Below are 42,076 nucleotides of genomic sequence, written 5' to 3'. Positions count from 1 at the left end.
ACGGCCTCGCGGGAATCATCCAGTTAACGGGGTGGGGGTTCTGAGGTCCCGGCACGGTTTTTTATGTGCGGCGTCGCCCCCCCGGCCCTGGGAGGCGACGCCGCCGTCGTCGTACGGCTCAGCGCAGGGCCGCCGCCACCAAGCCGTGGATCTCCTGTCCGCTCACGCTCCCGCCGTTCACCAGCCGGTCGAAGACCAATCCGTCCACGCAGGTCAGCAGGGTGACCGTCCGTTCCTCGACATCCGCCACCCCCCGTGCGGCCAGGAAATCCCGCACGGCCTGCCGGGCGAGGTTCTCGCGCGGCACCAGAATCTCGCACAGCTCCGGGTGGTGCACGCTCTCGATGGCGCACGCATAACGCGCGAGGGAGCGCCTCCGCCCCTCCCCCGCGAGCCTGTGCTCCGTGAAGGCCACGAGGCCCGCCGTCAGCTCGCTCGCGTTCCGCAGAGGCGGTGTCCTGCCGCCGATCTCCTCCAGTTCCGCCTGGTCGAGTGCCACCAGACGCCGGACGAGTGCGATGAGCAGTGCCTGGCGGGTGCGGTAGTAGGCAGAGGTGGTGCCGGACGGAAGGCCGGCCGCGCGGTCCACGGCACGGTGGGTCAGTCCGCGCATTCCGGCGTCGGCGAGCACGCCGATGGCCGCGTCGGCGAGGAGAGTACGTCGATCGATCGGCACCCCTTCTTTCTGCACATCTTCTTTCTACACCCCGCTTCTACACCTGTAGAGAGCCCGGGTACCCTCCTTCTACATCTGTAGAAGGAATGTGCTTGCGGAGGGGGTCGGCATGAGTGGGGCCGCGGTGGTGGTCGGGGGCGGCATCGGGGGGCTTGCCGCGGCGATCGGCCTGCGCCGGATCGGCTGGGAGGTGACGGTCCTCGAACGCGCCGCCACCCTGGCCGACGCGGGTGCGGGCATCTCCCTGCACGCCAACGGGCTCCGCGCGCTGGACGCGCTCGGCGTCGGCGCGGCGGTGCGTGCGGCGGCCCGGCCGCAGTACACCGGGGGCACCCGCACCCCCTCGGGCGGCCTGCTGGCACGCATGGACGGAGCCGCGCTCGCGCACGAGCTGGGCACGCCCGTCGTCGGCATCCCGCGAGCCACGCTGCACGCCCTGCTGCGCGCTGCGCTGCCTCCGGAGCACCTGCTCGTGGGCGTGTCCGTACCGTCGGTCGACCGCTCGGCTCCCGACCGGGTCGCGGTCCCGGCCGCCGAGGGGATCCTGGAAGCGGATCTGGTCGTCGCGGCCGACGGCGTGGGCAGCCGGCTCCGCGGCCAGGTGTTCCCGGACCATCCCGGCCCCGTCTACAGCGGCTCGACGGTCCTGCGCGCCATCACCGAGCATCCGATGGAGCTGAGCACCGACTTCGAGCTGACCTGGGGACAGGGCGCGGAGTTCGGGCACATCGCCTTCGCCGACGGGCGCGCCGAGTGGCACGCGGTGCTCAACTCCCCGGCCGGTGTGCGCCACGCGGACCCGCTCGGCGGGCTGCGCCACCGGTTCAGCGGATGGCACGAACCCATCCCGGCACTCCTGGAGGCGACCCGCCCCGAGGCCGTACTGCACCATGACATCCACGAGTTGGTGACTCCCCTGCCCACCTTCGTCGCCGACCGGATCGCGTTCCTCGGCGACGCGGCCCATGCCATGACCCCGCATCTCGGCCAGGGCGCCTGCCAGGCCCTGGAGGATGCCGCCACGCTGGCCGCGGCGCTGTCCGGCGCGCCCACGGTCGCATCGGCGCTGGCCCGGTACGACGCCGAGCGCCGCCCGCGCGCGCAGTCGGTGGCCCGAGCGGCCCGGCAGGCCGGCCGGATGGGCCAACAGCTGTCCCATCCGGTGGCCGTCGCCCTGCGCAACACCGCGCTGCGGCTCGCCCCGTCCCGGGCGACGGTCCGGAGCATCCTGCGACACGCCGACTGGCAGCCGCCGAGGCTGGGGTGAGCCGGGTGCTGCCGACTCCGCATGCCCCGAGCCGCTGCTCTCGGGCACTACGCAGTGCGGGCACGGTCCGGGGCTCACCCACCCGGTGAGCCGGTGACCGTTCCGGCGCCGATGCCGATGCCGTCAGCCGACCGTGGCGTCGGCCACGACCGCATGGATGTCCGCCGTGACCTTCGCGTCGGCCGCGTCCGTGTTGATCCCCAGAAGGAACGCCGTGCGTTCGCCGTCGACCGTCACCAGGGTCATCTCCAGGCGGGCGGTGCCGTCGTCACCGTTCCGGATGCGCAGGACGGCCGTCTGCGCGGGCCGGCCGTCGAGTTCGGTGGCGTGCGACTTCTCCAGGGTGGCCGGCCGGTCGGGGTAGAAGAACTCGGCGTTGGAGCGGGCGGCGCTCTCGGTCGCCCGGCCCAGCTCGGCGCGCGGCACGGGCCGACCGGCCCGGCCGGCCAGTACGGTGGCGCCGCCCGACGAGGAGGCGCCCGCGGTCCTGCTCATCTGCGAGGAGAAGGCGCCGATCAGATCCTTGTCCTTGGCCGAGTCGTGCTTCCAGCCGTCCGGCACGGCGTAGGAGAGTCCGGCGCGCGTGTCGGTGACCCGGGGACGGCCGGCCAGCGGGCCGTTCTCCGCACCCTCGGGCCACCAGACGGCGACCGCGCCGCACGCGGCGACGACGATCAGGGCCGCCGCGCCCACGAGCAGCCGGCGGCGCGGCCGTGACGGTGCGGGCCGCGGTGCGTGGGTCGGGTACGGAACCGGAGCGATCGGTGAGCGCGTTGTCATGCCCTCAGCTTTCATGATCTCCGGGGCGAGCGCCTGAGTCGTCGTACTCATCTGCCGTGCGCCGTCCCGCTATGCCCGTGGAGTCTCCCGCACCCCGGGCTCGGCGGATCCCACGGTTGCGCCGTCCCGCGGCACCTGCGGTGCCTCCCGCACCCCGAACTCGGCGGGTCCCACGGTGAGGATCCCGTCGGTCAGCGGACGGCAGCGGACTCCCCCGCCGCCGCGCAACGCCCGCTGGGCTCCGGGCCCCAGCGTGGTGTCCATCCACGCGCAGGGCCTGGCCGCTCTGCGTACCTCCAGGTCCACGGGCCCGGTGCCGCAGTCGAGAAAGACCGTCGCCCCGATGTACGCGTCGACGTCCACGCCGCGGAGCAGAACGTTGCGCCGCGTGTGCAGCAGACCGGCTTCGGCCGGGCTCTGCTTCGGCAGGCGTTCGACGGCCATGAGGGTGATCGACGCATTGCGGTGGGCGGGCCGGTTGAAGTAGCGGTCACCGACGATGCCCAGTCCCGCGCGGATCTCGGCCGTCGTCACCAGGTCGGCGCACGGCAGCTCGGGCGGGCCGTCGCCCGGACGACCGACGAGCCGGTGCACCGGAGAGACCAGCAACTCGACGATTTCCACGTGCAGCACGCCTCGATCCTAAGGGCTGCCCCGTAGTCCCCGACGGGCGCAGGACGCGACAGCTACGGCACCTCGCCGCGTTGTCGGATCGCCGGAATACGCCCAGTACGAGGACGACCCTCCGCCTCGCGATGCACCGCATCCGACGCCGCGCGCTGAGCAACCGGTGACTACGGGACAGCCCTCAGCCAGTGCTCCGCATGGCCTCACCGGCGGCACCGCCCCTGAGCAGGAGACGGCCGCTCACCCCGGCGGCCAGCAGGCCGGCCACCATGCCGATCAGGCTCAGTCCGGGCCCGGAGGACCAGTCGACGTGCGGGGCGCGCGCGGCCAGGACGACCGTCATGGCGAAGGCCGTGCCGGGCAGGGACAGCAGGGCGGGGCGGGTGCGGTCGAGGTCGTCCTCGGCGAGGGAGCCCAGCACCCCCACCCCGAGGGCGAGGGCCCAGACGCCGAGGGCCTGGGCGTCTGCGCGATCGGTCTGCCAGGGCACGAAGTCGGCCCAGAAGGCGGGGCGGAGCAGCAGTCCGGTGCCGATGCCCAGCCAGGACGAGCCGAGGACGGCGAGGGGCGGCTTCGACCAGCCGGGCAGCGGTGCGGTGCGCGGGACGGCAGGTCCGGACCGGCCGAGGAGTTGCCCGGCGAGGCAGATGACCGCCGCCACGCACAGCAGCCCCAGCACGAACAGCCAGCCGAGGCTGAACAGCACGGAGACGATCGGGCCGCCGTGAGCGAGGTACAGCCGGCCGGCGTTGACCAGGCTGACCGCGAAGAGACCGGCCAGGACCACGACGAGCGGCAGGACGAGAGTGCGGGCCTGCTCCCAGGTACGGGTGCGGGAGAGGCCGAACAGCGCCGGGGCGGTGCCCAGCATGCCCGCGCCGATCAGCCCCGGGTTCAGCGGGTCCGGCGAGGGCCAGGCGCCGAGGACATGCCCGGTGAGGGCGACGGCCGTGAGAGCGCCGCCGACGAGAAGGTTGATCACTGCGACCGCGGTGGCCAGGAGGGCGACCCCGGCCGACAGCGGCCTGCCCGATTCGGGTTCCGGCGCGGCGGTGCGGGCCGGTCCGGCGGATTCTGCCATGGGAGGGTTCCGTTTCCGGGGGGACGGGGACGGGGACGCGGACGGGGACGGGGACGCGCTGAGGACGGGACTCGGGGTGCTCCTTACGACACCGGAGTCGTCGGCCGCGCGACGGGCAGCGGCGCCGGTGCGGAGCGTCGGCGGACTTCACGGGCGTACATCAGGCGCAGGCTCACCACCTGGGTGGCACCGAAGGCGGTGAGCCCGCAGCCGATGGCGACGCCCGCCGTCAGCGCGGTGAACCGGTCGAGTCCCGGCGTGTGGGAGAAGACCACGACCGCCCCGGCCGACAGCACGGGCGCCAGGCACAGCCCGGTCAGATGGATCCGCCACTCCTCGCGGGCCCAGGGCCGGTCCTGCCGGGCGGCTCGCCGGGCGCCGAGGGCCATCACCGCGTGTGCCACGGCGTACGGCACCAGGTAGGCGGCCAGCAGCCGGCGCCCGGCCGTGCCGTACCCGGAGAACGCGTGCCCGAGCCAGCCCAGGGCGGCCGCCGCGGCCAGGTGTGCGGCGGCGGTCACGGGCAGCGGCGCCCAGGAGCGGCCGAGGCCCTCGACGGTGTCCCGGCGGTCCCGGGCGCGCGAGGCGAGCAGCGCGCCGAACACGACGAGGGACCCGAGGTGCATGATGGCCACCCGGTTGATCTCCGTCATCGGCAGCCCGGGCAGCACGGCCGGCAGGGCGCCCCACTCCAGCCGCAGCAGCGGCGCGGTGAGCAGAAAGCCGTAGCACAGGAGCATCCAGCGCTGGTGCAGGTCGGGGAAGCCGGCGACGGCCGCGAAGATGCCGAAGGTGACGCTCAGGACGGTGCCGACCAGGATCGTGGCGAGGACGATCCAGAAGGCGGCGCCGCTGAAGGCGTCCCGGGGCGCGGTCCGGGCGAGATAGAGACCGGCGCCGGCCATCGAGGCGTACACGGTGACCGCGAACAGGATCCCGAGGGCGCGGTGCAGACGGCTGCGTCGGCGCGCCGCGGTCAGCAGCTGTGCGGGGCCCAGCAGCATGAGCAGTCCGCCGAGGACGGAGTGCACGATCATCGGGACCAGGCTGTGCCGGTAGGGCGCGATGCGGGTCGCGAGGGCGTCGGCGACATAGCCGGGCGAGACCGCGTGCGCAAGGAGCGACTCCCCGAACGCGGGGGCGCCGGGGCGGGCGTAGGGCCACAGCTCGGTCATCGCGATGGGCGCGTAGCCCACGCACACGGCGGTCACGGTGACGGTGGCGACACGGCGCCAGGTGGTGTTCGTCCAAGGACGCACGGCGACTCCCTGCTCTCGGGCGGCCCCGGACCAACCGCCATAGTCTCTTCTGGACTATTGAAGGGTTACCGACGGTAGAGCCGGTTGTCGCGAAGGTCAACGGTCCGTCAGCCCGATGTACGGCCGACCACGGCCCGACGCACGGTCAACGGCCCGGTGCGCGTTCGCCCCGCTGCCGGACCCAGTCCCAGAAGTCCACCATCATCCGCTCGTAGCGGATACCGAACTCCAGCGCCTCCCGCTGGCCGGCGGTCAGCAACTCGCCCACGTCTTCTGCCAGTTGCTCGTACTCGCCCAAGGTGCCTTCGTGTTCGGCGAGCTGGACGGGGGCGAGCAGTTCCGGGCGGGCCCCGAACCACAGCTTCAGGATGCCGCGCTCACGGGCCTCCACGGGGACGAACTCGGGGTCGGCGAGCCACTGTCCCAGGGCTCGCCGCCCCTGGTCGGTCAGCGTCAGCACCCGGCGGTTGCGTCCGCTCTCCCGGCGCACCTGGATCAGCAGTCCGGCCGCCAGCAGGCGGTCGCACTGCGCGTACACCTGCGCGTGCGGCACCGACCAGAAGGGGGCGACGGTGCGGCCGGCTTCCACCTTCACGTCGTAGGCGCTGGCCTCGCCCAACTTGTCGATGATGCCGAGCACGAGGAAGGAGGAGGTGGTCAGCCGCGGGTCAGCCATGGAGCCGACCGTACCGTGAGCCAGGCGCGGAAGCCGACCGCGAGGCGGGGCCCCTGCGGCGAACGGATCGAATCGGCGCGAAGTCTGCCTGGCGGCGGCCCCGGTGACCGCCGGTGGCAGAATCCGGCCCATCCGATGATCACCCGAAGGGAAGCACGTGACCGTGGACCTGGCCGAGTTCGCCGAGCCGGACGCCGAACGCCCGCCCGCGCCCGTCCCCGTCGACTGGGCGGCCGTGGAGGAGTGGCTGGGGACGCGGCTGCCCGCGGACTACAAGCTGCTGGCCGACCGGTACGGGCCGGTGGACTTCGGGGAGTTCCTCTGGATCCATGTGCCGTGCGTGCAGCCGGGGAGGTTCGACTACGGCAAGTGGCTGTGGGCCACGCACCGGGAGGCCCGGATCGAGGCGCGGGGCCTGCCGGAGGACGAGCGGCCGTCGCTGCACCCGGCGCCGGGCGGGCTGCTGGCCTGGGGCTGCGGCCGGGGCGGTGACACACTGTTCTGGGACACCTCGGTGTCCGACGACCCCGACGAGTGGACGGTGGTCGTCACCCACCAGGGGCCCGTGCCCGGCAGCGGGTTGCTCCCCTGGCACCGGTACGACCTCACGCTCACCGGCTACCTGCGCCACACCGTCCGCGACACCTGGGAACTCCCCTCCCCGCCGGGCCCGTTGATGGGCCCCTTGCCCGGCACCTTCGCACGCACCGCCTTCCTGGACACCGCCGGGCGATGGACCCCGCCCGCGCCCGCCGCACCCCGGCTGACCGAGGCCGAGCGCCGGATCGCCCTGGAGACCGGTACGGGCCTGGACGCCCTGCGCCTGCTGACTCCCCCGCCGGCCGGACCACGCCTCGGCGACGGCAGCTGGGAGGGGCTGTTCGAGCAGTTGGGCACACCACTGCCCGCGGAGTATGTGCGGCTGATGGAGACCTACGGCAGCGGTTGCTGGAGCGGCTGGCTGCGCTTCCCGGAACCGCTGCGGACCACGGCACCGCGCTTCACCGCCTTCGTCGACGAGACGCTCGAGGCCTACGAGTCGCTGCGGTCCGGCCACCCGCAGTGGTATCCCCTCGCCACGTTCCCTTCGCCCGGCGGATTCCTGCCCTTCGCCGACTCCATCGACGGCGACTACCTGGGCTGGCTCACCGAGGGCGACCGGCCCGACGAGTGGCCCCTCGTGTTCTGGCCCCGGCATGCGGACCAGGGGCCGCCGTTGGAACTGGGGTTGATCGACACGCTCCTGGCCTGGCAGCGCGGCCGGCTCAGCACGATCGGCCTGTGTGTCCTGGACGAGGACGACGACCCCGTCGAGTTCGCCGCGTTCGAGGGCATCGAGGACATCGAGAGCTTCGAGGAGGGAGACGACTGACCCCTGGCGGCCGGCGGATGCCCCTCGCCCGGCATGATGATCGACATGACTCCCATCACCGGCCTCGATCTGACCGGCTTCACCGAACGCGAGCCCGGCGTGTGGACGGACACGGCGGGTGTCGTGCTGTCGGTCCACTTCTTTCCCCTCCGCCCCGATCTGCCCGCCCCGTTGCACGAATTCGACCGCTTGCGGACCGCACTCGCGGCGGGCGTGGGCGCGGCCGGCGGCGGGCTCATCGAGGCGGTGCCGGGAACCCTGCATGACGTTCCGGCGGTCCGTCAGCTGGTGAAAGTGCCGCGGCCGGGCGGACCGCACGGTCAGGTGTTCCTCGGCTCGTGGACCGTGCCGAAGGCGGGATGCAGCACCGTTCTCAAGGTGCAGGCCGCAGAGGGCGCGTTGACCGGTATGCGCGAGGCCACGGTGATGGCCCAGGTGGGGCCGGAGGCCTACTTCCGCCCCCACCCGTACTCCGCCGGCGGGCAGTTCGGCGGATTGCCGTGCCACGTGGGCGACGACGAGCAGTGGGACGCCCAGTTCCCCGACCACCCCCTCACTCTGGTGCGGGCAGCGCTGAACCGCATCACCCCGACGGTCACCCTCCACGAGCACTTCCGGCAGCTGCCCCCGTTCGCGGGCCCGTCGTTCTAGAGCGCGCGTCCGCTCACACAGCACGGCTGCACCCGCTGCACGGCTGCACGGCTGCACCGACAGGCGGCAAGGGGGACATCGCCCGACCCGCCCGTCACCTCATGTGGCGTGCGTCACACGGTAGTTGCTCATATTCCGCAGCTCTCCCAACGGTCTCCCGGGTGCCGCACCGCCGACCGAGGAAGTGCTCCGTGAAGACCTCAGGAACGAGACCGACCGCCCGCCGACTGACCGCGCTCGCCTGCGTCGCCGCGGCCACCCTCGCGGGCTGCTCCGCCTCGGACCACGGGTCCGCGCCCGACCGTCCCGCCGGCCAGGTCCGACGGGCGCCGGGCGACGCGGAGGGCACGCTTCACCTGGCGGAGCAGCTGCTCATCAAGAGGTGCATGGAGAAGCAGGGATACAAGTACTGGATCGAGGACCGCGAGCCCGACGACTCGTCGCACCGCTTCCCCTACGTCATGGACGACGTGCGCTGGGCCACGACGCACGGCTACGGCAACGACCTGCATCGTAAGCGTGCGGCGGAGGTCGTGCGGGATCCCAACCAGCGGTACTTCCGGTCGCAGCCGGCCGACCGCAGAACCGTGCTGCTGAGCGCCATCAACGGGCCCCGGCCGAGCGGACTCACCGCCCGACTGCCGACCGGTCAGCTGGTCACGCACAGCGACCAGGGGTGTGTCGCCGACGCGGAACGGCGGCTGTACCAGGACCTGTCGTCCTGGTTCCGGGCCACCCGTGTCACCAGCAGCCTGGCCGGGCTGCGCATCGGCCTCGTGTTGCAGGACAAGCGGTACCGGGCGGCCACCGGGGCGTGGGCGCACTGCATGCGCGGCAAGGGCTACTCCTACGGCAGCCCGGCCGAGGCGCGCACCGCCGCCACCGCACCGGAACGGGAATGGCCGCACGGCAAGGAGGTCCGCCAGGCCACCGCCGAGGCGACCTGCGCCCAGTCCACGGGGCTGGCCTCCACGGCCAAGTCACTCGACGCCAAGTACCGCTCCCAGCTGGCCCGGCGCCACCCCAGGGAGACCGCCGACCGTGCGCGCCTGGCCCGCGAGGCGCTGCCCCGCGCCCGCGAGGTCATCGCGCGCGCCGGCTGAGCCCCGGCCTCTCCACACCGACCACCGCGGCCGGCGAGCCGCGGCGCACCACCCCACCCATCACAGAACGAGGGAGACCCATGTCCATCAAGCGTGCCTTCACCGTCGCCGCCGCTGCCGCGGCCCTCACCGTGCTCGTCGCCCCGCTGTCCAGCGCCAGTGCGGCGGAGTCGGGCGGGCAGCCGGCCAAGGCGCCCCGCCTCGCGGCCGCCGACGGGCGTCTGCACGTGTACACCCAGCCGAACGGCGGCGGGAACACCTGCTCCTGGCTGGGCAACGCCGACAGCTGGGGCTCGTGCCGCAACCTGGTCTCCGACATCTGGAACAACGGCTACGCGGGCGGCAACGACGCCGTCGACCTGTACTGGGGTCTCAACGCCACAGGCGCGCACGCCTGCATCAGCCAGGGTGACCGCTGGCCCGACCTCACCACCGGCCGGTACCACTTCACCTACGACTCCGGGAAGCCGGGCTTCGGCGACAGCCTCAACAACAACGTCTCCTCGCACCGCTGGGTCGACTACTGCAGCCAGGGCTGACGACCGGCACCCGCGAGCCCCGGCGCCCACCGAGCGGGCGCCGGGGCTCGCGGCCGACCCGACGACCCGCCCGTGCCGGACCGTTCGGCTGCGCATCCCGCCGGTCCGGAGACGTTCGCCGGAGCCGCCTCACCCCCGCCACCGGCCGAGGCCGCCACGGGAGTCACCGCGATACGATCACACGCGTGACGGCACCGGAACCGACCATCCTCGCCACGTCCGGAGGGCACCGGGTGGGCGGACGCACCAGATTGCTCTTCGACGCGCTGGTCCACCACGCGGTCGACCTCTCCGGCGTCCACGGCAGGCGCCCCCGGATCCTGTACGTCGGCACCGCCGTCGGGGACGCGGAACACGTCACGGCGCGAGTCTCCGAGGCGGCCCGGGTGGCGGGCTTCGACCTCACCCCGCTGCAGCTGTTCCCCATGCCGAACATCGACGACATCGAGGGCACGGTCCTCGGGCACGACGTGGTCTGGGTGATGGGCGGCTCGGTGGCCAATCTCCTCGCCGTGTGGCGGGTGCACGACCTGGACGCCGTCATGCGCCGTGCCTGGCAGGCGGGCGTGGTGCTCGCCGGAGTGAGCGCGGGCTCCATCTGCTGGTTCCGGGGCGGCACGACGGACTCCTTCGGACCCGAGCTGCGCCCGGTCACCAACGGCCTCGGCCTGCTGCCGTACGGCAACGGCGTGCACTACGACTCCGACACGGGCCGGCGCCCGCTCATCCACCGCCTGGTCGCGGACGGCACCCTCCCGACGACCCACTGCACCGACGACGGGGTCGGCCTGGTCTACCGGGGCACCCGACTGGTCGAAGCCGTGGCGGAACTGCCCGGCAAGGGTGCGTACATGGTCTCCCGGCAGGGCGAGCGCACGGTGGAGGAGCGCATCGAGCCGCGGCTGCTGCCGACTCCGGCGTTCTGAGACGGGGCTGCGGCCGCATCGGGGCATTATCATGCATGCGTTCGACTACGGCTGCTGCCCCGAACCCGGGCGCACAACGGTCAACTCTTGACTCTCGGGGGACTCATGTTCATACGCTCTGCCGTCATCGCCCTGTCGGGCGGGCTGGTCCTGTCCGCCCTCGCCGTCACGACCGCCGACGCCGACGCCGGCCAGGGCGACACCCAGATCGTCCGGGTCGTCGTCAACGGCGGCAAGCCGGTCGTGGTCGGCGCCACCGGAACGAAGAAGTTCACGCTCAGCATCACCGCGAGCGACAACTCGGGAATCAAGGACGCCTACGGGTGGGTCTATCACGGCTCGTTCGACAACCCCGACGGCCACGCGGGGCCCGGATCCGACACTCCGATGTCCTGCTCCCCCGCCCCCGGCAGCGAAACCACCTCCGTCTGCACCACCGACATCACGATCGGCCCCCGTACGCCCCACACCAACTCCACCGCCGGCACCTGGCACGTCTGGACCTCCGTGGACGCCTACGACTTCGACTTCATCCAGAAGGACAGCGCGGGCACCTTCTCGATGAAGCGTGCCGCCAAGCTGTCCGCAGACGCCTCCCCCGAGCCGGTGGCCGCGGGCAAGACCATCACTGTCAAGGGTGCGCTGACCCGCGCCAACTGGGACAACGGCACCTACGGCGGCTACGCGGGCCAGGCCGTCAAACTGCAGTTCCGCAAGGCCGGCACCACCGCGTACAGCACCATGAAGACGGTGACCAGCGGAGCCGGCGGCGCGCTGAAGACCACGGCCAAGGCCACCGTGGACGGCTACTGGCGCTGGAGCTTCGCGGGGACGGGCACGACCGGACCGGCCGACGCCACCGGTGACTACGTCGACGTCACCGGGGGCTGACCTGCCGGGCACCGGACCGCGAAGGCGGCCGACGGCTGCCGGGTGAGCAGCCGGGACGGGCGACCTGAGTACGCGCGCTCAGGCCCCGCCCGCCGGCGGCTCCTACCGTGGCGTCCTGACGGGGCGACACGGTCGAGGCGGGCATCATGAACACCGGTGTGTACGGAGCGAGCGTCACCGGACCGGGACGGTGGCCCACCGCCTACCTGGTCGTGGTCGGCCTGCCGGCCGGATGCGGAGCGCTGCTGAACGCGTTCGCCTTCTACATCTCGATCTTCGCCACGGACAACTGCTCGGCGCAGAACCCCGCGTTCCGCTGCACGGGCAACGGAATGCCGGCGATGTGGGGTCTGCCGTGGGCGGGAGTGGCCTGCGCGGTGGGGGCCACCCTCGCCGTCGCGGCCCGGTGGCGCGGGGGCCGGCTGTGGTGCGGACTGCCGGTCGGGGCTCTCCTGTACGCGGCCGGGCCGGCGGCGACATGGCGCGTGATGACGTCGTGAACGGCGCCACCGGCAACGGCTTCGGGTGAACCGGCCGATGGTCCGACAGGCTGTGGGGAGGGTGCCACGGTTCGACCCGGGCAACGGCTTCGGCGTGATCCATCACCCGCACGAGGACGCCGAGGCCGGACAGCGTGTGCTCATCACCCCCGAGGTCTTCGAGTTCTGCAGGTTACCGCCGCCCAAGGGGACGGCGACCCCGAGCCGACCGGCTTTCGAGCGCTGCGGCACGGACCGCGGTCAGCGGGATCCCGGCCGTACTCCAGGACGCGCGCGCGTCCTCTCGCCAGACATTAGTTACACGTGTAACATCCAGCCAGCACGAGACCCGAGCAGTCGCTCCGGCTGAACACGGAAGGCCCCGGACATGACCTCAACCGCGCCCGCCCCGATCGACACGGGCTGGCCACCGCCCCCGTTCCTCGCTCCCGTCCCGCCCCTCGTCGACACCGATGGCGTACGGCGCTTCCACGGCGTGACCTACGCCCGGACACCGGGCTATCGCCCGCGCCTGCTGGACGTGCACGTACCGGCCGCACAGGGAGCCGTGGCGGCGGTCGTCTGGATCCACGGAGGGGGCTGGCTGGAGGGCGACCGGCGCTATCCGCCGCCGACCGTGCCCGTGGAGCTGCTGCACGGAGCGGTCCTCGGCGCGGGCCTGGCCCTGGTGAGCGTCGACTACCGGCACAGCCTCGAAGCGCCCTTCCCCGCCCAGTTGCACGACGTCAAGGCGGCCATCCGGTACGTACGGCGGCACTCCGGTCACTTCGGCATCGCCCCGGAGCGGATCGGCGTCTGGGGCGAGTCGGCGGGCGGCCACCTGGCGGCACTCGCGGGACTGGTCCGCACGCACGCCCATGGAGCTTCCCTCGAAGGACGGGAGGGCGTGCCGGACGAGGACAGCAGTGTGCGGGCGGTGGTCGACTGGTACGGCGTCTCGGAGATCGAGTCGCTGCTCTCGCAGCCCACCCTGCCGCCCGTTCCGGGCGGGCCGCCGTACCCCGATCCACTGCCGGCCCTGCTCGGCGGAACGGAGGAGGACCGTCGGGAACGGGCCCGCGTCGCAAGTCCGGTGACGTATGCGGCAGGAGCGACCCCGCCACCGTTCCTGCTGATCCACGGCCGGGACGACCGGGTGGTCCCGTTCAGCCAGAGCGAGGTGCTGGCCCGGGCACTCACGCGTACCGGCACCGACGTGACGCTGCGCGCCGTCGAAGGAGCCGACCACATCTTCCTGGGATCCGCCGAAGTGCCCGCCGTGGTCGCGGAGAGCGTCGACTTCCTGCGGCGTCACCTGACCGCCTGACCCGTCGTCACCGTCCGGCCGGCGGTATGCCGAATGCCGCGCCGGGCGGTCAGGCGGACCGGCGGCGCACGAGGGCGGGCTCGATGCCGGGCAGGGGTTCGGCGGCGCCGTTCCCCATCAGTGCGTGCACCACCCGGGCGACCTGCGCGGCCGAGGGCGGATCCAGCCGGTTCGTCGTCAGGGCCGGCCGCTGCGGGGCAGCGGTCACCAGGTCGTCACAGCCGACGACGGAGTCGTCTGCGGGGGGCGTCGATCCCCACGTCCTGCAGGGCGCGCAGCAGCAGCGCTGCATATTCGTCGTTGTAGGCGAAGACGCCGTCCGGTTCGGGGGTTGATGCTGGTGGGCTCGCGTCTTCGACTGTCGCCGGTTCTCGGTCCGATCCAGCGCGTCGGTGACGCTGTGTGGTGGTCGGCGTCCGTTCGGGGAACGCTCTCGACGACGTGGGCGGCGCTGCTTAGGATCATGGGCACGGCATCGCGTGTCGGTCACCGGCCGGGTGAGGCATGGAGGTGCCCGTGAGATTGCCTTGCGGAGGCATTCCACACATGTCAGTCGAGTTGAATCACACCATCATCCATGCCCGGGACAACCGTAAGTCGGCCGATTTCCTGGCGCACATCCTGGGGCTTGAGGTCGGGATCGAGTGGGGCCCGTTCATTCCCGTGGCCACCGGCAACGGGGTCACCCTGGACTTCGCCGCCATCCCGGCGGAGTCGATCGTCATGCAGCACTACGCGTTCCTCATTTCTGACGAGGAGTTCGACGCGGCCTTCGCGCGTATCCGGCAGGCCGGGATCACGTACTACGCCGATCCGCATCTGAAGCAGCCTGGAGAGATCAACCACCACCACGGTGGGCGCGGCCTGTACTTCATGGATCCGGCCGGGCACGGCATGGAGATCATCACGCGGCCCTATGGCAGCCACGAGCAGACACCGACGGCTTCGTGAGGCAGTGGCAGGCCAGGGCACGGAGTGACCTGGCCTGCCACTCCGTGGCGTAGTTCAACTGCCCTGAGTTTCCTGCGGAATCCAGTCTCCGTGGTGACCGGGTGTGGTCGCCGGGGGTGTATCGGCTCCAGGTCCCACCGGTCTCTCCGAGGAGCCGGCCGGTGGTCTTGTCGTGGTAGCCGAGAGCGTCCGCGGCGACGGGGGCGGGCAGTTCAAGGAGTTGTTGCCGGATGGCGGCGCCGTGCTGCTGCGGCGCCGGGACCCGGCCTCGTAGTCCGGCCAGGTGCCGGCCTCGTGCCTGCGGTGGCGGCAGCGGCAGCACTCGGCCATGTACCAGCGTTCGTGCTGTTCGTCGGTGACGTAGGTGCGGGTCATGCGTCGGGCAGAATGCGGACGGCGCGGGGCCGCAGCTTCGCGGCGTTCGCGGCCGGGGCGGGCAGGTCGCCGGTTTCGGTCTTGCGGACTCCGGCGTTCTCGGCGGTGGTGGCCACCAGGCATGTGTGGGAGCTGCGCAAGCAGGCACAGGCAGCTCTACCAGCGCTACCAGGACGTCATGGAGGATCAGATCGGCGCCCTGGGCCTGGTCCTCGACCACGCCCCGGTGCTCTTCACCACGAGCTACATGGACGCCGCGGTGAACCAGCTGCGCGCGAACGGCTTTGATGTCCGCGGCGAGGACGTCGCCCGCCTCTCGCAGTTCGTACGGCATCACATCAACATGCACGGCCGCTACTCGTTCCAGCTCCGCGACCTGCCCGGCGGCCTGCGCCCGTTACGGGACCCGCACGCCGCCGACGAGGAGTGACAGGCCCTGGTCGGCGCGGTCGGACAGGAGGACCCGGTGCAGCCAGCCCGCTGTCCGGCTGCCCTCGGGCAGCCGGTCGGTCGCGCCGGTACTGCCGGCTGACCTGCCGCGTCTGACGATGGTGCGAAGGCGGCCGGCTCCCGCGTTCTGGCATACCGCAGCTGCTCAGCGCAGGACGGCCGCCAGCAGGTCTGTGCCCAGCGTCGTCGTCTCGGGCAGGTTGAGGGTGTAGTGGACGTAGCGCCCGTGCCGCCGGGTTGAGAGCAGGCCCGCGCGGCGCAGGACGGCGAGGTGGCGGGAGACCTCCGGGGCCGAGAGTTCCCAGGCGTGGGCCAGCTCGCCAGTGGTGTGCGGGCCGCGGGCCAGGGTACGCAGCAGCCGCAGTCGTACCGGATGTGCGAGTGCCTCCAACCGGAGGGTGACCGTTTCCAGCGACACCGACTCTGACGGACTCGGCTCGGCCACGGGGTACTGCACCACCGGCTGCCATCCAGGCGCGTGGACCACCACCAGGTGCGGGCGGCCGAAGTCACTGGGGATGAAGGTGACCCCGGTGCCGTGGGCGGCGGTCGCGTTGTCCTGCAGCTTGTCCACGACGATGCAGTCGCCGTCCGGTGCCAGGGTGACCGCGCCGGAGACCGAGGCGAGTGCCGCCCCGATGCCCTGGCGCTTCAGCAGGTCGTTCTTCAGACGCAGGTCGGTGGCCAGTTGCACGGCGACGCCTGTCCAGGCGGCGTCGAAGAACGCCTCGGCGCACTGTTCGAGGGTGTGACGCACACGCGCCCGCACCGCGGCCGGGTCCGCGAGCAGCCGCTCCGCGAATGCCTCTTGGAGTGTGCCGCGGGCCTGGGCCAGTTCCAGGGCACGCTCGCGCGCGGTCGCGTCGGCGAGCGGCGACGGCGCAGCGAAGAGGACCCGGTTGCTGCCGCACGTGGTGGTGAGCGCGGCGGTCACATAGGTCTCGTCGTCGATCCGGTCCACATCGTCCAACTCCTCGGCGAGGGTCTGCCGAGGCCGGGCGGGGACCAGGAAATCGGCTCGTGAGGAACGCCAGAGGAACTCCGCCTCCCTGAGCCGCTCGGCCAGCTCATGCGGCAGCCCGGCCCAGACGTCCCCGGCCCAGACGGCCAGCCGCGGGTGATGCCCGGGTTCGGCCAGGACGTGCAACATCGCGGTCAGCTCGGCCAGCGGGGAGGCGGCGAACCTCAGTCGCTCGGCCGGTAGCCCGGTGATGTCGATGCGCAGCGTCATCCCCCTATCATCGCTGGTCGGACGGCCGGCGACGGCGTCGGTTGACGATGTCCGTCAACCGGCGTGCCGCATCCGGCGGCCCGACACAACCGTTGGCGCCATGGCAACCACCACCAGCATCCGTCCCCGCGCCCTCCTACGTGCCTCCGGAGGCCCCCGCTACGCCGTCGCCCTGGCCGTCGACGCGCTCGGCACCGGCCTGCTACGGCCCTTTCTGCTGCTCTACGGGGTGACGGTGCTCAGGCTGTCCGCGCCGGTCACCGGCACCGCAATGACAGCCGGCGTCGTCGCGGGTCTGGTGTGCATGCCCACGGTGGGCCGATGGCTGGACCGGGGCGCACGCAGCACCGTCGTGGCTGCGTCGATGCTGGTGCGGGTGCTGGGCGTGGCGCTGCTGCTGGCCACCCCGGCAGGGAACGTCTGGCTGTTCGCGACAGCGGCGCTCTTCCTCGGCATCGGCAACCAGGCATGGCCTGCCGCCCACGCCGCCCTCGTGGCCACGGTCGCCCACGGCCGGGAACGCGACGCCGCCCTCGCGGGGAGCCGCGCGCTGCGCAACGCCGGCCTGGGCGCCGGTGCACTCCTCGCCACCGCATGCCTGGCGGGCGGCACCACCGCATTGCAGGCGCTGGCAGTCGTCACCGGGTTCGCCTACCTCGCCGCGGCGGCCTTGGCGTGGTCGGTCCACGTGCACGCTCATCCGTCCGTTGCCGCGGACAAGGACAGGGACGACGAGCCCGCACCCCGGATGCGCGCGCTGCTGGCCGCCAACGTGATCTACGTCTTCTGCCTCAACGTCCCCGAAATCGCGCTCCCTCTGGTCCTGGTGACGCAGATGCACGCCTCCCCGGTGTGGTCGGCGGCCATCTTTGTGGCCAACACGGTGCTGGTGGTCACCCTGCAGGTTCCGGTCACCGTCCTGATGTCCCGCTTCCCCCGCCGGTCCGTGCTGGCCATCGCCGGCGTGGTGCTCACCGCGTCCTACCTCGGCTTCCTCGCGGCCACCTCCCTGGGACACGGCTGGGGTGCCCCGGCCGTCGCCGCGGTGTCCGTGGTCTGCACCCTCGGCGAGATCATCTATGCAGGCAGCGCCACCGCGCTCGTCACCGCCCTCGCCCCGGCCCATGGCCTGGGACGCGCCCTCGCCCGCTTCCAGCTCTCCACGGGCTTCGGCCTCGCCGCCTCCCCAGCGGTCATCACCGCTCTCGCACCCCACGGCCCAGCTGCCCTCTGGGGCAGCCTCGCCGCCGCGACGCTCCTCTCCGCCTCCGCCGTCGCCCACCCGAGCACGGCCGTTGGCGATCACCGTGTCGGCCGGACGGGCCGGTGACGCACCGGCGTTCACCTCAAGAAGCCGCTCCGATGGCCGATCCTGCGGACCCGTGCCGGACGCGACAAAGTAAGCCCCTGCTGCTGGAACTACAACCGCACGACCGGACGACCGGACAACGGAAGTACAGGGGTGCGGGAAAGCCCCGTCTCCGAACCCGCGCACACCCCATCACCTCCTTGAGCCTGTCGTTCGACGTCCCTGCGCCGAAGGTGGCCCAACTCGGCCTTGTCAACCCTTAAGTGCCAGGTCACACACCCTCTCAGAGATTGGCGAGGGTCTGGATCCCGCGCGATGCGGCGTGATCAAATAGGGGATGGCATCGTTCTGGACCGGAAAACGGGTGCGCCTGCGCGGTATCGAGCCCGACGACTGGACCTCGGCAGAGCGAGGTGGGTGCAGCAGGTCTCCCAACCGCTCCTCGTCCTCAGCGAAGCGACTGAACGCCCGAACGAATTGCGAGACGCGACGAGAATGTTTTCGACCAGTGCAAATGCCGGGCAACAGGCGGTCGTTGTGTGCGGGACGACGTCGCCGTGTCCAGCAGGGCAATGATCGGAACCCCTATCCAGGGCGTCTTGGACCGCAGACGTCGCTGACCTACGGGAGCAGCCTCATCAGTGGAACGCACTGGCGCCAGGCTGTTCGAGGAACACCATCAGATCGTGATCGCCGTAGGCGGTGCCGAGGATCTCGTGCGGACCCTGGGAGTGCCCCGGTGACTCTCCGGTCACCCGTGCGGGAGGTCGGGTGCACGACGATCAGCGCGCCGCTCACGCTCTCCAGCGTGCCCCTGGCCCGCCCGGCGAGCCCGCAGCGGTCAGAGGCTGTCGCCGCGGTAGTAAAAGCGGCACGTCACACCGGGGTCCGGCGTGCGCAGTTCGCCCTGCTCTGCGACAGCCAGGCACCAATGCCAGCCGATGCCGAAGGTGTCTGCCTCCAGTCCTGCAACGACTGCTCACCGAGACCTCTTGCACTGACCGCCCGCAGAAGCCTGGGCGCTACCCACCAACAGCGGAAAGAGGACTCTCCTGCCGTATGTGTGGGTCAGTCTGTCGTGAGTTGGCCTCCGGGAAGGACGGGGCCCGGCGCCGCGCACTGCCGCACCGCCGTGAGGGAGCGGACGGAGTTCCGCGTCAGCCCCGGCCGAGGACGCAGAACTCGTTGCCCGCCGGGTCGGCCAGGACGACCCAGGAGACATCACCCTGACCCACGTCGGCCCGCGTCGCGCCGAGGCCTTCGAGCCGGGCGACCTCCCTCGCCTGATCCTCGACGGGGTCGGACATCAGGTCGAGATGGATGCGGTTCCCTACGACCTCGTCGTCGGGCGTGCGGCGGAACTCCAGGTACGGCCCGACGCCCTTGACGGAGCGCAGCAGGGCGCGGTCGTCGGTCAGCTCGTGGACGGTCCAGTCGATCGCCTCGCCCCAGAACCGGACCATGGCCCGCGGGTCGGCGCAGTCCACGACCACGGCGGCTATCGGCCCGGTGTCCCCGTAGAGCTCCCGGGGCTCCAGGACGCTGAACACGTTGCCTTCCGGGTCGGCCATCACCGTCGACGGCGCGTCACCCTGGCCCACATCGACGAGCGTCGCCCCGAGCTCCTTCAGACGCGCGACCAACTCCGCCTGATGGGCGTCGGAGGTGGTGGCGAGCTCGATGTGCACGCGGTACTTCACCGTCTCCGGGTCCGGGACGCGGACGAGATCGATGCAGACGGCGGACGGGTCCGGCCAGTCGAAGCCCACGGGTTCCAGGTTGGTGACGCCGGGCCCTTCGCTGGAAGACCCCCAGCCGAGCGCTTCCGCCCAGAACTGGCCGAGCGCCGAGTCGTCCCGGGCCTTGAAGTTCACCTGAACAAGGTGCAGCGTCATGCCGCATACCCTAGGTGATCCCCCATCAGGCAATCGTGCGGAATTCAGCGCGACGCCGACCCTGACAGTGACCACCTCCACCGCCTGAGCTGCCCCTCTCTCCGACGAAATGGGCACCTCCCCCGAAAGCGCAGTCGTTGAGCACCGCTCACTTCACGCTCTCATCGCCGTGACCAGTCGATCTCTGGACGACCGCCGGGCCTGCTGGCGTCAGTCCCAGGCTCCTGGCCAACGGTCCACTCGGATGAGGCGTGGCCCTTCGGCGGGGGCTGGGAACTCGGGGTCGGGCGCTGTGGCGACCGGCTCGGACTGTGTGGCCCGTGCGGTCGCCGTCGTGGCCAGGTAGGAGTGGGCGGCCTCCAAGGCATGAGTGATCTCGCGCGTTCCTGTAGACACGCACGGGGTGTAGGCGAGGTCCTGCAGGTGCGGGCTCGGCTCTGCGGCTCCGGTGAGCGTCTCCTCGACGACGAGTGTCTCGTAGCCCTTGACCCAGCTGGCGCAATGTGACTGGAAGGGACATCAACACCAGTGCACACTCCTCGGTTCGGGGGAACGGTGTCACATCGCGGCCCGGCCGCGCCGGCGCTGTCCCAGCGCCTCGTCGCGTACGCGGGCGCATCCTTGCCCGGATCAGGGCCGGGCGCTGTTGCGGGCGGCGTTGGCACAGCGGGCGGCGAGCTGGGCGAACGCGTCGTTGAGTTCGCGTGGGCCGACGACTTCGATGGTGGTGTCGAAACGGCCGAGGATGCTGGCCAGGCCGGTCCATGACCAGGAGCCGAGGGTGAGGCGGCATCGGTCGGGGCATAGTGCTTCGACAGTGCCGTCCTGGGCGAAGGGGGCGACGGCGGTGGCGGGGAGGTCGAGGATGACTTCGCCCTGGCAGGGCCAGTCGGTGCGGGTGCCGTCGTTGCCGCGGAACCGGCTGGTGATGAAGGCGGAGACGTCGCCTCCGGGGATTTCGCGCGGGGTGAAGCGAGGGCCGGTGGGGGTGCGGGGACGGATCCGGTCGACGCGGAAGGTCCGCCAGTCCTCGCGGTCCAGGTCCCAGGCCACGAGGTACCAGCGGCCGCGCCACGTGATCAGGTGGTGGGGGTGCGTCCGGCGGGGGTCTTCACCGGTGGCGGCGCGGTCGTGCCCGTAGTCGAAGCGGAGCTCGACGTGGGTGTGGATGACGTTGCTCAGCTCCACGAGGGTCTGGGAGTCGACCGGCGCGGCGCTGTCGTTCTCCGGCGGTCGCAGGGCAGTGACGCGGAGCAGGTCGATCCGGTGGCGCAGGCGCGGAGGCATGACCTGGCGGATGGTGGCCAGGGCGCGAACTGCGTCCTCGCCGATCGTGGTGCTGGTGGCGGCGCTCTGCAGAGCGAGGGCCAGGGCGACGGCCTGGTCGTCGTCGAACAGCAGCGGTGGCAGATGGGCGCCCGCATCCAGCCGGTAGCCGCCGGCTGGTCCTTTGCAGGTCAGGATCGGGTATCCGAGTTCCCGCAGCCGTTCGATGTCGCGGCGCACCGTGCGCGGGGTGATGTCGAGGCGCTCGGCAAGGTCGTCGCCGGACCAGTCACGGCGTGTCTGGAGCAGTGAGAGCAGCGCGAGCAGCCGCGTTCTATTGCGACCCCGCATATGGGTTCTGCGACGCCCCCGGAACACGTGGCCGGATCCACGACGCCCAGGTGCACCGGTTGTTGGGCCGATGGTTCCTCAGGTGGAGAACGAAGAGGATCGCCAGGGCGCACGGGTGGGCGGAGGTGCCCGCGGGCCACACTCCTTGGCTGGTGGAGCACCTGCTCGACCACCCGCTGCGGGCCCCGGCCCAGTGGGCACTGCCCGGTCCGTCACCGCTGAGCGGAGACGTGGATCCGTACCGGGGCATCCTGATCTGCGACGGTCCCATGAGCCCGCGCTGCGGCACACGGCCGGCGCAGGGGATCTCCCGGGAGCGCAGCGACCGGCCGGCGAGAGCGCTCGGCACCTGGGTGGCCGGCTGAGCGCTCCCGACGGAGCGTCAGCCGGTGGCGAGAGCCTTCACCCGGTCCACGGCACCGTTGAACCTGTCATGGTCCCCGACCGTGGGCCCGGAGGAGGTGTACTGCCACATCGTCTGCGTCGACCAGCCGGCCGGCAGTGTCCCCACCGCCGAGGCGTACCGGGCGATCCAGAGGGGGTTGGTCGTGCCGAAGCCCGCGTAGTTGCCGGTGCAGGCCGTCCACCAGCTGGTGGCGGTGTAGATGACGGCGTCGCGGCCCGTACGCTTCTTGTAGCGGTTCAGGAAATCGCGGACCCAGGTGACCATGCCGCTCTTGGACTTGCCGTAGCAGTCGTCACCGTACGGGTTCCACTCGATGTCGAGCGCGCCGGGCAGGGTCTTGCCGTCCTTGGACCAGCCGCCGCCGTGGTCGACGAAGTAGTCGGCCTGGGCGGCGCCACCCGTGCTGTCCGGCGTCGCGAAGTGGTAGGCGCCGCGGATCATGCCGGTGTCGTAGGCGCCGTTGTACTGCTGGGCGAAGGAGGGATTCTTGTAGTACGTCCCCTCCGTGGCCTTGGTGTATGCCCATCTGACGCCGCTGCTCCACAGCGTCGACCAGGCGACGTTGCCCTGGTAGCTGGCGACGTCCACGCCTTCGGTCTGGGTCACCCGAGGGACCGACACGGTGTCGTCGTCGACGGTGTCCACGCCGTCGTGGGTGAGCACACCGATGCCCATGTAGGCGCTGCCGCGCATGGGCAGGGACCGGGAATCGGCCGGCGCGGGCGCGGCCGCGGGGATCGACAGGGTCAGCAGGAGGCCGGTCAGGACGCCGGTGAAGAACCGGCGTGAGCGGCGGCGGTGCAGTGCCATTTGCCTTGTCACGGAATCCATCTGACCCTCGGTTGGGCCGCGCCGCACTCCGGGTTCCGCCCGACGAAGCCATTGCGGGCGGGTATTTAGGCCATGCGAGTGGCTCGGCGGCCGTGCCCGCATGATCGTGGGCGGCGCCCGGAGCGGCGCCGCCCACGACCCGGCCGGTCCGAGGTCAGCCGTCGATGCGGTGCTGGGTCCAGAAGGAGGTCAGGTCCGTGCTCGTGGCGGCCTGGGCGGCCGCCTTGAATTCGGTTGTGGTCGAAATGCCGTACCAGTGCGCGGACGCATAGTCCTTGAGCAGCTTGGCCATGGGGCTGTCACCGAGGACGCGCCGCAGGTCGTGCAGGGCGCACTTGCCGTAGCCGTAGACCACGGTGGAGTAGCGGGAGGAGTGCGCGTCCCAGTAGGCCATGGAGTTGGTGATCTTCTCCGCGCTGGAGGCCCAGGAGACGCTGCTCCAGCAGCTGCTGCCGGTCTTGCCGAGGGCCAGGTCGGTGGCGTAGTCGGTGAAGGCCTCGTCCAGCCACGGGCTGTTGTACTCGTCGTCGCCGACGATGCCGTACCACCACTGGTGGCCGATCTCATGGGTGAGCGCCGTGGTGCTGACCACGTCGAGCACGAAGCCGGGGTACTCCATGCCGCCGAACCAGTAGTTGTTGTCGATGACCGCGTCCAGTTCGCCGTACGGGTAGGCGCCGAAGCGTGCCGCGTGGGCGTCCACAGCGGTCTTCGCGGTGCTGAGCATCGACTGGGCGCTGGAGGAACTGATACCCGAGACGGAGTAGACGTTCACCGGGACGCCGGCGGACGAGGTGCCGGAGATCTTGCTGAAGGGCCCGGCGGCCCAGGCGAAGTCACGGACCTTGGAGGCGGTGGCGGTGGTGACGGTCCGGCCGCTGGAGCCGGGGGTGTCGGTGGAGGTGCCGGTGGCCGGGACCAGCAGGGTGCTGGGGTGGTCGAGGGTCACCTTGAAGTCGGCGGCCAGGGAGTAGAACGACTCGCCGTTGTTGGTGTAAGGGTCCAGGTGCCAGCCCGCGCTGTCGCGGACCGCGAGGACGGGCAGTGCGTTGCCGATGAAGCTGAAGGCGCCGTCGTGGCCGAACCGGTCGGCGCCGCTGGGCACGGTGATGCCCAGGTCGAAACCGACGGTGGCCGTCTGCCCCTGGTTCAGGGGTGCCGGCAGGGTGATCTTCAGGGCGGTGCAGTTCACGGAGAGGTCGCCCGCCGTGCCGCCGGTGACGTTGGTGACCGTGATGGGCATCGCCGAGCAGGTGCCGTGGTAGTTGTCCCACAGCCGCAGATACACCTCGCTGAGCGGGGTGGCGGAGGCATTGGTGAAGGACGCGCTCTCGTGCCCGTTCCAGACGGTGCCGCTCGTGTCGCTGCTGAGACTGACGGTGTAGGAGGGCGCGGCGGGGGTGCGGGTCGAGTCCGCGGGCGGCGGGGTGGTGCCGCCGGAGGTGTCGAGGGCGATGTCGTCCAGCACGAAGCTCGTCTGGAGGCTGGAGTCCTCGGTTCCGGTGAAGGCCAGGTTCACGGTCTGGCCCGCGAACGACGACACGTCGAACGACTTCTGCACGTACCCCGAGTTCTTGTCGAGGTTCGAGTAGGTCGCCAGCGTGGTGCTGCCGATCTTGGCCGTCAGCTTGTCGTAGGCGGTGGACGAGGTCCGCTCGGTGGTGTCGATGTGCAGCCAGAAGGTGAGGGTGGCGGTGCTGCAACCGCTCGGGATCGTGACGCTCTGCGCGAGCGTGTCGGTGTGCGTACTGCCGACACCGTCCAGCCAGGCGAAGGAGGAGCCGCCGTGGGCGCTCTGGCCGGTGCGGCTGGTGATCACGCTGGACGAGGACTGGGTCCAGGGCGAGGAACCGCTTTCGAAACCGCCGTTGGTGACCGCCTGCGCCGGAGTGCAGTCGGCGGCCACCGGTTGCTGGGCCGGCTGGGCGGCGGCGGGGGTGACGGGGAGGGAGAGGGCCACCAGCGCGGCGACGGTGAGCGCACCGGCGCCGAGGGTCCTGTGGGGGGTCGATCTCACACGCTACTCCTTTGCGACGGCCGGGATTCCGGCCTGCTCGATGACCGGCCGGCCGGCTGGGGTGCGCCGGGGGGCGGCCGCGGGGTTGGGGTTGCGCGATCGCTGTACGGAGAGGTGCGCCGCGCCCTCATGGGGTCAGGGCGAGGACTGCCGAAAGAGTGACAGATTTGACCAGGGCATGCCAGAAGGCTCGGGAAAGTGGGTGTCGGTGCTCCTGATGCCGCGATGGGGTGCGGTGGGGTTCAGGACCGCGAGGCCGAAAGGGCCAAGCAGCCACCGGGTCGAGGAAGCCCGCTGCGGCAGTCACGACGAGGAGCGCCTACGGAAGCGGATCGGGGCGGCCAATTCATCGGCGCATCGGCTCACCCGGCATGGGCGTTGGCGTCCAGGTCCATGAAGACCGCCCGGACACGCGTCTCACCCGGTCCCCGCCAGCCGCCCGCGACATGGCCGAGCGCTCCCTGCGGAGGCAGCGGCGGGTTCTGGGGCACGGGCTTCAGGACGCGGTGGATGTGGAGGGTCGTGCCGTGCGGTGCGGGCAGGTGGGTGCCGTGCTCGTCGTCGGTGGGCCCAGGGGTGAGGTCCTGCGGGGAGAACGGCTCGCCCGTGTAGGAGCGGGTCACCTCACGGTCGGGTGTGCCGGTGACGCTCTGGGCCATCGGCTGCGCCCTGCCCTCGATCAGGGACAGCAGTTCGGTGACCAGGACCGGGTCGTGGCAGCCGTCGTAGGCCCAGCGTTTGCCCAGCACGCCGTGCTCCATCGTGCCGATGAGCGCGTGTTCCGCCCCCTCCAGCGGAGCACCCCGATAGGTGAGCGGGATCAGGTAGGCGGTCGGCTCGGGGGTGGAGCTGTCGGTGGCCACCATGAACTCGATCCCGACCTCGCCCGCCGGGTCGTCCAGCCGGAAGCCGCCGGGCTTGGCGAGCACGGGGGCGTCCGCACCGCCGCGGTACCAGGGCCGGGTGGGCAGCCAGGTCGTGAGGAGTTCCAGCTTGGTCGGCTTGAGGGTGGTGTGGTGGATGACGGCCATGCCGGTTGTGCTCCTCCGTCGTACCGATGGGGACCCCCGAAGCCTTCCACATCGTCCGCGCCGCTCATCCCTCCGTCCCGGTCAGCGCCGGGGTCAACTCGGCCCATGGGTTGGGCGGTTCGCCGGTGACCGGCCCGCAGACCGCCGCTCCGCGTTCGTGCGCGGTGCGTACGGCGAGGGGTACGAGGGCCTCGGGTACGCCGTAGACCAGGTGGCAGAACCGGTCGGACGGGTGGCGTGCCGTCCAGGCCGGTCTGGTGAACGCCGAGACGTACGTGGACCAGTGGCCCTCGAATGTGACGGTCAGATCGGCGTGCCGGACATAGCCGGGGGCCGGGTGGACACCCGGGTTCAGGACGACGGTCCCCGCGCCGAGCCGCCGTAGGTCCCGGACCAGGCGCCGGCAGGCCGGCAGGCCCTCCGCGGTGGCGGTGACGCGGTCCAGGAAACAGCCCTCGGCCGCGTACCACTCCTGGTGCCGGCGCATGTCCTCGACGACCTCGGCAGCCCCCCGTACGCCGTAGTCGGTGTCCACGTATCCGAGCAGGCGGGCGCCTGCCGCCCGGAGGGCCCCGGCGGCCGCCGTGAAGGCCGGATCGGGGCCGGCGCCGGGGCCGTTCGCGGGATTCAGGACGACCGCGTACGTACGGGCGGCAGCGGTGATCAGCCGGTGCCAGGCTCCGGGATCCTCGGCCGGGTGGACGTACAGCGGTATCAACAGGCTCATGGCACCCGCCCGTTCCGCGCCGTGGCCGCCCACAGCGCGTCGAGCGCGTCGTCCAGGTCGTGGACGGGCCGCCAGCCGAGGGCGCGGTCGGCGGCCGTGATGTCGGAGCACTGCCACGACACCCGGGCGGAGCGGGTGGAGCCGGCCGTGTGTTCCGTGTTCTCCTCCAGCCGCCCCCGGAAGCCCGCCCGCCGGGCCAGGCCCCGGACCAGCTCCCGTACCGGTACGGCCGTTCCGCCGCCGATGTTGAGAACGGGCGGGAGCGGACCGGGGGTGGTGACCGTGAGGGCGACCGCCCGGGCGAGGTCGCGCACGTCCACGAAGTCGCGGTGGGCGGACAGGTCACCGAGTCGCAGGACCGCCTCGGGATCGCTGCCCGCGCCGCAGAGCTGCGCCGCCATGCGGCCGGGCAGGCTCGCGACGGGTGCTCCTGGGCCGACCGGGTTGCCGACCCGGAGCACCACACCGTCCAGGGCGGCGGAGGTCACCGCGACCGTGCCCGCGAGCTTGGTCACTCCGTACGGGGTGACCGGACTGGCCGGCGTCGACTCGGTCACCGGGGAGTCCGGAACGCCGGGTCCGTACTCGGCGGCCGAGCCGAGGTGTACCAGGCGGGCGACGGGTGCCGCCTCGCGGAGAGCGGCACACAGCACGGCGGGGCCGCGGGCGTTGACCTCGGCGAGGGTCACCCCGTCACCGCCGGTGGCGCCCGCGCAGTTGACCACGGCATCGGGCGCGGCCGCGGCCAGGGTCTTCGCGAGCCGCTCCGGAGGATCCGTGGCGAGGTCGACGCGGAACTCCGCGGCGGAGGTGCGGCCGCCAGCGAGGACCTGCGCGCCGTGCAGGGCGCGCAGCCGCTCGGCGACATGGCGGCCCAGGTATCCGGAGCCGCCGAGGACGAGAATGCGCATGCGGTACTCAGGCTCCCTTGAGCAGAAGCGACTTGCGGGTGGTGAACTCGGCGTTCGCCCGGTCGTAGTCGTCGGGGCGGCCGATGTCCAGCCAGTACCCGTCGAACTCGTAGGCGTGCGGCGGGTTCTCGGCGGCCAGCAGGTCCAGGACCAGTTCGTCGAAGCCCAGCGGAAGGCCCGGCGTGTAGCCGTCGAGGGTCGAGCGGCTGACGCCGTAGACGCCCATGGAGACGCGGTAGTCCATGCTGGGCTTCTCCGTGAAGGCGACGACCTTGCTCGCGTCCGTGGTCAGCACACCGAAGTCGATGTGCACCTTGCGGGCGTACGTCGCGATGGTCAGCGGTGCTCCGGCGGTCTCGTGCCGGCGCAGGACATCGGCGTAGTCGAGGTCGGTGAGCACGTCGCCGTTCATGACCAGGAACCGCTCGGGCAGCCGGTCGCGCAGGGTGAGCAACGGGCCCATGGTGCCCAGGGGGCTGTCCTCGGTGGCGTAGTCCACGGCCATGCCCCACTGGGATCCGTCGCCGACGTAAGCGCGGATGATCTCGCCGAGGTGACCTATCGCGATGGTGCAGCGGGTGAAACCCGCGGACGACAGCTGGCGCAGCACGATCTCCAGGATGGCGTGCTGGTCGCCGATGGGGACGAGCGGCTTGGGCAGCGCGGTGGTGTAGGGCCGCAGCCGGACGCCCTTGCCTCCCGCCAGGATCACTGCGTGCATGGACTCCTCCTTCATGACGTGGGGGACGTGCCCGACGGGGTCAGATGTTGTAGATGCCGGTCTTGTAGCGGGCCAGGTTGGCCGGGTCGCGGAAGAAGTCCACGGTGTGCGCGAGGCCTTGTTCGAGGGTGTGGGCGGGCTGCCAGCCGGTGGCCCCGGCCAGCCGGGTGGCGTCGGCCACGAGCCTCATCACCTCGGAGTTGGCGGGACGGATGCGCTCTGCGTCTTCGCGGACGTCGAGGGCGGTGTCCATGACCTTGCCGATCAGGGCGACGAGGTCGCCGACGGAGATCTCACCGCCTGTACCGGCATTGAAGGTGTGTCCGACGACCTGCTCGGCGGGCGCGGTGCCCACGGCGAGGAACGCCTGCGCGGTGTCCTTGACGAAGGTGAAGTCCCGGGTGGGGCGCAGGTCGCCGAGGGTGAGGGTGCGCTCCCCTGCCGCGACCTGACCGATGACGGTCGGGATGACCGCGCGCATCGACTGGCGCGGCCCGAAGGTGTTGAACGGCCTCAGGGTGACCACGGGTGTGCCGAAGCTGGCATGGTAGCTGTCGGCCAGCCGGTCCCCGCCGGCCTTCGAAGCGGCGTACGGGGACTGGGTGTTGATGGGGTGGTCCTCGGTGATCGGCACGGTCTGCGCGGTGCCGTAGGTCTCGCTGGTGGAGGTGTGCACCAGCCGGGGCGTGCCGAGGGCGCGAACGGCTTCCAGCACATTGAGGGTGCCGGTGACGTTGGTCTCCACGTAGCTGTGCGGCGCCTGGTACGAGTACGGGATCGCGATCAGCGCGGCCAGGTGGTAGGCGACGTCGGCGCCTTCGAGCAGGCCGCGAACCGAGCCGGGGTCGCGGACGTCGCCGAGAACGATCTCCACGTGGTCGAGGACGTCCGGGGCCAGGGTCTCCAGCCAGCCGTAGGAGGAGAAGGAGTTGTACTGGGCCATGGCTCTGACCCGGTGCCCGGAGGCGACCAGGGCCTCGGTGAGATGGGAGCCGATGAAACCTTCGGCTCCGGTGACGGCGGCGAGCGGTGCGGAGGTCAACTCGTGTTTCCTTCCGGTCGGTTGCATGGATGTGGTCGGCGACTCGGTCGCATCAGGCGTGCCGGGCCGGCCGGCCGAGCAGCCGCAGTGTGCAGGCCACCAGGCAGAGCGCGGCGGCGCCGCAGCACAGCGGCAGGGCGAGCGGGCCCGGTGGCAGGTGCAGGAACGCTGCCGTGCAGGCGGCGCCCGCAGCGGTGAGGCAGATCGCGGCCGGCGGCCAGGCGGCCCCGAACGCCTGCAGGAGCAGCGCGGTCCACAGGGTGGCGGCGAGCAGGAGCAGGGCGGCCGGTTCGGCACCGGTGAGAAGCGCCGCGGGCAGCAGCGGGACGAGGTAGGCGAGCAGGCACAGGCCGAGGACGGCGGCGGAGCGCAGCAGGAATCCGGCGGGGGTGGCGGCCCTGCGCAGTGCGGCGACGGACAGGCCGCGGTAGCGGTACAGCAGCCACTCGGCCGGCCCCATGCTGACGGTCAGCACGATCACCGCGTACGGCTCCCGCCGCCCCTCCAGCAGCACCAGCAGGCCGGCGGCAAGGCCGAACAGCCCGTAGGGCAGCGACCACTGCAGGCGGGGCCGTCTGCCGTCCGGTGCGGCCGGTGCGGCGTGGGCGCGGTGCAGGGCGTGACCGGTGACGGCGAGCGTCGCCCCCAGAGCCAGCAGGGGGAGCCCGGCCCGCAGCAGGGGGCCGGGTTCCCACCAGGGCAGTACGGCGGCGCCGGCGATCAGCGGGGTGAGCGCGGCGAGGAGCGGCCGCTCCCGGGCCAACACGAGCAGGACGCCCGCGGCGGCCAGGTACAGCGACTGTGCCGCCGCCGCCAGGATCACCGGGCCGCCGTCGGCGGACGGTACGGCGGCGGCCGTGGCCAGGGCTGCGCCGACAGGCGCCCCGGCCAGCAGGGTGCGGGCCGCTTCCCGGCGGCCGCCGGCCATCCGTAAGTGGGCGCGGTGGCCGAGCGCCTGCCCCCACGCCCAGGAGACGAGTCCCGCGACGATCAGCGCCGTGGCGTGCCGGCCGGGGTGCCACAGCGGGGCGGTGAGCAGGTAGGCGAGCCCCGGCAGGGCGAACAGCACGCCCCGCAGCAGGCAGCGCACGTGGTCGGGGCGCCAGGGGTCGGCCGCTCGCGCCGGCTCCGGGAAGGCTCTGGGTACCTGCTCGTACAGGGCGGTGGCGAGCGAGAACAGGCTGGGGTGGCCGTACCGTTCCCTGATCAGATCGGCGGACATGCCCTCGGCCTCCAGCAGGGCGGCCACCTCGTACGGGTGGACGGCCGGACCGATGCAGTCGGCGAGTTCGGCGGCGAGCCGGCTGACCGCCTCCTCGTCCGGGCCGTGTCCGGGCAGCCGGAGGGCGAGCGTGTGGTCGTCCCCGCGACGGCCGCGCACAGGGGTCCCCGCCAGCCGGAGCGCCAGCGTGTCCTGTTCCGTTCCGCCCGGTTCGAGCGCCATCGGCCCGCTCATCCGGTCAGGCTCCCGGCGTCGGCCCGGGTGTCCTCGGGCAGTGCGGGCGCCGGGACCAACGGCTGTGCGAGCGTGGGTAGTTCGAGGTAGATGGCGCGGAAGGTGTCGATCGTCTGGCGCAGGGTGAACTGCTCGATCACGCGCAGCCGTGCCGCCTCCCCCATCGCCCGGCGGCGGCCGGCGTCGGCGAGCAGGTCAAGCACGGCCGCGGCCATGGCGGCCGGGTCGCGCGGCGGGACGACGAGCCCGGTGTCGCCGACAGCCTCCCGTACACCGCCGACGTCGGTGGAGACGGTCGCCCGGCCGCAGGACATGGCCTCGATGAGGGTGAACGGGAAGCCCTCGCTGATGCTGGAGAGCATCACCACGCTGCCGGCCGCGTAGGCGTCCTTGATGTCGTCGACCCGGCCCTCGAAGGTGACGGCGTCCGCGTGTCCGAGTTCGGCCGCGAGCGCCTCGCACCGCTCCCGATAGGCCTCTCCGCCCCGGGGCGTGCCGCCGAACAGGCGCAGTCCGGCTTCGGGTATTCGCTCTCTGACCAGGGCGAAGGCACGTATGAGGGTCTCCAGGTCCTTGATGGGGTCGACACGGCCCGCCCAGCTCAGGGTGGGTGCGTCGGGCTCGGGTCCGGCCGGCGGGAAGGCGGCGGGGTCCACGCCGTTGTAGACGGTGCGGATCGACTCCGGTGCGGCGCCGCCCTGTTCCTCCCACAGCCGGTTGTAGCGGTTGCCCGGGGTGATCAGGGCGGCCCGCCGGTAGCTCTCCTCGGCGAGCAGCCGGAAGAAGCCGAGCACGACGGCCTTCACCGGCCAGCGGTAGGGCGCGGTGCGGTAGCCGAGGTAGCGTTCGCGCAGGTAGACGCCGTGTTCGGTGAGCAGCAGCGGGACGTCGTAGCGCTCCAGACCGGCCAGGCCCGGCAGCACGGCGACGCCGCCGCTGACCGCGTGGGCGACACCGTCCCGGGGCGGTGGGGCGGCCAGGGGGCGCAGGGCGTGTTCGAGCAGGGCGGTCGCGGTGACCGCGTCGTGCAGGGTGGGGCGGGCCTCGTGGACGGCGAGTCCGGGACGGTTCCACACCGCGGCGAGGATGGCGATCGCCCGGTCGCCGCGCAGGAACGGGCTCAGGGTGCCGTCCGCCGCGGCCCGCGCCATCGTGTACAGGGCGGGTGCGAAGCCGTCCTCCGCGCGCGGGTCGAGCAGCGCGGTGAGGAACCGTTCGTAGGCGGCCGCGAGTTGGTTGCGGGCGCGGCCCCGGGGCGGACGGCCCTCGGGCGGGGCGCCCCACATCGGGACGGACCGCACGCTGCTGACGTGCGCCGGCAGGTCCCAGACGACGGGTTCACGTCCGGTGCCGGTGACGGCTATGACGTCGAAGTCGAGGTCGGGCATGCCCTGGACGAGTTGATCGCACCAGACGCTGACGCCGCCATGGCTGTGCGGGTAGGTGCCTTCGGTGAGCAGGGTGACGCGCGTCGCTCGGGGGCTGCGCGCGCCGTGGTGAACGTGCATCGATGTGCTCCACGGCCGAGGTGTGGGGTGGTCGTGCCGGTCCCGGCCGCCCACTGGCGGCCGGGACCTCGGCGGTGCGCCGTTCAGTTGTCCGGGGAGTACGGGACCTGCTCGGTCACGCCCGCCGGGACCTTGGCGTGCGGGGCGGGGCCGGTGGCCGGGGCCTTGCCGGCCGCTGCCGCGGCGGGAGCCGTGGTGGACGACGGCAGGGTGAAGGCGAGCGCGCTGCCGGAGGAGGCCGTCCAGCCGGACGCCTCGCCCGCGTACGCGCTGCCGAAGGCGTCGCCGCCGAGGGTGGTGCCGGTGGGCAGGGTCGCGGTGACGGCGACACCGTCCGGCGCCTGTACGGTCACGGCGTCGCCGACGCGATAGCCGGTGACCTGACCGGCGTTCACGGCGGCCTTCCAGGCGGCACGGCGCTGCAGTTCGGTGCCGATGTCCCTCATTCGCAGGTTCACCAGCGGGGTGTTGTCCGCGAAGAGCGCATCGTAGCCGTCGAGTACGCCGTTCAGGACGGGATAGGCGATGCGGTCCTCGGCGAGGTTGGACTGGTGGATGAAGTGCGGCTTCGGGTCGTTGGACAGGACGTGGCCGAGGGCGATGCGGGTCTCCAGCGGCACGATGTAGTCGCCGTAGCCGGTGGTGGTGTTCAGCGGCGCGGCGAGACAGGTGGTGGTGGCGGGGTTGTCCTCGCAGATCCCGCTGCCGCCCTGGGCACGACCGGTGTAGATCCAGTTGTACTCGTCGACCTGCTCGGCGGCCCGGCCCGCGTTGTAGAAGACGTTCATCGGGTAGCGCGAGACGGTCGTGGCGGGGCCGACCTTGCGCTGCTCGTGGTCACGGGAGTTGTCGGAGGCGAGCCAGTCGATCCCGTTGTCGGCGAGGGCCGGGGCCAGATTGGGGTTGTCGTCGGGCTGCTGCGGCAGAAGCTTGAGGCCCGAGTGCTCCCCGGTGACCAACTCGTCGGTCTGCAGCGGCAGTCCGTTGACCTGTCCCCAGGCCCGGTTGGTGGCGATCTCGTAGTCGATGGTGCTCCGGCCGACCCATTTGGTGCTGCCGTCGGCGTTGGTCTCGCACGTCCAGGGGACCACGGTCGTGTTCTGCTCGCAGCCGAGGAAGGCGTGTGTGTAGGTGTGATTGACCCAGCGGAACTGGTTCCGGTCGGCGATGAGCTTGTCGGCGAGCTGGTCGACACCGTTGTTGTCCTCGCGCTGGTCGACGCTGCCGGCGCCGTTGTAGACCAGGTCGAGGGTGAAGTGGTGGCTGCTCTGCCAGGAGGTCGCGTAGTCGACGTCGGACGGGTTCATGCGGATCGGGCTGGGCGTGCCGGCCCCGTTGGTGCAGTCGACGTCGCCGGGCGTGCAGTTGAGCTGGGTGTCCCAGCGGTCGTCGGCGGCGAACACGTCGTCCACGTGCACGGCGAAGTAGTTGCGGGCGGCGCCGAGGTGCACGCCGCCGGTCATCCACTCCACGATGCCGCGCGCCAGCAGCCGGAACTGCTGCTGGTACTGGTTGTAGACGAAGGTGACGACCAGCTCGCGCCGCCCGTCGTGCCGGTACTCACCGACCAGCGAGCCCTGCTTCGATGTGCCCGGGATGGGTGCCTGGACGAAGGGAGTGAAGTCGGCGCCGGCTGCGGGCGACGACAGATAGGCGTAACTCTCGCCGACGGAAGGCGAGTTGTCCTCGAAGGGCACCGCGCCGTCGAGGTAGCCGAAGGGGCCGGCCTTTCCGGCAGCGGTCACCTGGGCCTGGACGCCGTCGATGCTGCCCGAGTAGCCGCCGGCGACGGGGTACTGCAGGCCTGCTTCGGGGCGGGCGTAGGTGTAGGCGTCGACCTGGGGGACGGCGTAGGTCCGCTCGTAGGAGGTGAGCGCGGCCATCTCGGCGGAGCCGGAGGCGAACGGGTTGTCGTTGGGCAGGACGACGGCCTGGTACTTGGCGCGGGGTCGTCCGTCGACGGTGTCGGCGAGGAAGGCTGCGTCGATGGTGGGCCGCCCGGACCGGGTGAGGTCGACCTCGGTGTACGGCGTTCCGGCGGCATCGAGTTCGGCGGCGATGGCGTCGGTGGCCGGTCCACCGTCGCTGACCACCAGGATTCTCAGGTCGATGCGAGGCGCCGTGCTGTCGGCCTGGGCCGCGCCGGACGGCAGTCCGAGCGCGGCGATGAGCGCGCCCACCGTCACTGCGGTGGTGCGTATGGTCCGCTTCATGCGGTGAAGTCCCCTCCCCGGGCAGGGGTGAGCACGGCTCCCATGGAGCGGACGCACCCCCTCGCGTGACGCCGGCATCCCCCTCAGAAGCCGGTCGTCGACGCATCCGTCGCGTCACATGGTGATGGCTGTGTGTAGCTTTTGTGGTCAAGTTACGAAACCTGACGGAAAAGTGCAGGTGTCCAGCGGCTCGTCGGGGAACCCGCTGGAGCGCTTTCCCGTCGTCACCGTGCGGGGGACCGAGGCGACCCGGCGTCCAACGTGTGCTGGTCCGGGCCCTGGACGACGCACCGGCGGGCCGTGGTGGCCCGCCGGGCGAAGTGCCAGTGGTCCAGACCGGGCGAGTACCTGTCCGGAGTGTCCGTTTCAAGTCACCCGCATTGTCGATCCAGTTGGTCCGTCAGGCGCAGAGCACGCGCGTCTCGGGCGTGTAGACGGGTCCTCCGCTGGCGTTGCTGCTGTCGCTGAACTCGGCGTAGTAGTACGAGTAGAAGCCGATGTTGCCGTTGCAGCCGGAGTCGGCGGCGACCTGCAGGGTCAGGGTGACGGTGCGGCTCTGGCCGGGCGGGATGGTGGCGCCGTAGTTGCCGCCGAGGTTGGCCGGGCCCGTGCCGGAGCAGGCGGTGCTGCCACTGGCCGTGGCCAGACTGCAGCCGGTGAAGCTGTACTTCAGGTCGGGGCGCTGGGTGGTCAGCCAGGTCGGGTCGATGGTCTGGTACACGAACCAGATGTCGTAGGTCTTGTTGTTGGTGATGGTCATCGACAGGTTCACCGTGCCGCCGGGCGTGGTGGTGGCACTGTCGGCGCTGAAGGTCAGCGCGGCCGGCGCGGGGTCGGCGGCACTGGCGCTCGGCGCGAGGCCGAAGACGGCGAGGAGGAACGCGAGGACGGCGGTGAGACCGAGGCGTCTCATCAGAGGTGATCGCATGGCCCGGGAGGCTAGGCACGGGGCACGTGCGGCGTCTGCCCCGCCGGAGGCGCATCGCACGCCGATCGGCTGAAAGTGTGTGTTCCGTGAAAGCGATGCGATGAACCTGTGACGAAGCGTCCCGGGCCGTATACGTGCACGGTCCGGGCAGGTGACTGGAGTGGCCCGCGGGCCGCGGCGGAACAGTGATGCGGCCGGGCGGTATTGGCGAGTACGAGCCCTGGACGACAGTGCGGAATGCGGGACACCGCTTGTGTTCTGGGGAGCTTCTCGGCCAAACGACGAGTTCCGGCCGGGCGTTGCTCCTCCGACTCACGCCCGGACACGACTCCCCGGGGAAGCCCGAGGATTCCCGGACCGGCCTCGGCGTCCTCGAGGACGCCGAGGGACACGGTGGACGCGTCAGGGCGATGTCAGCGGGTCCTGCCACTGTTGTTCCCGTGAACGGCACGGGAATCCGGAAGCCGGACACAGGGAGAGGTGCCCGGAGTGGTTGATCGGGGACCAGCGAGCACGCCTCAAGGTCGGGCCCCCCGGGGCCCACGCAGGTTCGAATCCTGCCCTCTCCGCTCGTCGCCCGGTGCGCGCGGGTGCTCCGCTGCCGGATCGCGCACCCGGATGCCCCGCCCGCACGGGGACGAATGTTCCTTCCCGCTTCTGGTCGGCGACACCTACCGGACGGTATACAGGCCCAGTTGAACGCGCGGACGGCCGCTCGGTGAGGGCTCCGTGCGAAGTCCCGGCCTCAGGGGGAGGATTCCATGGCGAACGACACGCGGGTGGCAGACGGGGCGAGAGGCCGGCGGCGGGCGGCGGTGGCGGGTGCGGTGCTCGGGGGCTGCGCCCTCGTCGCGGCCTCCACGACACCGGCCGCCGCGCACCCCGCCGGACACGGCCGCGATCTCACCTACGTCTCCCTCGGGGACTCCTACACCTCGGGCCCGCTCGTCCCGCGCCAGGTGGACACCAACTGTGCCCGCTCCGACCACAACTACCCGTCGCTCGTGGCGGCACAGCGCCGGGCTGCCGCGTTCAAGGACGTCAGCTGCTCCGGGGCCACGACGAACGAGATGTGGAAGCCGCAGGGCAGCAACGGCCCCCAACTCGACGCGCTGGGCCGGGACACCGACCTCGTGACGGTACAGATCGGCGGCAACGACGTCGGCTTCGGCTCGATCATCGGCACCTGCGCCCGCCTGGCCGCCCAGGATCCGACGGGCAACCCCTGCGAGCGTTCCTACAAGGCCTCGGGCTACGACAAGTTGGCGCTCACCGTCCTGGAGACCGCGCCGAAGATCGACCGGGTGCTGCGGGCCGTGCATGCCCGCGCGCCGCACGCGCGGGTGCTCCTCGTCGGCTACCCGGACCTCCTGCCGGACGACGGCAGCGGCTGCTTCCCCACCGTGCCGTTCGCACAGCGGGACTTCCCCTATCTGCGGGACACCGAGAAGCGCCTCAACCTGATGCTGCGCCTGGTGGCCGCCTGGAACCGGGCCGAGTACGTCGACACCTACGGCTCCACGGTCGGCCACGACATGTGCAAGGCGCCCGCGGACCGCTGGATCGAGCCGCTGCAGCCGGCCTCGCCCGCGGCCCCCGCACACCCGAACGCCAAGGGCGAGGCCGCCATGGCGCAGGCCGTGCTGGACAGGCTGGAGTGGGGGCGCGGAGGCAAGTGAGCGGACGCGACTGAGCGGACGCAAGTGAGCGGGCACGGCTGAGCGGCCGCGCCTGGTGCCCGCAGCTGTGCGGCCGGGGCGCCGGCCTCCGCGCACGGGTCCGGAGGCCGCCGCCGTGCGGATCGGGAGCTCAGCCGCCGAGCGCCGCCAGGACCACGCCCTTGGCCTCCTCCTGCACCCGGGCGAGGTGGTCGGGGCCGAGGAACGACTCGGCGTAGACCTTGTAGACGTCCTCGGTTCCCGAAGGTCGGGCCGCGAACCAGGCGTTGTCGGTGGTGACCTTGATCCCGCCGATGGCGGCACCGTTGCCCGGCGCCTCGGTCAGGACGCCGGTGACCGCCTCTCCCGCGAGGGTGTCGGCGGTGACTTGCGCCGGGGACAGCTTCGCCAGCAGGGCTTTCTGCTCGCGGGTGGCGGGGGCGTCGATGCGGGCGTAGGCGGGTTCGCCGAAGCGGCCGGTCAGGTCGGCATAGTGCTGCGACGGGGTCCTGTCCGTGACCGCCGTGATCTCGGAGGCGAGCAGCGCCAGGAGGATGCCGTCCTTGTCGGTGGTCCACACGGAACCGTCCCGGCGCAGGAAGGACGCGCCGGCCGACTCCTCGCCGCCGAACCCGAGGGTGCCGCGGGCCAGTCCGTCCACGAACCACTTGAACCCGACCGGCACCTCGACCAGTCGACGGTTCAGGTCGGCGGCGACGCGGTCGATCATCGTGGAGGAGACGAGCGTCTTGCCGATGCCGGCGTCGGCGGGCCACTGCTCGCGGTGCCGGTAGAGGTAGGAGATGGCGACCGCGAGGTAGTGGTTGGGGTTCATCAGGCCCGCGTCCGGGGTGACGATGCCGTGCCGGTCGGCGTCGGCGTCGTTGCCCGTGGCGATGCGGAAGCGGTCGCGCTGCTCGATGAGGGAGGCCATCGCGTAGGGCGAGGAGCAGTCCATGCGGATCTGGCCGTCCCAGTCCAGAGTCATGAATCGCCAGGTGGGGTCGGTGTGCGGGTTGACCACGGTCAGGTCGATGCCGTGCTCCTCGGCGATGCGGCCCCAGTAGGCGACGGAAGCCCCGCCGAGCGGGTCGGCGCCGATGCGCACCCCGGCCGCGCGGACCGCGTCGAGGTCCAGGACGCTCGGCAGGTCGCCGACGTAGGCGCCCAGGAAGTCGTAGCGCTGGGTCGTGTCCGCGGCGAGCGCCCGGGTGTACGGGAGCCGCTGAACGTCCTTGAGACCGCCCGCGATGATCTGGTTGGCCCGGTCCTGGATCCAGGAGGTGGCCTCGGATGCCGCCGGGCCGCCGCTGGGCGGGTTGTACTTGAAGCCGCCGTCGGCGGGCGGGTTGTGCGACGGGGTGACGACCACACCGTCGGCGAGGCCCGAGGTGCGGCCCCGGTTGTGGGTGAGGACGGCGTGCGAGACGGCGGGGGTCGGGGTGTAGCCGTCCGCGCTGTCGACGAGCACGGTCACGTCATTGGCTGCGAACACCTCCAGGGCGGTGGCCTTCGCGGGCTCGGACAGGGCGTGCGTGTCGGCGCCCAGGAACAGGGGACCGTCCACTCCCTGGTCCGCTCGGTACTCGCAGATGGCCTGGCTGGTGGCGGCGATGTGGTCTTCGTTGAAGGCGGTCGCCAGGGACGAACCCCGGTGCCCCGACGTGCCGAACGCCACCCGCTGGCCCGGGTCGCCCGGGTCGGGGTGCAGCGCGTAGTACGCCGTGACCAGCCGGGCCACGTCGACAAGGTCCTCGGGACCGGCCGGCCGACCGGCTCGCTCGTGCGGCATGGGTCCGCTCCTCCGCATCGGTGTGTTCGATCGCTGGAGCCCATCTTTCCTCGTCAGGGGATCGGCGTGCGAGTGCGCCACCGGCGCGGAGGACGGACCGGGGCCGTCTGCCCTATGATCCGCCTCTCCCACCATCGTTTCCGCGCCACGCTGTCGCGTGCCGCCGCCGACAGGCAGGAGCCCTTCGTGTCCAGACCCATCGCCAAGGCCCCGTGGCCGTTCGCCCGTTGCGCCCAGGCCGCCGTGGCAGCGGCAGCCGTGGCGGAGGTCTGCCGGGCGGCGACCGTGCGGGCGCACCGCCTTCATCCCGAGGACACGTCCTTGAGCGTGTCGGGGCGTGCGTCGATGGTGAGCGTGTATGTGATGACGGCCGCGGTCGTGCTGTTCCTGGTCTGGTTCACCCGGTGCCGGCGCAACGCCCGACTCCTCTCCCCCGAGCCCCTGCCGGGCTCCGCCCCCTGGGCCGTGTTCTCCTGGCTGGTCCCGGTGGTGAACCTCTGGGTGCCGCGCGGGCTGGTCCTCGACATGCACCGGGCGAGCGGCCCCGGTACGACCGAGGGACGTGACAGGGTCCTGGTGAACGCCTGGTGGGCGGCCTGGGTCGGGCGCGCGTTGGTCGTCACCATGGGCACCCAGCTGGGCCGGGGGACTTCGCTCGGCCTCCTTCTCGTGGCCGAGGTTCTCAACCTGGCCGCGGCCGCACTGGCGATCGCCGTGATCCAGCGGGTCACGGCACGGCAGGCCACAGCGCTCACGGCGGCGCTCCCCGTCCCGGGCGCCGTGGACCTGCCGCGGATCTCGTAGGGCCGGTCCGTCAGCCGATGTGGTAGCTGTCCCCGTACACCTTCCAGTCCAGCGGTGTGTTCAGGTCGAGATTGCCCTTGCGCAGGAAGACCCGCTGTTCGGTGTCGACCCTGCTGGTGTCGCTGTGGGCCTCCTCCTGCTTCATGGCCCACACCCGGGCGTCGAGGAAGGCGTTGAGGTACGTCGTCTCGTTGCCGCCCTGCGCCGGCGGCTTGGCGCTGCGCAGGGCCCGCTTGCGGATGTTGGAGAAGCTGGTGGGGTCGTCGCCGTCGCCGTGCATGACGATGGCGTCGTAGTAGATGAACTGGCCGAGCGTGCGCAGCCCGTCCGTCCTGCCCTGGGCGACCGCGGGGTTGAAGTAGACGCGGTCGCGTTCGTCGTTCTGCGCCTGCTGGAACGCGGTGTCCTGGGCGGCCTTGCGCCAGTCCTTGGGGTAGTTGGGGTCCAGGCCGCTGTGCGAGTCGCTGCCGTTGACCCGGCGCAGGGCCGGCAGGTACTTGGCCAGGACGTTGCCGGGCTTGCGGTCGGTGTAGAGCTGCACGAGGTCGAGCATGTCGCCGGTGCCGGAGCAGAAGCCGATGATGCCGGCGGTGTAGCCCCGCCCGTCGCCGATGTCCTCGATGTACTTGTACTGGGCCTTCCAGTCGAGCGAGGAGTTCTCCGCGCTCGAGACCAGCTGCATGGCGATCTCCTTCTTCGCCGGGTCGTCGAGGCCGGTCGCGGCTGCCGGTGCCGCCGCGACACGCTGGGCGCCGAGCAGGGCTCCGGAGGCGACGGCGCCGAGCACGGCGACGACGGTCCGGCGGGAGAGGTGGGCGGAGGCTGCTGACTCGCGGTCTGTGTGCACCACAGGGACTCCAAGGAGGGGTGGGGGGTGGGGAGTTGGTCCGTACCGCACTGGTAGGAAAGTTTCCTATCAAACACGGGAGAGGGCGGTAACCCGTCCCGCGAGAAGTTCGTAGGATCGAACAGTGCGGCGTCCGCCCCCGGGGAGGGAGTCACCCGTGGGGCGTCTTCGTCCGCTCCCGGGCGTACAGCTCCTTCGACGTGGTGATCAGCTCACGCAGTTCCTCCTGCGAACCGACCATCGGCCGCGAGCCGTTCAGCGGCACCTGGGCGCTCTCCGGCAGGAACTTCACCGTCAGGAGCCCGACGACCCCGGCCAGCATCAGGTAGTAGGCCGGCATCAGGTCGTCACCGGTGGCGTCGACCAGCGCGGCGGTGACCAGCGGCGTGGTGCCGCCGAACGCGGCGACGGCGAAGTTGAAGCCGATCCCCATGGCCGCGTAGCGGACGGCCGTCGGGAACAGCGCGGGCAATGTGGCCGCGCTCGGTGCGGCGAAGCAGGCCAGCAGGGTGGACAGCAGCAGCACCCCGAGAATCGACAGCCAGGTCCCCTCCGCCTTGATCAGCAGGAAGGCGGGGACGGACAGCACGATCATGGCGGCCCCGGCGACCGCGTAGACCGGCCGCCGGCCGACCCGGTCGCTGAGCCGGCCCAGGAAGGTGATCAGCAGGACGATCCACACCATGCCGATCAGCACCAGGACGTCGGCGGAGCCGCTGGAGCGGTGGAGCGTCTCGGTCTGATAGGTCGGCAGATAGCCGGTGACCATGTAGTTGGTGACGTTGTAGAGCAGCACCAGGCCCATACAGACCAGCAGCCCCCGCCAGTGGTTTGTGATGATGTCCTTGATCTCGCTGCCCGCCGACTGCTGCGCCAGGCTCTTCTCGTGTTCGTCCAGTTGCTGCCGGAAAGCCGGGGACTCCTCCAGCTTGAACCGCATGTACAGACCGATCACCCCGAGCGGGCCGGCGATCAGGAACGGGATCCGCCAGCCCCAGGAGAGCATCTGGGGATCGGTCAGCAGCAGGTTGAGCACGGTGACCAGGGCCGAGCCGAGGGCGTAGCCGACGAAGGTGCCGAAGTCCAGCCAGCTGGAGAGGAAGCCCCGCCTGCGGTCGGGCGAGTACTCGGCGACGAACGTGGTGGCCCCGCCGTACTCCCCGCCGGTCGAGAAGCCCTGGACCATACGGGCCAGCAGGAGCAGCGCGGGCGCGGCGATGCCGATCGTGGCGTAGCCGGGAATGACACCGATGGCGAAGGTGCCGATCGCCATCATGATCATGGTGGTGGCAAGCACTTTCTGCCGCCCGATCCGGTCACCGAGCGGCCCGAAGACCAGGCCGCCGAGCGGTCGTACGACGAAAGCGGCGGCGAAGGTCGCGAAGGAGGAGATCACCTGGGCGGCCGGGGAGGCGCCGGGGAAGAACACCTTGCCGATGGTGGCGGCGAGGTAGCTGTAGACGCCGAAGTCGAACCACTCCATGCAGTTGCCCAGTGCGGAGGCGCCCACGGCGCGCTTGAGCAGTGGAGGCTCGACGACCTGGACGTCGTCCTTGCGGAAGGCCCGCCGGTTGCGGCGGAGCCTGCGGGTCAGATCCTCCCGGACCTGCCGCGGCAGGTCCGCCCCCGCCACCGGAGTCCCCCGCCGCGTCCCGACCAGCCCTTCCCCCCCGGGCATCGCCCCGCACACCGGCGCCACCAT

38 protein-coding genes and 4 pseudogenes are annotated in these 42,076 nt (G+C 71.6%); 16 read left to right on the top strand and 26 right to left on the bottom strand.

Annotated features, from left to right (window positions below):
- Positions 1-118: 118 nt before the first annotated feature.
- Positions 119-676: a TetR/AcrR family transcriptional regulator gene (locus ACIRU3_RS18870; RefSeq protein WP_404057493.1), complete on the bottom strand. Its 558-nt coding sequence runs from the start codon at positions 674-676 to the stop codon at positions 119-121.
- 109 nt (positions 677-785) lie between these two features.
- Here ACIRU3_RS18870 and ACIRU3_RS18865 point away from each other — a divergent pair, with 109 nt between their 5' ends.
- Positions 786-1,943 (top strand): FAD-dependent monooxygenase, encoded by a 1,158-nt coding sequence (locus ACIRU3_RS18865; RefSeq protein WP_404057491.1) that lies wholly within the window; start codon positions 786-788, stop codon positions 1,941-1,943.
- A 123-nt stretch (positions 1,944-2,066) separates the two neighbouring features.
- Here the strand turns inward: ACIRU3_RS18865 and ACIRU3_RS18860 are convergent, their stop codons facing one another.
- The 5 genes from ACIRU3_RS18860 to ACIRU3_RS18840 all read right to left on the bottom strand — a co-directional run bounded on the left by ACIRU3_RS18860 (position 2,067) and on the right by ACIRU3_RS18840 (position 6,366).
- Positions 2,067-2,774: a hypothetical protein gene (locus ACIRU3_RS18860; RefSeq protein WP_404057489.1), complete on the bottom strand. Its 708-nt coding sequence runs from the start codon at positions 2,772-2,774 to the stop codon at positions 2,067-2,069.
- A gap of 18 nt (positions 2,775-2,792) precedes the next feature.
- Positions 2,793-3,356, bottom strand: a complete 564-nt coding sequence (locus ACIRU3_RS18855; RefSeq protein WP_404057487.1) for a molybdenum cofactor biosysynthesis protein — start codon at positions 3,354-3,356, stop codon at positions 2,793-2,795.
- Between the two features lie 175 nt (positions 3,357-3,531).
- Positions 3,532-4,431 carry a hypothetical protein gene (locus tag ACIRU3_RS18850; protein WP_404057485.1) on the bottom strand — a complete coding sequence of 300 codons (900 nt, stop codon included), beginning with the start codon at positions 4,429-4,431 and terminating at the stop codon, positions 3,532-3,534.
- Positions 4,432-4,514: 83 nt separating this feature from the next.
- The gene (locus tag ACIRU3_RS18845; RefSeq protein ID WP_404057483.1) at positions 4,515-5,690 is read right to left on the bottom strand and encodes a DUF2306 domain-containing protein; all 1,176 of its coding nucleotides are present in this window, start codon (positions 5,688-5,690) and stop codon (positions 4,515-4,517) included.
- A 145-nt stretch (positions 5,691-5,835) separates the two neighbouring features.
- Positions 5,836-6,366, bottom strand: a complete 531-nt coding sequence (locus ACIRU3_RS18840) for a PadR family transcriptional regulator (RefSeq protein ID WP_404057481.1) — start codon at positions 6,364-6,366, stop codon at positions 5,836-5,838.
- 157 nt (positions 6,367-6,523) lie between these two features.
- Here ACIRU3_RS18840 and ACIRU3_RS18835 point away from each other — a divergent pair, with 157 nt between their 5' ends.
- The 8 genes from ACIRU3_RS18835 to ACIRU3_RS18800 all read left to right on the top strand — a co-directional run bounded on the left by ACIRU3_RS18835 (position 6,524) and on the right by ACIRU3_RS18800 (position 13,654).
- Positions 6,524-7,738: an SMI1/KNR4 family protein gene (locus tag ACIRU3_RS18835; RefSeq protein ID WP_404057479.1), complete on the top strand. Its 1,215-nt coding sequence runs from the start codon at positions 6,524-6,526 to the stop codon at positions 7,736-7,738.
- A 45-nt stretch (positions 7,739-7,783) separates the two neighbouring features.
- Positions 7,784-8,389: a hypothetical protein gene (locus tag ACIRU3_RS18830; RefSeq protein WP_404057477.1), complete on the top strand. Its 606-nt coding sequence runs from the start codon at positions 7,784-7,786 to the stop codon at positions 8,387-8,389.
- A 191-nt stretch (positions 8,390-8,580) separates the two neighbouring features.
- Positions 8,581-9,492 (top strand): hypothetical protein, encoded by a 912-nt coding sequence (locus ACIRU3_RS18825; RefSeq protein ID WP_404057475.1) that lies wholly within the window; start codon positions 8,581-8,583, stop codon positions 9,490-9,492.
- Positions 9,493-9,572: 80 nt separating this feature from the next.
- Positions 9,573-10,031 carry a hypothetical protein gene (locus tag ACIRU3_RS18820; RefSeq protein ID WP_404057473.1) on the top strand — a complete coding sequence of 153 codons (459 nt, stop codon included), beginning with the start codon at positions 9,573-9,575 and terminating at the stop codon, positions 10,029-10,031.
- A 185-nt stretch (positions 10,032-10,216) separates the two neighbouring features.
- Positions 10,217-10,957, top strand: a complete 741-nt coding sequence (locus ACIRU3_RS18815) for a Type 1 glutamine amidotransferase-like domain-containing protein (protein ID WP_404057471.1) — start codon at positions 10,217-10,219, stop codon at positions 10,955-10,957.
- Between the two features lie 105 nt (positions 10,958-11,062).
- Positions 11,063-11,848 carry a calcium-binding protein gene (locus ACIRU3_RS18810; protein ID WP_404057469.1) on the top strand — a complete coding sequence of 262 codons (786 nt, stop codon included), beginning with the start codon at positions 11,063-11,065 and terminating at the stop codon, positions 11,846-11,848.
- Between the two features lie 146 nt (positions 11,849-11,994).
- On the top strand, positions 11,995-12,348 hold the full coding sequence (locus ACIRU3_RS18805) for a hypothetical protein (protein WP_404057467.1): 354 nt from the start codon (positions 11,995-11,997) through the stop codon (positions 12,346-12,348).
- A 367-nt stretch (positions 12,349-12,715) separates the two neighbouring features.
- A complete protein-coding gene (locus ACIRU3_RS18800) occupies positions 12,716-13,654 on the top strand; it encodes an alpha/beta hydrolase fold domain-containing protein (RefSeq protein ID WP_404057465.1) in 939 nt (312 codons plus the stop codon).
- A gap of 49 nt (positions 13,655-13,703) precedes the next feature.
- On the opposite strand, the gene ACIRU3_RS18795 is transcribed toward ACIRU3_RS18800, so the two are convergent.
- Positions 13,704-13,862, bottom strand: coding sequence for a hypothetical protein (locus ACIRU3_RS18795; RefSeq protein ID WP_404057463.1), 159 nt, complete (start codon positions 13,860-13,862; stop codon positions 13,704-13,706).
- Positions 13,863-13,869: 7 nt separating this feature from the next.
- A pseudogene (locus ACIRU3_RS18790) lies at positions 13,870-14,019 on the bottom strand (hypothetical protein); the annotation flags it as partial.
- A gap of 181 nt (positions 14,020-14,200) precedes the next feature.
- Between ACIRU3_RS18790 and ACIRU3_RS18785 the strand changes: the two are divergent.
- Entirely contained in the window at positions 14,201-14,605 is a 405-nt protein-coding gene (locus ACIRU3_RS18785; RefSeq protein ID WP_404057908.1) for a VOC family protein, read from the top strand.
- Positions 14,606-15,122: 517 nt separating this feature from the next.
- Positions 15,123-15,410: pseudogene (locus ACIRU3_RS18780) on the top strand (Tn3 family transposase); the annotation flags it as partial.
- Between the two features lie 165 nt (positions 15,411-15,575).
- On the opposite strand, the gene ACIRU3_RS18775 reads toward ACIRU3_RS18780, so the two are convergent.
- On the bottom strand, positions 15,576-16,661 hold the full coding sequence (locus ACIRU3_RS18775; RefSeq protein ID WP_404057461.1) for a DUF5937 family protein: 1,086 nt from the start codon (positions 16,659-16,661) through the stop codon (positions 15,576-15,578).
- Between the two features lie 100 nt (positions 16,662-16,761).
- Between ACIRU3_RS18775 and ACIRU3_RS18770 the strand changes: the two genes are divergently transcribed.
- Entirely contained in the window at positions 16,762-17,991 is a 1,230-nt protein-coding gene (locus ACIRU3_RS18770; RefSeq protein WP_404057459.1) for an MFS transporter, read from the top strand.
- 1,136 nt (positions 17,992-19,127) lie between these two features.
- Here ACIRU3_RS18770 and ACIRU3_RS18765 read toward each other — a convergent pair.
- From ACIRU3_RS18765 to ACIRU3_RS18755, 3 genes and pseudogenes are all read right to left on the bottom strand, one after another.
- Complete coding sequence (locus tag ACIRU3_RS18765; protein ID WP_404057457.1) at positions 19,128-19,865, bottom strand: VOC family protein; 738 nt, start codon at positions 19,863-19,865, stop codon at positions 19,128-19,130.
- A 210-nt stretch (positions 19,866-20,075) separates the two neighbouring features.
- Positions 20,076-20,306: pseudogene (locus ACIRU3_RS18760) on the bottom strand (DUF5133 domain-containing protein); the annotation flags it as partial.
- Between the two features lie 189 nt (positions 20,307-20,495).
- Entirely contained in the window at positions 20,496-21,482 is a 987-nt protein-coding gene (locus ACIRU3_RS18755; RefSeq protein WP_404057456.1) for a helix-turn-helix transcriptional regulator, read from the bottom strand.
- Between the two features lie 125 nt (positions 21,483-21,607).
- On the opposite strand from ACIRU3_RS18755, the gene ACIRU3_RS18750 reads away from it, so the two are divergent.
- Positions 21,608-21,847 (top strand): hypothetical protein, encoded by a 240-nt coding sequence (locus ACIRU3_RS18750; protein ID WP_404057454.1) that lies wholly within the window; start codon positions 21,608-21,610, stop codon positions 21,845-21,847.
- A gap of 17 nt (positions 21,848-21,864) precedes the next feature.
- Here the strand turns inward: ACIRU3_RS18750 and ACIRU3_RS18745 are convergent, their stop codons facing one another.
- From ACIRU3_RS18745 to ACIRU3_RS18695, 11 genes are all read right to left on the bottom strand, one after another.
- Complete coding sequence (locus tag ACIRU3_RS18745) at positions 21,865-22,698, bottom strand: lysozyme (RefSeq protein WP_404057906.1); 834 nt, start codon at positions 22,696-22,698, stop codon at positions 21,865-21,867.
- 175 nt (positions 22,699-22,873) lie between these two features.
- The gene (locus ACIRU3_RS18740; RefSeq protein WP_404057452.1) at positions 22,874-24,736 is read right to left on the bottom strand and encodes a M1 family aminopeptidase; all 1,863 of its coding nucleotides are present in this window, start codon (positions 24,734-24,736) and stop codon (positions 22,874-22,876) included.
- 362 nt (positions 24,737-25,098) lie between these two features.
- Positions 25,099-25,767, bottom strand: coding sequence for a 1,4-alpha-glucan branching protein (locus tag ACIRU3_RS18735; RefSeq protein ID WP_404057450.1), 669 nt, complete (start codon positions 25,765-25,767; stop codon positions 25,099-25,101).
- A 64-nt stretch (positions 25,768-25,831) separates the two neighbouring features.
- Positions 25,832-26,494, bottom strand: a complete 663-nt coding sequence (locus tag ACIRU3_RS18730; RefSeq protein ID WP_404057448.1) for a spherulation-specific family 4 protein — start codon at positions 26,492-26,494, stop codon at positions 25,832-25,834.
- Positions 26,491-27,405: an NAD-dependent epimerase/dehydratase family protein gene (locus ACIRU3_RS18725; protein WP_404057446.1), complete on the bottom strand. Its 915-nt coding sequence runs from the start codon at positions 27,403-27,405 to the stop codon at positions 26,491-26,493. The genes ACIRU3_RS18730 and ACIRU3_RS18725 overlap by 4 nt, the downstream gene beginning before the upstream one ends.
- Before the next feature lie 7 nt (positions 27,406-27,412).
- Positions 27,413-28,126, bottom strand: coding sequence for an NDP-sugar synthase (locus ACIRU3_RS18720; protein WP_404057444.1), 714 nt, complete (start codon positions 28,124-28,126; stop codon positions 27,413-27,415).
- Positions 28,127-28,166: 40 nt separating this feature from the next.
- Entirely contained in the window at positions 28,167-29,168 is a 1,002-nt protein-coding gene (locus ACIRU3_RS18715; RefSeq protein ID WP_404057442.1) for a GDP-mannose 4,6-dehydratase, read from the bottom strand.
- A gap of 52 nt (positions 29,169-29,220) precedes the next feature.
- Complete coding sequence (locus ACIRU3_RS18710; protein ID WP_404057440.1) at positions 29,221-30,624, bottom strand: hypothetical protein; 1,404 nt, start codon at positions 30,622-30,624, stop codon at positions 29,221-29,223.
- Positions 30,621-32,132 carry a GT4 family glycosyltransferase PelF gene (gene pelF, locus ACIRU3_RS18705; RefSeq protein ID WP_404057438.1) on the bottom strand — a complete coding sequence of 504 codons (1,512 nt, stop codon included), beginning with the start codon at positions 32,130-32,132 and terminating at the stop codon, positions 30,621-30,623. Before pelF ends, ACIRU3_RS18710 begins: the two co-directional genes overlap by 4 nt.
- Before the next feature lie 83 nt (positions 32,133-32,215).
- Entirely contained in the window at positions 32,216-34,345 is a 2,130-nt protein-coding gene (locus ACIRU3_RS18700; protein WP_404057436.1) for a hypothetical protein, read from the bottom strand.
- A gap of 400 nt (positions 34,346-34,745) precedes the next feature.
- Positions 34,746-35,273 carry a hypothetical protein gene (locus ACIRU3_RS18695; protein ID WP_404057434.1) on the bottom strand — a complete coding sequence of 176 codons (528 nt, stop codon included), beginning with the start codon at positions 35,271-35,273 and terminating at the stop codon, positions 34,746-34,748.
- Between the two features lie 474 nt (positions 35,274-35,747).
- On the opposite strand from ACIRU3_RS18695, the pseudogene ACIRU3_RS18690 reads away from it, so the two are divergent.
- Together ACIRU3_RS18690 and ACIRU3_RS18685 are read left to right on the top strand one after the other, a co-directional pair.
- A pseudogene (locus tag ACIRU3_RS18690) lies at positions 35,748-35,842 on the top strand.
- A gap of 192 nt (positions 35,843-36,034) precedes the next feature.
- Entirely contained in the window at positions 36,035-36,952 is a 918-nt protein-coding gene (locus tag ACIRU3_RS18685) for an SGNH/GDSL hydrolase family protein (RefSeq protein ID WP_404057432.1), read from the top strand.
- A 130-nt stretch (positions 36,953-37,082) separates the two neighbouring features.
- Here ACIRU3_RS18685 and pgm read toward each other — a convergent pair whose 3' ends face one another.
- On the bottom strand, positions 37,083-38,723 hold the full coding sequence (pgm, locus tag ACIRU3_RS18680) for a phosphoglucomutase (alpha-D-glucose-1,6-bisphosphate-dependent) (protein WP_404057430.1): 1,641 nt from the start codon (positions 38,721-38,723) through the stop codon (positions 37,083-37,085).
- A 186-nt stretch (positions 38,724-38,909) separates the two neighbouring features.
- On the opposite strand from pgm, the gene ACIRU3_RS18675 reads away from it, so the two are divergent.
- Positions 38,910-39,527 carry a DUF4328 domain-containing protein gene (locus ACIRU3_RS18675; RefSeq protein WP_404057428.1) on the top strand — a complete coding sequence of 206 codons (618 nt, stop codon included), beginning with the start codon at positions 38,910-38,912 and terminating at the stop codon, positions 39,525-39,527.
- 10 nt (positions 39,528-39,537) lie between these two features.
- Here the strand turns inward: ACIRU3_RS18675 and ACIRU3_RS18670 are convergent, their stop codons facing one another.
- Complete coding sequence (locus tag ACIRU3_RS18670) at positions 39,538-40,377, bottom strand: chitosanase (RefSeq protein WP_404057426.1); 840 nt, start codon at positions 40,375-40,377, stop codon at positions 39,538-39,540.
- 148 nt (positions 40,378-40,525) lie between these two features.
- Positions 40,526-42,052, bottom strand: coding sequence for an MFS transporter (locus ACIRU3_RS18665; protein ID WP_404057904.1), 1,527 nt, complete (start codon positions 42,050-42,052; stop codon positions 40,526-40,528).
- Between the last annotated feature and the right edge of the window lie 24 nt (positions 42,053-42,076).

Origin of the sequence: Streptomyces sp. NPDC101151, assembly GCF_044768335.1 — a bacterium.
Taxonomy (GTDB): Bacteria; Actinomycetota; Actinomycetes; order Streptomycetales; family Streptomycetaceae; genus Streptomyces.
Note: the sequence above shows the minus strand (reverse complement) of the source record. Positions and strands in the feature narration are given on the sequence as shown.

Excerpts from the sequence above, each read along its gene's own strand:
- ACIRU3_RS18770 (WP_404057459.1), top strand. The coding sequence starts at position 16,762 with ATGGCAACCACCACCAGCATCCGTCCCCGCGCCCTCCTACGTGCCTCC.
- ACIRU3_RS18830 (WP_404057477.1), top strand. The coding sequence starts at position 7,784 with ATGACTCCCATCACCGGCCTCGATCTGACCGGCTTCACCGAACGCGAG.
- ACIRU3_RS18665 (WP_404057904.1), bottom strand. The coding sequence starts at position 42,052 with ATGCCCGGGGGGGAAGGGCTGGTCGGGACGCGGCGGGGGACTCCGGTG.
- ACIRU3_RS18810 (WP_404057469.1), top strand. The coding sequence starts at position 11,063 with ATGTTCATACGCTCTGCCGTCATCGCCCTGTCGGGCGGGCTGGTCCTG.
- ACIRU3_RS18775 (WP_404057461.1), bottom strand. The coding sequence starts at position 16,661 with ATGACGCTGCGCATCGACATCACCGGGCTACCGGCCGAGCGACTGAGG.
- pgm (WP_404057430.1), bottom strand. The coding sequence starts at position 38,723 with ATGCCGCACGAGCGAGCCGGTCGGCCGGCCGGTCCCGAGGACCTTGTC.
- ACIRU3_RS18860 (WP_404057489.1), bottom strand. The coding sequence starts at position 2,774 with ATGAGTACGACGACTCAGGCGCTCGCCCCGGAGATCATGAAAGCTGAG.
- ACIRU3_RS18840 (WP_404057481.1), bottom strand. The coding sequence starts at position 6,366 with ATGGCTGACCCGCGGCTGACCACCTCCTCCTTCCTCGTGCTCGGCATC.
- ACIRU3_RS18695 (WP_404057434.1), bottom strand. The coding sequence starts at position 35,273 with ATGCGATCACCTCTGATGAGACGCCTCGGTCTCACCGCCGTCCTCGCG.
- ACIRU3_RS18745 (WP_404057906.1), bottom strand. The coding sequence starts at position 22,698 with ATGGCACTGCACCGCCGCCGCTCACGCCGGTTCTTCACCGGCGTCCTG.
- ACIRU3_RS18765 (WP_404057457.1), bottom strand. The coding sequence starts at position 19,865 with ATGACGCTGCACCTTGTTCAGGTGAACTTCAAGGCCCGGGACGACTCG.
- ACIRU3_RS18710 (WP_404057440.1), bottom strand. The coding sequence starts at position 30,624 with ATGAGCGGGCCGATGGCGCTCGAACCGGGCGGAACGGAACAGGACACG.
- ACIRU3_RS18805 (WP_404057467.1), top strand. The coding sequence starts at position 11,995 with ATGAACACCGGTGTGTACGGAGCGAGCGTCACCGGACCGGGACGGTGG.
- pelF (WP_404057438.1), bottom strand. The coding sequence starts at position 32,132 with ATGCACGTTCACCACGGCGCGCGCAGCCCCCGAGCGACGCGCGTCACC.
- ACIRU3_RS18725 (WP_404057446.1), bottom strand. The coding sequence starts at position 27,405 with ATGCGCATTCTCGTCCTCGGCGGCTCCGGATACCTGGGCCGCCATGTC.
- ACIRU3_RS18720 (WP_404057444.1), bottom strand. The coding sequence starts at position 28,126 with ATGCACGCAGTGATCCTGGCGGGAGGCAAGGGCGTCCGGCTGCGGCCC.
- ACIRU3_RS18755 (WP_404057456.1), bottom strand. The coding sequence starts at position 21,482 with ATGCGGGGTCGCAATAGAACGCGGCTGCTCGCGCTGCTCTCACTGCTC.
- ACIRU3_RS18730 (WP_404057448.1), bottom strand. The coding sequence starts at position 26,494 with ATGAGCCTGTTGATACCGCTGTACGTCCACCCGGCCGAGGATCCCGGA.
- ACIRU3_RS18700 (WP_404057436.1), bottom strand. The coding sequence starts at position 34,345 with ATGAAGCGGACCATACGCACCACCGCAGTGACGGTGGGCGCGCTCATC.
- ACIRU3_RS18685 (WP_404057432.1), top strand. The coding sequence starts at position 36,035 with ATGGCGAACGACACGCGGGTGGCAGACGGGGCGAGAGGCCGGCGGCGG.
- ACIRU3_RS18785 (WP_404057908.1), top strand. The coding sequence starts at position 14,201 with ATGTCAGTCGAGTTGAATCACACCATCATCCATGCCCGGGACAACCGT.
- ACIRU3_RS18820 (WP_404057473.1), top strand. The coding sequence starts at position 9,573 with ATGTCCATCAAGCGTGCCTTCACCGTCGCCGCCGCTGCCGCGGCCCTC.
- ACIRU3_RS18735 (WP_404057450.1), bottom strand. The coding sequence starts at position 25,767 with ATGGCCGTCATCCACCACACCACCCTCAAGCCGACCAAGCTGGAACTC.
- ACIRU3_RS18800 (WP_404057465.1), top strand. The coding sequence starts at position 12,716 with ATGACCTCAACCGCGCCCGCCCCGATCGACACGGGCTGGCCACCGCCC.
- ACIRU3_RS18850 (WP_404057485.1), bottom strand. The coding sequence starts at position 4,431 with ATGGCAGAATCCGCCGGACCGGCCCGCACCGCCGCGCCGGAACCCGAA.
- ACIRU3_RS18865 (WP_404057491.1), top strand. The coding sequence starts at position 786 with ATGAGTGGGGCCGCGGTGGTGGTCGGGGGCGGCATCGGGGGGCTTGCC.